The sequence below is a fragment of the Pulveribacter sp. genome (genome assembly GCF_032079985.1).
GTDB lineage: Bacteria > Pseudomonadota > Gammaproteobacteria > Burkholderiales > Burkholderiaceae_C > Melaminivora.
Genome location: NZ_DAMATK010000001.1, coordinates 1,099,021 through 1,155,673 on the forward strand (window position 1 = coordinate 1,099,021; position 56,653 = coordinate 1,155,673).

A 56,653-nucleotide genomic window follows, 5' to 3' on the forward strand; every position below is an offset into this window, starting at 1 on the left:
AAGTTACTTCAGGTCGTCGGCGATGACGCGCACGATGCGCTCGGCGTTGGCCGAACTCTCGGGCGCGCCGGCGGCGTTGAGCACGGACACCGTGCTCTGGTTGCCCTCGCTGCGCACCACGATGCGGTACTTGAGCGGCGCCGCGGCATCCGCGTTGCGGCTGAACAGCTTGCCGAAGAAGCCTTGCTCCTTCTTGTTGGCGTTGGGCTCCACGTAGCGCACGAAGTACACGCCCTGGCTACGGTCACGGTCCTCGACGGTGAAACCCGTGCGGTCCAGCGACACGCCGATGCGGCGCCAGGCGCGGTCGAAGGGCTCGTCCAGCTGCACCACGGGCACGCCGCCCACGTTGCCGATGCGCGCCGAGGGTGCGGCCGGGATGGGCGCGGCCGCAGCAGCACGCGACTGCTCCTCGCTCACGCCCAGCTTGACCATCATGCGGCGCAGGAATTCGGTTTCCAGTTCGGGATCGGACGCGCGCGGCTGCCAGACGGTCTGGTCCTTCTGCGAGCTGCTGTAGACCTCCATCATGCCGCGGTGGGTCACGTAGATCTCGGTGCTGCCGTCGGCACGGCGCTCCATGCGGGTGCGGAACTTGTCGCGCTCGCCGGTGGAATACAGCGAATCGAACACCTTGCCGATGGTCTGGCGGATGAAGTCCTGCGGCAGCTTGGCGCGGTTCTCGGCCCAGTCGGTTTCCAGCAGGCCCAGGTCGCGCTGCTCCAGGGTGTAGACGAAGCCGTTGTCCAGCCAGAAGTCGCGCACCGGCTCCCACAGCTGGTCCACCGGGCGGTCCACCACCAGCCAGCGCTGGTTGCCGTCACGCTCGATGCGCACGTCGCCGATCTTCACGGGGGCGGTGCTGGCGGCCGCTCCGCGGGGCTGCTGGGCCTGACCGGCCTCGAAGGCCGCGGCCGAGACCACGCCGCCGGGCACGGTGTAGCGGGTGTCGCGCGACAGCTGCGTCAGGTCCGGCGGCACCTCCAGCGTGGCTCCCTTGGTGGCGCTTTTGTAGTCGATCTTGTCGCCCTCCAGGACGGAGCAGGCCGACAGGGACAGGGCGAGGCCGATCAGGCCGATGCGGGTGCCAGGGTTCACGCGTAAATCCTCGTTGGTGCGCGAGCGCAAAGAAAAGGGCAGCAGGGGAAAGGCGGCAGGCGGCGCTCAGGCCACCAGGCCGGCGGCGCGCAGGGCGCCTTCCACCACGGGTTCGTTGGCCTGAGTCAGCGGGGTCATCGGCAGGCGCATGGCCGGGCCGCACAGGCCCATGCGGGCCATGGCCCACTTGACGGGAATGGGGTTGGCCTCGACGAACAGGTGCTTGTGCAGGGGCAGCAGGCGGAACTGGATCTCCATGGCACGGCGGGCGTCGCCGGCGATGGCGGCGGCGCACAACTCGCGCATCAGGCGCGGGGCCACATTGGCCGTCACGCTGATGTTGCCCTGGCCGCCGCACAGCATCAAGGCCACGGCCGTCGGGTCGTCGCCGGAGTACACGGCGAAGCCCTTGGGCACGTCGCGGATCAGCCATTGCGCGCGGGAGATGTCGCCGGTGGCTTCCTTGATGCCGATGATGCCGGGCACCTGGGCCAGACGCAGCACGGTCTCGTGGTGCATGTCCGCTACTGAGCGGCCGGGCACGTTGTACAGCACCATGGGCAGGTCGCCCACGGCTTCGGCGATCGCCTTGAAGTGCTGGTACTGGCCTTCCTGCGTGGGCTTGTTGTAGTAGGGCACAACCTGCAGCTGGCTGCTCGCGCCCACTTCGCTGGCGTAGCGCGCCAGGGCGATGGCCTCATGCGTGGAATTGGCGCCGCAGCCGGCCATCACGGGCACGCGGCCGGCGGCCTGCTCCACGGACACGCGGATGATCTCGCGGTGCTCCTCGACATTGACCGTGGGCGACTCTCCCGTCGTACCCACCACGCCGATGCAGTCCGTGCCTTCCTGGATGTGCCAGTCGATGAGTTTGCGCAGGGTGGGGTAGTCCACGCTGCCGTCATCGTGCATGGGAGTGGCAAGGGCGACGATGCTGCCCGTCAGGGGGGCGCTGGGAAAGGTCATGGCGCGGTCGGAAACTGCAAAAAAAGCATTCTAACTAGGGCTTGCCATCCCTCAAGCCCGAGGCACCAGGGGCAGGCGAACGACCCCGGCGGGCGCGGCGGGCGGGCGCACGGCGGCGATGCGCTGCACGAAGCGCGGCGGCCCGTCCAGGAAGCCGTCCTCGTAGGCCACCACCCGCAGCGGCGCGCAGGCGCGCAGCAGCTCGCCCGGCGCCAGCAGGAAGTCGGCCCGCGCGGGCCGTCCCACGGTCTCGTTGCCCTGAGCGAAGGTCTCGTACAGCAGCACGCCGCCGGGAGCCACGCAGTCCACGATGTGCGGCAGCAGCGGGCGCCACAGGTAGTTGGTGACGACCACGGCAGCGAACTGCCGGCCGACCAGCGGCCAGGGCCCGCCTTCGATGTCGGCCTGGATGGCTTCACCGTAGGGTGCTATTGATTCAATAGCTTCTGGCGCTTGATCCACGCCTGTTACAGGGTGATTTCGCTCATGAAACCAGCGCAGGTGCCGGCCCGGCCCGCAGGCCACGTCCAGCACCGCGCCGCCGGCGGGCACCAGATGCGCCCAGCGCACGATCCACTCCGAGGGCCGGCCGTGCGGGTGCATGGTCAGAAGCAGGCCCAGAGCTGGTCGGCCAGCGTGAGCATGAAGTCCGGCCGCAAATACCAGGTGAAGACCGCCAGCAGCACGGCGGCGCAGGCCACGCCGGCCAGCCAGTTGCGTATGCGCGGTGCCATGGCGGAGCCTCCTCGGTTCTTCAGGCTGCCTGGGCGGCCGGGCGCGCGATGGCGCTTTCGCGCACCGGCAGGTTGACCAGGCCGGCCGCCACGCCCAGGGCGATGGCCAGGTACCACACGACGTCGTAGCTGCCCGTGCGGTCGTACAGGTAGCCGCCCAGCCACACGCCCATGAAGCTGCCGATCTGGTGGCTGAAGAACACGAAGCCGCTGAGCATGGACAAATGCTGCACGCCAAAGATCTGCGCCACCACGGCATTGGTCGGCGGCACGGTGGACAGCCACAGGGCCCCCATCACGGCCGAGAACACATACACCGACAGGGGCGACAGCGGCACCAGCAGGAAGACGGTGATGACCACCGCCCGCGCCAGGTAGATGAACACCAGGATGTTGCGCTTGGGAATGCGCTGGCCCAGGGAGCCGGCCGCGTAGGTGCCAAAGACGTTGAACAGGCCGATCAGCGCCAGGGCGAAGCTGGCCACCTGCGGCGACAGGCCGTGGTCCTTCAGGTAGCTGGGCATGTGCACGCCGATGAACACCACCTGGAAGCCGCAGACAAAGTAGCCCAGCGTCAGCAGCACGAAGCTCTTGTGGCGCAGGGCCTCGACCACCGCGTCGCCCATGCTCTGCGAACGGTGGGCCGGCGCGCCGCCGTGAAAGCCGGGCTCGCGCAGGCCGAAGGCCAGCGGGATGATCAAGAGCGCCATGGCCGCCAGCACCAGCAGGGCCTGCTGCCAGCCAAACGACAGGATCAGCTGCCCCTCCAGCGGCACCATCAGGAACTGCCCGAACGAGCCGGCCGCGGCCGCCACGCCCATGGCCCAGGAGCGCTTGTCCGCCGAGATCTGCCGCCCCAGCACACCATAGATGATGGCGTACGTGGTGCCCGCCTGGGCCGCGCCGATGACGACGCCCGTGGTCAGCGCGAAGAGCCCCGGCGTGGGCGACAGCGCCATGCCCACCAGGCCGGCGGCGTACAGCAGAGAGCCGCCGATCAGCACGCGGAAGGCGCCGAAGCGGTCGGCCACCATGCCTCCGAAGATGCCGAACAGGCCCCAGGCCAGGTTCTGGATGGCCATGGCCAGGGCGAAGGTCTGGCGCGTCCAGCCCATGTCCTGCGTGATGGGCTGCAGCCACAGCCCGAAGCCATGGCGTATGCCCATGGACAGCGTGACCACGGCGGCGCCGCAGAGGAGGACCTGGGCCATGGAAAGCTGGCGTGCGGGGGAGGCGGGAGGGTGCATTGCAGGGAATGTAATCAAAACCCGTGCCGCCTGCCGGGGCGGGTAAAAAGGCGAAAGACTGTTGTTATAACCAGTCCTACAATCCGCCGCCATGGCAGCCAAACCCGCACCCCACACCACCAACGACTACGCAGAAGGCTCGATCCGCGTGCTCAAGGGCCTGGAGCCCGTCAAGCAGCGCCCGGGCATGTACACCCGCACCGACAACCCCCTGCACATCATCCAGGAGGTGCTGGACAACGCCGCCGACGAGGCCCTGGCCGGCTTCGGCAAGAAGATCCGCGTGACGCTGCACCTGGACGGCTCGGTCAGCGTGGAGGACGACGGCCGCGGCATCCCTTTCGGCCTGCACCCCGAGGAAAAGGCCCCCGTGGTGGAGCTGGTCTTCACCCGGCTGCACGCCGGCGGCAAGTTCGACAAGGGCAAGGGCGGGGCCTACAGCTTCTCCGGTGGCCTGCACGGTGTGGGTGTGTCGGTGACCAACGCCCTGTCCACCCGCATGGAGGTGACCACGCACCGCGAGGGCCAGGCCGCCCGCCTGGTGTTCGCCGGCGGCGACGTGACCGAACCGCTGGCGGCCCGCCCCCTGGTGGCCGGCGAGCGCAAGCAGGGCACCACCGTGCGCGCCTGGCCGGACGCCAAGTATTTCGAGTCCAGCCACCTGCCCATGGCCGAGCTGACGCACCTCTTGCGCAGCAAGGCCGTGCTGATGCCCGGCGTGGCCGTCACGCTGTTCAACGAGAAGACCCGCGAGACGCAGACCTGGCAGTACAAGGGCGGCCTGCGCGACTATCTTCAGCAGACTCTGCCGGTCGACCCGGTCATCCCGCTGTTCGAGGGCGCGGGCTTCGCCGACGCCGGCAGCGACAGCTTTGCCGAAGGCGAGGGCGCGGCCTGGGCCGTGGCCTTCACCGAGGAAGGTGCGCCGGTGCGCGAGAGCTACGTCAACCTGATCCCCACCAGCGCCGGCGGCACGCACGACAGCGGCCTGCGCGACGGCCTGTTCCAGGCCGTCAAGGGCTTCATCGAGCTGCACGGGCTGCTGCCCAAGGGCGTCAAGCTGATGCCCGAGGATGTGTTCGCGCGCGCCAGCTACGTGCTCTCGGCCAAGGTGCTGGACCCGCAGTTCCAGGGCCAGATCAAGGAGCGGCTGAACTCGCGCGACGCCGTGCGGCTGGTTTCCAGCTTCGTGCGACCGGCGCTCGAGCTGTGGCTGAACCAGCATGTGGACTACGGCAAGAAACTGGCCGAGCTCGCCATCAAGGCCGCGCAGACGCGTCAGAAGGCCGGCCAGAAAGTGGAAAAGCGCAAGGGCTCCGGCGTGGCCGTGCTGCCGGGCAAGCTCACGGACTGCGAAAGCCGCGATACCGCCTACAACGAGGTCTTCCTGGTCGAGGGCGACTCGGCCGGCGGCAGCGCCAAGATGGGCCGCGACAAGGAGACTCAGGCCATCCTGCCGCTGCGCGGCAAGGTGCTCAACACCTGGGAGGTCGAGCGCGACCGCCTGTTTGCCAACACGGAGGTGCACGACATCGCCGTGGCCATCGGCGTGGACCCGCACGGGCCGAATGACGAGCCCGACCTGTCCGGCCTGCGCTACGGCAAGGTCTGCATCCTGTCGGACGCGGACGTGGACGGCTCGCACATCCAGGTGCTGCTGCTGACGCTGTTCTTCCGCCACTTCCCCCGGCTGATCGAGGCTGGCCACATCTACGTGGCGCGCCCGCCCCTGTACCGCGTGGACATCCCGGCGCGCGGCAAGAAGCCGGCCGCCAAGCTGTATGCGCTGGACGAGGGCGAGCTGGCCGCCATCCTGGACAAGGCCGCCAAGGAAGGCGTGGCGCGCGAGCGCTGCCAGATCAGCCGCTTCAAGGGCCTGGGCGAGATGAACGCCGAGCAGCTGTGGGAAACCACCCTGAACCCCGACACCCGCCGCCTGCTGCCCGTGCAGCTGGGCAGCGCCGGCTACGAGGCCACGACCAGCCTGATGACCCGCCTGATGGGCAAGGGCGAGGCGGGCTCGCGGCGCGAGCTGATGGAGCTGCACGGCGATACGGTGGACGTTGATATCTAAGCTCCCTGACTACAAGTCTTTTTGGCCTCCAGCCCTTGCCAGTCAAGCGCTGGAAGCTCCTGTTTTTGAAGCATGACAGAACAACCCGCTCTCGATCTCTCGCCCGCCCCGCAGGCGGATGATTCGCTGGCCAGCTACGCCCAGCGCGCCTATCTCGAATACGCCCTGTCCGTCGTCAAGGGCCGGGCGCTGCCCGACGTGTGCGACGGCATGAAGCCGGTGCAGCGGCGCATCCTCTACGCCATGGGCGAGATGGGCCTGGGCTACAGCGGCCCGAACCGCAACACCGCCGCCAAGCCGGTGAAGAGCGCCCGCGTGGTGGGCGATGTACTGGGCCGCTTTCACCCGCACGGCGACCAGTCGGCCTACGACGCGCTGGTGCGCCTGGCGCAGGACTTCAACCAGCGCTATCCGCTCATCGACGGGCAGGGCAACTTCGGCAGCCGCGACGGCGACGGCGCCGCGGCCATGCGCTACACCGAGGCCCGCCTGTCGCGCATCACCAGCCTGCTGCTCGACGAGATCGACATGGGCACGGTGGACTTCGTGCCCAACTACGACGGCTCCACGCAGGAGCCGCGCCAGCTGCCCGCGCGCCTGCCGTTCGCGCTGCTCAACGGCGCCAGCGGCATCGCCGTGGGCCTGGCCACCGAGATCCCCAGCCACAACCTGCGCGAGGTGGCCGACGCCTGCGTGGCGCTGGTCAAGAACCCAAAGCTGGCCGACGAGGCGCTGTTCGCGCTGATCCCGGGCCCGGACTATCCCGGCGGCGGGCAGATCATCAGCCCGGCGGCCGACATCCAGGCGGCGTACCGCACGGGTCGCGGCAGCCTGAAGGTACGTGCGCGCTGGAAGATCGAGGAGCTGGCGCGCGGGCAGTGGCAGCTGGTGGTGACCGAGCTGCCGCCGGGCGTGTCGGCGCAGAAGGTGCTTGAGGAGATCGAGGAGCTCACCAACCCCAAGGTCAAGACCGGCAAGAAGGCCCTTAATCCCGAGCAGGTGCAGCTGAAGGCCAGCATGCTGGCGCTGCTGGACGGCGTGCGCGACGAGTCCAGCAAGGACGCGCCGGTGCGCCTGGTCATCGAGCCCAAGACGTCGAAGATCGCCCAGGGCGAGCTGACCACGGCGCTGCTGGCGCACACCAGCCTGGAGACCTCCGCGCCCATCAATCTGACCATGGTGGGCCTGGACGGGCGGCCGGTGCAGAAGTCGCTGCGGCAGATGCTCGATGAGTGGATCGCCTTTCGCCAGCAGACCATCACGCGCCGCAGCCAGCACCGCCTGGCCAAGGTGCAAGACCGCATCCACATCCTCGAAGGGCGGCAGACCGTGCTGCTGCACATCGACGAGGTCATCGCCATCATCCGCGCCAGCGACGAGCCCAAGGCGGCGCTGATCGAGCGCTTCCAGCTATCGGACCGGCAGGCCGAGGACATCCTGGAAATCCGCCTGCGCCAGCTGGCGCGGCTGGAGGCCATCAAGATCGAGCAGGAGCTCAAGGACCTGCGCGAGGAGCAAAGCAAGCTGGAGGACATCCTGGCCAACCCGGCCTCGCTGCGCCGATTGATGGTGCGCGAGATCGAGACGGACGCCAAACAGTTCCAGGATGAGCGCCGCACGCTGATCCAGGAGGAGCGCCGCGCCGTGGCCGAGGTGCGCGTGCCCGACGAGCCGGTCACCGTCATCGTCTCGCACAAGGGCTGGGTGCGCGCGCGCCAGGGTCACGGGCTGGATGCGGCCAGCTTCACGGTCAAGGCCGGAGACAGCCTGTACGGCACCTTCGAGTGCCGCACGGTGGACACGCTCATCGTCTTCGGCAGCAATGGCCGGGTGTACTCGGTGGCCGTGGCGCAGCTGCCCGGCGGGCGCGGCGATGGCCAGCCCATCACCACGCTGATCGAACTGGAGTCGGGCACGCAGCCGCTGCACTACTTCGCCGGTCCGGCCAACGCGGCGCTGGTGCTGGCAGGCTCGGGCGGCTACGGTTTCGTCTCTACGGTTGAGCACATGACCGGGCGCAACCGCGGCGGCAAGGCCTTCGTCAGCCTGGGTGAGGGCGAAACCCTGTGCCGGCCCTCGCACGCGGCCTTCACCAGCGCCAGCCAGCCGCTGGCGCCTGCCACCCACGTGTGCTGCGCCTCCGTGGGCGGGCGCATCCTGACCTTCGAGATCAGCGAGATGAAGTTCATGGAAAAGGGTGGTCGCGGCCTGATGCTCATCGACCTGGAGGACAAGGACCAGCTGGCCGGCGTGGCCGCCTACACGCGCAGCGTGCGCTTCGCAGGCACGGGCCGCGGCGGCAAGGCGCGCGAGGAGCAGCTGGAGATCCGCTCGCTGAACAACGCCCGCGCCGCCCGCGGCCGCAAGGGCAAGGCGGCGGACCTGGGCTTCAAGGTGGCGGACGTGCTGCGCGTGGAATGACGGATGCTGCGAAAACAATAGCTGCCAGCGCTTGCTGGTATTGGCCTGGAGACCAAAAAGGCTATTGTTTGCCGGTAGGTGCGGCCGGGGCGCGAAAGGGCCGCGCCAGGCCGGCGGCGGCCGCTTTTGCTGCAGTGCGGCAAGGACTCGGTTGCGTTTGGTAGCATTCTCGGGCAGGGGCGCATGCCCTGGACCGCCCTTCTTTTGTCATCCACCGCAGGAATTGCCCCATGAAAACGCTGCGTCTGTCCCACAAGCTCTGGCTGGCCGTCGTGGCCATCGTGGTGGCACTGGTCGCCGTGGTCGGCGCTGCCGGCTACCGCTCGGCCACCTCCCAGGCCGAGGCCGATGCCGTCACTCAGGAGACCACGCGCCGTGTGCAGATGGCCACGCAGTGGATGGCGCTAACCGAGCTCAACGCCACGCGCACGCTGGCACTGGTGCTCAGCAGCGAGATGGCGGTGGAGCAGGCCTTCCAGGCCGACCTGGTCGCCACCAGCGAACGCATCACGCAGATGCAAAAGGCGCTGCAGGAGCTGCCCTTGTCGCCCGCCACGCGCCAGCAGATGGAGCGCGTGGCCAGTGCCCGCGTCGCCATGACGCAGCTGCGCGCCGAGGCGCGCAAGCTGCGCGACGAGAGCGACTATGACGCCGCCTCCAAGCTGGCCCTGCAGTCGCTGGTGCCGGCCGTGAAGTCTTACCTGGGCACGCTGCAGCAGCTGGTGCAGCTGTTCGAGCAGGAAGCGCGCGAGCGCCACGCCGAAATGTCCGGCGCGCGCATGGCGACCGTCAAGATGGCCGGCGCCGCCGTGGCGGTGCTGCTGCTGGCGATCATCGTCGGGGCGTATTTCCTGATCCGCAGCATTCAGCAGCCGCTGGCACAGGCCAACCAGGTGGCGGCGCGCATCGCCCAGGGCGACCTGCGTGCGCAGGCGCTGGAGGGGGCCGGTCGCGACGACGAGTTCGGCGAGCTGCTGGCCTCGCTGGCGGCCATGCGCGGCTCGCTGGCCGGCACGGTGCAGCAGGTGCGGCGCAGCACTGACAGCATCGCCACGGCCAGCGCGCAGATCGCCGCCGGCAACCAGGACCTGTCGGCGCGCACCGAAAGCACCTCCAGCAACCTGCAGCAGACGGCCGCGGCCATGGAGGAGTTCACCAGCACCCTGCAGCAAAGCGCCGGCAGCGCCAGCCAGGCCAGCCAGCTGGCCGGCGCTGCCCGTGAGGTGGCGCTGCGCGGTGGCACGGTGGTGACCGAGGTCGTCGCCACCATGGAGGAGATCCAGGGCAGCAGCCGCAAGATCGCCGACATCATCCAGGTCATCGACTCCATCGCCTTCCAGACCAACATCCTGGCGCTGAACGCGGCCGTGGAAGCCGCCCGCGCCGGCGAGCAGGGCCGGGGCTTTGCCGTGGTGGCCGGCGAGGTGCGCAGCTTGGCCGGCCGCAGCGCCGAGGCGGCGCGCGAGATCAAGGCGCTGATCGGCTCGTCCGTGGACCGGGTGGAGGACGGCTCGCGCCTGGTGCAGCAGGCCGGCAGCACCATGGGCGAGATCGTGCAGTCCGTGCAGCGCGTGGCCGACATGATCGGCGAGGTGACCGCCGCCTCGGCCGAGCAAAGCTCCGGCGTGGCGCAGGTCAACCAGGCGGTGGGCCAACTGGACCAGATGACGCAGCAAAACGCCGCCCTGGTCGAGGAAAGCGCCGCCGCCGCGCAGAGCCTGCGCGAGCAGGCCCAGCAGCTGGCGCAGCTGGTGGCCACCTTCCAGGTGGACGACGCCGGCCCGGCGGCCGTGGCGCGGCCCGTGCCCGCTGCGGCGCCCGTGCCGGTACCAGTACCAGCACCCGTGCGCACTGCTTCCAGCGCGCCCGCGGCGGCGGCGGCGCCGCGCAAGCACGCGCCGGCCGCTGCCGCTGCCGCTCCCGCGCTGGCCTCGGGCGCCTCGGACGACTGGGAAAGCTTCTGAGCGCGCCAACACACTCCAGGGGCCACGCGCGCCCATGACAAAGGGACGCCGTGGCGTCCCTTTTTTTCGTGCCGCGCAGCCCGCGCGGGGGCGTGTCAGGCCAGCTCGGCGATGAGCTCGATCTCAACACACGCCCCCATGGGGATCTGCGCCACGCCGAAGGCGCTGCGCGCGTGCTTGCCGGCGTCGCCGAAAACCTGGCCCATCAGCTCGCTGGCGCCGTTGGTCACCAGGTGCTGCTCGGTGAAGTCGCCGGTGGAGTTGACCAGGCTCATCAGCTTGACGATGCGCTTGACGCGGTTCAGGTCGCCCGTGGCTGCGTGCAGCGTGCCCAGCAGGTCGATGGCCACGGCGCGCGCGGCCTGCTTGCCTTCCTCCACACCGATGTCGCGGCCGAACTGCGCCACCCAGGGCTTGCCGTCCTTGCGCGCGATGTGCCCGCTCAGGAACACCAGGTTGCCCGTCTGCACGTAGGGCACGTAGGCCGCTGCCGGCACGGCCACCGGGGGCAGGGTGATGTCCAGTTCTTTCAGCTTGTCGTAAACGCTCATGGCGATCCTCAGGTCAAGGAAGGGGGAGAGGGAGGGAGAAAAAGCGAAGCCCGGCAGAGTAGTGCCGGGCCGGCGAGCAGTGTTGCACAGGCGCGCTCAGAGGCGCTCCTTGATGTAGGAAGGCCGGTCCATGTCCACCACGTCCACGCTCAGCTGCACCAGCAGACCGGCGGGGCGGGGTGTGAGGCGGCGCAGCACGGCGGCCACACGCTCGGCCAGGTCGGCCTTGGCTTCGGGCGTGCGGCCGGACAGCAGGCGCAGCTCGGCGTGCACGAACGCCCGGTTGGCCGGTGCGGTGCCGATCTCGAAGGCGCTGGTGCGCACGAAGCGGGTCTTCAGATCGGCCTCGTCCTTGACCTCGGGGCTGGCACAGACGGCGGCGTTCAGCGCAGTCAGCGTTTCGGCCTCGGGATAGTTGGCGAGGTTAGAGCTGTATTCGACGATCAGATGCGGCATGGCGTGCAGGGTAATGGGGTGAAAAGCCGTAGTTGTATCAGCTCGCCAAGTTTGGTAACACCTGGATGCACTTGTCGCATCTTTACATAGACTAGGAAGCAGGACGACGCCCCGTGCCTGTGGTTGGGGCCACGTCGTGGCTGCACCGTATTTTTGGGGCCCTCGTTGTAGGGATTGGCACCCGCGGCAGGGTGCGAAGAATGGGTTGCACCGTAGTAGCTGGATACGAAATCGCAAGACGTGACACGTCTTGGTCCAAAAACACCGTGGAGCACGCCCTGCCATGACCGACCACCCACCACCCCCTCCGCCGCGCTACTGCGCCGACCCCCGCCGCGGCGGCCGCTTCGAGGACTGCAGCCCGCTGTGCGCCCTGCTGTCGGTGCTGTTCCTGCTCGTGGCCACCGGCTACCTGATCTGGCGCGCCACCACCTTCAACCAGGAGCATCTGGTGTTCTCCTGCCTGGTCTACGCCGCCGAGGTCTACGGCGTGCTGGTGGCGGCGGTGCACATCTTCATCATGTGGCGCCTGACGCAGCGCGAGGCGCCCGAGCCCGAGGCCGGCCGCACGGTGGACGTGTTCGTCACCTGCTTCAACGAGCCGGTCAGCATGTTGCGCCGCACCCTGATGCTGGCGCGCGATATGGACTACCCGCACGAGACCTGGCTGCTGGACGACGGCAACCGCCCCGAGATGCGCGAACTGGCCCGCAGCCTGGGCGTGTGGTACCTCTGCCGCACCAGCAACGAGCACGCCAAGGCCGGCAACCTGAACCACGCCCTCGAGCGCACGGGCGGCGAGCTGATCGCGCTGTTCGATGCCGACCACGCCCCGGGGCGCGACTTCCTGGTGCGCACGCTGGGCTACTTCCGCGACCCGGCCGTGGCCTTCGTGCAGACGCCGCAGGAGTTCTTCAACCTCGACTCTTTCCAGCACCGCCTGCGCCGGCGCACGCGGCGGCTGTGGACGGAGCAGTCGCTGTTCTTCAAGGTCATCCAGCGCGGCAAGGACTACTGGAACTCGGCCTTTTTCTGCGGCACCTGCGCGGTGGTGCGGCGCAGTGCCCTGCAGGAGATCGGCGGCTTTGCCACCGGCACGGTGACCGAGGACCTGCACACCTCGCTGCGCCTGCACAAGGCGGGCTACCGCTCGGTCTATCACGCGCAGGCGCTGGCGTTCGGCATCGCGCCGGCGCAGGTCGCGCCGTTCCTGGCGCAGCGCGTGCGCTGGGGCCAGGGCGCCATGCAGGTGCTGCGCCAGGAGGACGTGCTGTTCACCCCGCGCCTGAGCGCGGCGCAGAAGCTGAACTACCTGGCCTCCATGACCACCTATTTCGATGGCTGGCAAAAGGGCCTGTTCTGGCTGGCCCCGGCCATCGTGCTGCTGACCGGCTGGCTGCCGATCGACGCCAGCGGCTGGGTCTTCCTGTGCTGGTTCGTGCCCTATTTCGTGCTCAGCATCTGCGTGTTCGAGGAATTGAGCCGGGGCTATGGCAGCTGGCTGTACGCCGAGCAGTACAACTTCGCCCGCTTCGCCGCCTTCATCCGCGCCACGCTGGGCCTGGTGCTGGGGCCTGTGCGCTTCAACGTCACCGACAAGTCCTTCTCGCCGCGCCGGCGTGTGCTGCTGCAGGTGCTGCCGCAGACGCTGCTGCTGGCCTTCAATCTGCTGGCCATCGTCTGGGCGCTGTACCGCAGCAGCCAGCAGCCCTACCTCCCGCCCTATGCGCTGTACTTCAACCTGGCCTGGGTGGGCACCAACCTGCTGTGCGGCTGGCAGCTGACGCGCCACTTCCTCACGACCGAGGCGCATCACCACCGTAGCGACTACCGTTTCGACATGCCGCTGCCCCTGGTGCTGCTGCCCGAGGCGGGCGCCGCCCAGGCCCCGCCGCAGGAGACGCTGGTCATCGAGAACGTCTCGCCGGGCGGCTGCCGGGTGGTCGGCCTGCTGCCGCCGGCGTTGGCGCAGGGGCGCAGCGTGCGCGCGGCCGTCATGCTGCCCTCGGGCCTGCAGCCGGTACGGCTGGTGCCGGTGGCCGGGCCGCAGGCCGATGGCGAGGGCGCACAGCAGACCGCCGCCGTGCGCTGCCGCCTCGAGTGGCCCGACACCCGCGCCCGCAACCAGATGGAGCTGATGCTCTACGGCAACGACCTGCAGTGGCAGCTGCAGGAGCTGAACGAGCGCGGCACCACGCCCACCGACTGGCTGGGCGGGCGCTTCCTGGCGCCCGACCACGGTGCGCGTGCGCATTGGGGCGTCTGCGACGTGCAGGTGGGCTCGGCGCAGGGCCCGCACACGCTGCTGGGCCTGCTGCCGCTGCAGGAGCAAGCGCCGCGGCGTTTGATCCTGTTCGAGCCCGTGGCCGAGGGCGCCAGCCTCAAGCTGTCGCTGCGCACACGCGCCGGCTGGCGCCGTGTCACCGCCCGGGCCGGGCGCGTGGCGCCGCTGCGCTCCACGGCCGGCACCTTCTACGCCTGCACGCTGGAGCAGGCGCGCCAGGCCGTGGCGCTGGGCACGGCCGCACCCAGCCAGGAGGAGCCGCCATGCCCGCCCGCCATCCTTACCGCCTGAGCCTGGGGCTGTGCCTGGCGACCGCCGCCGCGCTGCCGTTGCCCGCGCTGGCCGAGGGCCTGTGGCTGTCGGGCGCCGAGGCCTCGCGCGGCGCCAGCTACCTGTACCTGGGGCGCATCGCCTCGCTGGAGCACGATCAGCTGCAGAACGGCTGGGCCACGCGGCTGTGGCTGGACCGGGCCGGCTACACCTACCGGGTGGACGGCCAGCGCTACCGCGGCCGCAGCGTGGGGTTGGAGGCGGGCGTGGGCTACCTGTTCGGGCAGGCGCCGTTCACCGGCTCGGCGTTTGTCAGCCTGATGGCGCGCGACACCCACCTGTCGCCCGCCGATCCGGGCAGCGAGGTCAGCGGCTTTCACCTGCGGCCCAAGGTCAGCAGCGACCTGAACTGGCAGTTCAACCCGCGCTGGGCCGCCAACGCCGGCCTCAGCTACACCCCGCTGGGCCACGCCTGGTGGGCGCGGGCGCGGCTGCTGTGGGGCCGGGCCGACGGCCTGCGCTGGGGGCTGGAGCACGCCCAGCACGGCGACGACTCCTACCGCGCGCGCCAGACCGGCGTGGTGCTGACCGGCGTGCCCGCCGGCGCGGCGCACTGGTCCTTCAAGGCCGGCGTGCGCCAGCTGCGCGGCGAAAGCAGCGCGCCCTACGTGGGCGTGGATCTGAACTGGACCTTCTGAAACAGCCCCTACACGGGGGTGTAGGCCAGCCGCACGTAGATGGGCGCGAAGGCCTCGGCCTGGGTGATCTCCACCAGCGTCTCCTTGGCCAGCTCCAGCAGGGCGATGAAGGTGACGACCAGCACGGTGGCGCCCTTGTCGCGCTGGAACAAGTCCTCCAGCAGCACGAAGCGCCGCCCCTGCAGGGCCTTGAGCACGTGGCTCATGTATTCGCGCACCGACAGCTCCTCGCGTGTGATGCGGTGGTGCTGCACCAGCCTGGCGCGCCGCAGCACGGCCTGCAACGCCTGCTGCAGCTCCTGCACGCTGACGTCGGGAAAGCGCGCCTTGAGCCCCTGCTCGATGTGCACCCGCGCCGGCAGAAAGTCGCGCCCGTACTGGGGCAGGGCGCCCAGCTGCTGCGCGGCCAGCTTGATCTGCTCGTACTCGAGCAGGCGGCGCACCAATTCGGCGCGCGGGTCCTCGGGCTCGTCCTGGCCTTCCTGGCGGCGCGGGGGCAGCAGCATGCGCGACTTGATCTCGATCAGCATGGCCGCCATCAACAGGTATTCGGCGGCCAGTTCCAGGTTGCGGCTGCGGATCTCGTCCACGTAGCCCAGGTACTGGCGCGTGACATCCACCATCGGGATGTCCAGGATGTTGAAGTTCTGCTTGCGGATCAGGTACAGCAGCAGGTCCAGCGGACCCTCGAAGGCCTCCAGGAAGACCTGCAGCGCATCCGGCGGGATGTACAGGTCCTGAGGCAGGGCGAACAGCGGCTCGCCGTACAGGCGCGCCAGCGCCACCGAGTCCACCTCGCCGGGCATCAGGGTGTCGGCGGACTCGGCCATTCGTTTGCTATTGTTTCAGGAGCTGCTCGCGCTTGTCTGGAGGGCGCTGGAGCGTGTTTTGGCTGTTAATTCAACCAGCGCCGGGGCGCGCCGCGGCTCAGCTGCGCGACTGGTACACGTAGGGCTGCTGGGGCACGCGGCCGGCCGTGTATTCCTGCCAGACGTCGCGGTCCACTTCCTTGTCCCACAGCAGCGCGCGGCCGGCCTGCTGCTGCGCATCCAGCTCGGGGCGGCTGGCCTTGAGCTTTTCGATGAACTGCGTGGTGTCGGATTGGTAGTCGGGACGGCGAAAGAAGGACATGGCGGATACGGCAAAGATGCGGGAGCGGGCTACATTTCGTGGCAGCCGGGCATTCTATCCAGCCTGGTCCAAAGGACCGGTACACCCATGACCACACCACATTGGATCAAGTCTCTGGGCGCGGCGGCGCTGGCCCTGCTGGCGCTGGCCGGCTGCGACGAGCAGCGCATTCGCGAGCTGGAGGAGGGCGTCTCCACCGAAAGCCAGGTGCGCGAGCGCTTCGGCGAGCCTGACCGCGTCTGGCCCGAGGAGGGGGGCGCGCGCACGCTGGAGTACAACCGCCAGCCGGCCGGCCGGCGCAACTACATGATCACCATCGGCACCGATGGGCGCATGAGCGCGCTGGTGCAGGTGCTGGCGCCGCACCACTTCGCCAAGGTGGTGCCCGGCATGCACGAGGACCAGGTGCGCCGCCTGCTGGGCCGCCCGGCCAAACGCACCACCTACGAGCTCAAGCAGCAGACCGAGTGGGACTGGTACTGGAGCGACGGGCCGGGGCGCGAGATGATCTTCACCGTGGTCTTCGACGCCGCCGGCCAGGTGCTGCGCAGCGGCTCCAGCGAGCGCCTGCACGACGGGCCTTGAGAGCTCTCAGGGGGCGATGCCGCGTTTGAGCGCCGCCGCCAGCGGCCGCGGCAGGTGGGCCAGCGACTGCAGCAGGTGCGGCAGCACGCGCAGCTTCAGCCCCGTCAGCGTGGGCGGCACCACGGCCTCGATCAGGTGCGGGCCGGGCGTGGTCAGGGCGTGCTGCAGCGCCTGGACGAAGTCCTCGGTGGTGGCGGCGCGGCGCGCGCTCACGCCCATGCCGCCGGCCAGCTGCACGAAGTCCAGCGCCGGCGTGCCGATGTCCAGCTGCGCGCGCGCCTTGTCGCCGGCGCCGGCGGCGCCCACGCGCTGCAGCTCCACGTTCAGGATGGCGTAGGACTGGTTGTTGAAGATGATGCTGACCACGTCCAGCCGCTCGCGCGCCATGGTCCACAGCGCCTGCAGCGTGTACATGGCCGAGCCGTCGCCCGACAGGGCCAGCACCTTGCGCTCGGGGCAGGCGATGGCCGCACCCACGGCGCAGGGCAGGGCCTGGCCGATGGCGCCGCCGGTCAGCGTCAGCACGTCGTGGCGCGGGCTGCCGGCCGTGAACAGCGGCAGCATGATGCCGCTGGTCTGCGCCTCGTCCACGATGATGGCGCGCTCGGGCAGCAGCTGGCCGATGGCCTTGCAGACCTTGTCGGCGGTGAACTTGCCCTGCGGCAGCCCGGGCCGACGCGGCGCCTGCAGCAGCGGCTGAGCGGCCTGCGCGCCGCTGGCCTGCAGCAGGCGCGCCACGCCGGCGGCCACATCCTCGTGCGCAGCGGCCAGGGTGTGCAGCCGGCAGCCGGCGGGCAGCAGGTCGCTTTTCTTGCCCGGGTAGGCAAAGAAGGACACGGGCGACTTGGCGTCCACCAGCACCAGGTGCTCCAGGCTCGACAGCTGCACCGAGGCCAGCTCGGCCAGGTAGGCGATGCGCTCCACCGGCGGCAGCCCGGCGCCGCGCTCGATGCGGGCCGGGAAGACCTCGGCGAACAGCCGCGCGCCGGTGTGCCGGGCGATGCGCGACAGGTCTTGCAGCGTGCTGCCCTGCAGCGCTCGGCTGCCCAGCAAAAAGGCGGTCTTGCGGCCGCTGGCCGCCAGCGCCTGGGCGATAGCTAGCACGCGATCGGCCTCGGGCGCCGGCGCGGGCGGCAGGGGCGGGCAGGCCTGCGGCACGCCGCCCTCGCCCCAGGACACGTCGGCCGGCAGCACCAGCGTGGCCACGCCGCCCGGCGGGCCCATGCAGGCGGCGATGGCGTCCACGGCGTCCTGGCACAGCGCGGCGGTGCTGGCGCTGGTGCGCACGAAGTGCGGCGACACGTTGCGCGCCACGGTCTCGATGTCGGACTGCAGCTGGGCGTCGTAGCGCACGTGGTGCGTGGCGTGGTCGCCCACGATGTTGAGCACCGGCACCTTGCCCTTGCGGGCGTTGTGCAGGTTGGCCAGGCCATTGCCCAAGCCGCACCCCAGGTGCAGGAGCGTGGCGGCCGGCTTGCCGGCCATGCGCGCGTAGCCGTCGGCCGCGCCGGTGGCCACGCCCTCGAACAGGGCCAGCACGGCACGCATGCGCGGCTCGGTGTCGAGCGCGGCGACGAAGTGCATCTCGCTGGTGCCGGGGTTGGTGAAGCAGACCTCGATGCCCGCATTGGCCAAGGTCTTGAGCAATGCCTGTGCGCCATTCATGGTGTCGGTCCTTGCGTTCGAGAACGATTGTTCGCTATGGGTTAAGTAGCTTCCAGCGCTTGCTGCATAAGGGCTAGAGGCCGATTTGGCTTGAAACCCGGTCCAGCTGGTCCGGACCGATGTCGGCCACGCGGGTGACGCCGGTCAGCGTCATGGCCAGCAGCAGCTCGCGCTGCCAGCTGGCCAGCAGCTGGCGCACGCCGGCCTCGCCGCCGCCGGCCAGCGCCCAGATCCACGGCCGCCCGATCAGCACGCCGCGCGCGCCCAGGGCCAGGGCGCGAAACAGGTCGGTGCCGCTGCGCACGCCGCCGTCCACCAGCACCTCGACCTGGCCGCCCACGGCGCGGGCGATGGCTGGCAGCGCCGCCGCCGTGGCGGCCACTCCGTCGAGCTGGCGCCCGCCGTGGTTGGACACGACGATGCCCTCGGCCCCGGCCGCCACGGCGGCGCGCGCGTCCTGCTCGTCCAGAATGCCCTTGAGCAGCAGCCGTCCGCGCCACTGGCCGCGCAGCCAGTCGATGTCGCGCCAGGTCACGCCCGGGTCGAACTGCGCGTCCACCCAGGCCTTGAAGGCGCCCAGGTCGCGCCCGCCGGGCACCTGGCTCGCCAGGCTGCCAAAGGACAGCGGCTTGCCGCGCAGCGCCACGTCCCACACCCAGCCGGGGCGCGCCAGCACCTGCGCGGCGCGCAGCAGCGCCGGGCGCGCGCCCTGGTGGGCCATGCCGTTGCGCACGTCGCGCTGGCGCATGCCGGGCAGGGGCAGATCCACCGTGAAGACCAGGGTGCGGCAGCCGGCCTGCCAGGCCTGCTCCAGCAGCGCGCGCACGGCGCCGCGGTCGCGCAGCATGTACAGCTGGAACCACGGCGGCGGCGCGCCGGCGGGGGCCGCGGCGCGCACTTCAGGCAGCGCGCAGATGCCCACGGTGGACAGGGTGAAGGGCACGCCGGCGTGGCTGGCCGCGCGCATGGCCTGGGCCTCGCCGCGGCGCGCCATCATGCCGGCCAGGCCCACGGGCGCCAGCGCCAGCGGCAGGGCGCAGTCCTGGCCGGCCAGGCGGGTGCGCGTGTCCACTTGGCTCACGTCCACCAGCACGCGCTGGCGCAGCGCGGTCTGGCCCCAGGCCTGCACGTTGGCGGCCAGCGTGCGTTCGTCGCCGGCGCCGCCGTCCAGAAAGTCGAACAGAAAGCGCGGCAGGCGCCGGCGCGCCTGCTCGCGCCAGTCCTGCGCGGTGGCGGGGTAGCGTAGTCGGTTCATGGCGTGGTCCTCCCGGTGATGGATGCGGCGGCGGCGTGCGCCGTCAGGATGCAGCCGGGCAGGAAGGTGCCCTCCAGCGAGCGCCGCCCGCATGCCCCGCCGCCGCCGAAGCCCGCCGCCTCGCCCACGCAGTACAGCCCGGCTATGGGCGTGCCGGCATCGTCCAGCACGCGGCTTTGCAGGTCGGTGGCCAGGCCGCCCAGGCTCTTGCGCGTGATCAGCTGCATGTGGATGGCGATAAAGGGCCCCGCGCCCTTCATCTGCAGCGGTGCCGGCGCGCAGGTGCGCAGCCGGTCCGGGCCCCACTGGCGGGCGTGCAGGATGCGGCGGATCTGGTCGTCGTCGTGCAGCCTGAGCGACGAGCCGCCGGCTGCGAAGTTGGCGTCGAAGGCATCGGCCGTGGCCTGCAGCACCTCGGGCCGCACGTCGGCGGTGCCGGTGAGCTGGTTCATTTTCGCGGCCAGGCCCGCCAGGGTGTCATCCACCAGGAAGTGCGGGCTTTGCTGCTGCATCTGGCGCACCAGACGGTGGTTGCCCAGCAGCGTTTCCTTCAGGAACTGCGGGAACTGTTGATCGCGGATGCGCTGGTTGTGCTCGGCCCCGGAGATGGCGAACTCCTTGGCTGCGATGCGCCAGTTCAGCAGGTGCCAGGTCCAGGGCTGGTCTTGGCTTGCCACGCGCTGGCACAGCCAGTGCGTGTCGAAGCCAGTGACCAGTGGCTCGGGGCCGATGCGCTCGCCCCGGTGGTTTAGCCACAGCGCCGACTTGGCCGGAATGGCCGACAGCCCGTGGCCGTCGAAGTGCGGCTGAGGATGCGGAAAGCCGGCGGCGTAGTTCCACATCTCGCCCACGTTGCGCAGCTGCCCGCCCAACTCGGCGGCCTGCTGGTGCAGGGCGCCGTCGGCAAAGGGGTGGGCTCCGTTGAGCATGGCGGCCGGCAGCGGCCGGCCCGCCGGCCAGTGCGCGCGCGCCTGGGTGTGGCTGCCGTTGAGGCCGCCCATGGCCAGCACCACCACCGGGGCCTGCAGCCGCAGCGCGACGCCGCTGGCCTCGTCGGTGGCCAGCAGGCCGTCCACCCGGCCGCCGCTGCGCTCGATGGCCGTCACGCGGTGGCGGTGCAGCAGGGTCAGGCGGCCGCTGCCGCCGTCGGCCTCGCGCAGCGCGGCGATCATGCGCCGCGTCAGCTCGCGCGAGGTGCCCCAGACGATGTGGTAGCGCGGCAGGCGGTTGCCTTCGCCGAAGCGTCCGCGCTCCACCCAGTTCACCGCCGGCATGAATTTCAGGCCGTGGGCCAGCAGCCAGTCGTAGACGTCGGGGCGCGAGCGCTCCACGTAGCGGCGCGCCCACGGCAGCGCCAGGGTGTCGCCGCTCGCCAGCTCGCCAAAGCGCACCCAGTCCGCCAGGGCCTGCTCGGGCGTGTCGGGGATCTTCATGCGCGCCTGCAGCGGCGTGCCCACGAGCGCCATGCCGCCGAAGGCCCACAGCGCCAGGCCGCCGAAGCGCTCGGGCGTATCCCGGTCCACCAGCGTCACGCGCCTGCCGGCGCGCAGGCAGTGCAGGGCGGTGACGATGCCCGCCAGCCCGCCTCCGGCGACCAGCACGTCGGATTGCAATGGGGTTGCTGCCATGCGGTGTGTCTCCTCTCGCGCGCTCTGTTGTGCGTATGCAGGTGCGGCGCGCTGCACGGCAGGTTAGCCCCCTATCATCCGTGCCAGTTGACTTTGGAGGACAGCTGCCTTGACCCTGCAGGCCACGGTTTCCATGAGCTGGGTGGGTACGGTGCTGGCCGCGGCCGAAGGCGCCGGCGTGCCCCGCGCCGCGCTGCTGGCCCGCGCCGGCATCGGCGCGGGCGAGCTGGCGCTCGAGCGCTGGCCCATCGACCACATCACCCGGCTGTGGCGCGCGGCCGCGCACTGCACGCAGGACGCGGGCTTCGGCCTGAAGGCCGGCTCGCTGGTCGGGCCGGGCAGCTTCAACGTGGTCAGCTACCTGCTGCAGTCCGCGCCCAGCCTGCGCGCGGCCATCGGTGCGGTGCAGCAGTACCAGCGCCTGATCAGCGACGGCGGGCGCTTCCAGATGATTGCCGGCGCCCAGGCCGGCTGGGTGGTCTACCACCCGCGCCAGGGCACGCTGGCCTTCAGCCCGCACCAGATCGAGGCGGTGCTGGCGGCGGTGGTGGCTTTCTCGCGCTGGGTCACGGGCCGGGCCGTGCGGCCGCTGCAGGTGCAGTTCAGCCAGCCGCGCTTGGGGCCGCTGGCCGGCTACCGCGACGTGTTCGGCTGCCCGGTGGCCTTCGAGCAGGCCTTCAGCGGCGTGCTGCTGGACAACGCCCTGCTGGACGCGCCCCTGCCCCAGGCCGACGCGCAGCTGGCGCGGCTGCACCACCAGCACGCGGCCGAGCGCCTGGCCGTGCTCAGCCAGGGCGGGGCGCTGGCCCAGGAGCTGCGCGCCTGGATCGCCGCCGCGCTGCCGGCTCGCGTGCCCACGCGCGCCGAGGCCGCCGCCGCCCTGTCCTTGAGCGAGCGCACGCTGGCGCGGCGCATGCGGGCGCAGCAGCTGAGCTTTTCCGCCCTGCTGGACGCCGTGCGCCGCGAGGCCGCCCTGCAGGCCGTGGCCCAGGCGGACCGGCCCCTGGCCGACATCGGCCAGGCCCTCGGCTTTGCCGAGCCGGCGGTGTTCTGGCGCGCCTTCAGGCGATGGACGGGGTGCACGCCGGCGCAGTGGCGGGCGCGGCAAGGCGAGCAGGGTTGATTGCTACGCTATTGATAGCTGCTAGCGCTTGCTAGATAAGGTCTGGAGGCCGATTTGGCTTGCAATTTGCACCAGGCAGCCAAGGAGGCGACCGGCCTTGCGCCTGAGATTGCGAGGAAAAAGGGCTCCAGCCCTTTGCCATCAAGCGCCAGCAGCTCTCTTTTCGATAGTGCCGGTCAGCGTCCGCCACCCATGGGCGTGAGGCGCCCGAGCTTGTGCGCCAGTTCGATGGCGGACTCCACGCCCATCTTCTCGAAGATGTTGGCGCGGTGGAATTCCACGGTACGCGCGGTGATGCCCAGGTGCTCGGCGATGTTCTTGTTGTAGTGGCCGTGCAGCAGCTCCTTCAGCACCTCGTGCTCGCGCGGGCTCAAGCTGTCCAGGGCCTGGCGCAGGCGCCGTGCTTCGCGCTCGGCGTCGGTCTGGGCCAGGGCGGCCTGCATGGCCTGCTCCACGCGGTCCACCAGCATGTTGTCCTGGAAGGGCTTTTCCAGAAAGTCCCAGGCGCCGTTCTTGACGGCCTCCACGGCCGTGCCCACGTCGCCGTGGCCGGTCAGGAACAGCACCGGCCAGGGACAGCCCAGGGCTTTCAGCCGCTCGAAGGTGACGGGGCCGGACAGCGGCTGCATGCGCACGTCCAGCAGCACCACGGCCAGGCCCCAGTCGCCGCTGGCCTGGCGCTGCTGCGCGTCGGCCAGCAGCTCGGGGCCGCCGGCCCAGGTGCGCGCCTGCCAGCCGCGCGAGTCGAACAGCCAGGCCAGGCCGTCGCGCACGTCGGCGTCGTCGTCAACGATGTGGATGTCCACGGCGGCGTGCGGGGGCTCGGAGGTCATGGGGCGGTGGATGCGGTGGCCGGTGCCAGGGGCAGGTCGGCGGTGAACAGGGCGCCGCCCAGCAGCGCGTCTCGGCCCACCAGGATACGCCCGTGGTGCGCCTCGGCGATGGAGCGGCAGATGGCCAGGCCCATGCCCATGCCGCCTTCCTTGGTGCTGAAGAAGGCGTCGAAGATGCGCGCCTGCGCCTCCTCGGGCACGCCGGGGCCGTTGTCGGCCACGGCCAGGCACATGTGGCCGGGGGCGTCCTCGCAGGGCTGCAGGCGCACCTGCACCTGGGGCGCGTGGCTGCCGCGGCGCGCCCAGTCCAGCGCGTTGCCGCACAGGTTGTGCACCAGGTGTTCCAGCAGCAGCGCATCGCCCTGCACCCAGGCAGCCGTGTGCGGCAACTGCAGCAGCAGGGTGGCGCCGTGGGTCTCCTGCACGGCCGCGGCGGCGCGCCGCACCAGCGGGACCAGGTCCAGGCGCTTGAGGTTGAGTTCGCGCCGGCGCGCGAAGGCGTTCACGCGCTGGGTCACGCCGCCGGCGCGTTCGGCCAGAGCGGCCATGCGCTGCACCACGGTGCGCAGCTCGGCGTCGGTCATGGTGCCGCGCTCCAGCCGGTTGAGCAGGCCGCTGGCAAAGCTGGACAGGGCGCCCAGCGGCTGGTTGAGCTCGTGCGCCAGGGTGGAGGCGACCTCGCCCACGGCCACCAGGCGGGCCGAGGCCTCCAGCTTTTCCTGCTGGGAGGCGGCCAGCTGCTGTGCGCGCTTGCGCTCGCTGATGTCCAGGATGGAGCTCATCCAGCCCAGCTGCGTGCCGTCGGCGCGGGTCAGGGGCGCCTCGTGGATCAGCACGTCCACCAGGTGGCCGTGCTTGTGGCGGAACTGCGCCTCGATGCCCTCGGGCCGCGTGCCCTGGCGGATCACGCTTTCGTGCAGCGCGGCCAGGCGCTCGGCCTGCTCGGGCGGCCAGTAGGGCAGGGGTGCGCGCGTGCCGCGCAGCTCCTCGCTGCTGTAGCCCAGCATGGCGCAGAAGGCGTCGTTCACGTAGAGGATGCGGCCGTCCATGTCCCAGGCGCGCATGCCGATGGTGACCGAGCCCTCCATGGCGGTGCGGAGCGCCACCTCGGCCTGCAGGCGCTGCTGCACCTGCTGGCGCTTGCCAAAGTCGCGCCGCAGTGCCGCCAGGCTGGCCAGCATGCCCAGCAGGAACAACAGCGCCACCAGGAAGAAGATGCGCGGCACAGGCGAGGTGCGCGGACCCTGCGGCACGACCTCCAGCAGCAGGTCGGTGCCGGGCAGGTTCATGACGGTGCGGTTGGGCGGGGCCTGCTCGGTGGCGGCGGGCGCGGGCGCGCCGTCCACCACCAGGCGCACGGTCTGCTTTTGCAAGAACCACGGCGGCAGCAGCGCGTCCACCGCCTGGCGCATGGCCAGCTGCACGGCGTACATGCCCACCAGCCGCGTGCCGTCGAAGTAGGGCACGGCCAGCCAGACGCGGTCGGTGGCCTCACCCTCGGCGGTGCGCATGGGGCCGGCGTAGCTGGCGCGGCGCAGGCCGCGCACGATGTCCTGCAGCGTCTGCAGGGCTTGGCGGTTGTCCTCATGGCGCGCGGCGTCGTCGTACCAGGCGGCCAGGTCGCCGCCGCCCGCGCCCTGCTCGGCCAGCCAGGCCTGGGCCAGCACCACGCCCTCGGCGCGCTGCAGCAGGCCGGCGGGGACGCCGGCGTCGCCGGCCTCGGGCCGGGCATCGGCGTTCCAGGCGCGCGGGCCGTCCAGCGCCGCCTGGCGGGCCTGTTGGGCCACGTCGTCCTCCAGCCGGCGGAAGTGGAACTGCACGCTTTGCTCCAGCCATTGGGCGTCGGCGCCGCGGCGGCGCTCCTCCTCTTCGCTCTCGAAGCGGTTCAGGTACCACACCAGGGCCACCACGGCGGCCACGATGAGGACGGCCAGGCCCATCATCCACAGCACCGTCCAGCGGCTGCGGTCGGGCAGGCTGCGCGTGCTGGCGTGCAGCAGGGCGAAGTCGTCGGCGGGCGGGGGCGTCAGTGGAGGCACGGCGCAGGGCGTGGCGCGGCAGGCAGGGGGATGAAAAAGCGCTGGCGATAATACCGGCCATGTGCGCCGCCCCCCTTCGCCGCCGCCGGCTCGTGCAGGCCCTGGGCCTGGCGGCCCTGCCTGGCGCGGGCATGACGGGCGCGGCGCCGGCGCGGCGCGCGCGCGTGACCATCCGTCTGTCACACGTGGTGGCGCGCCAGACGCCCAAGGGCCTGGCGCTGGAGCACTTCCGCGAGCGCGTGCAGGCGCTCAGCCAGGGCGAGATCGAGGTGCTGATCTACCCCAACTCGCTGCTGTACGGCGACGAGGACGAGATGCAGGCGCTGCAGCTGGGCGCGGTGGACATGCTGGCGCCCTCGCTGTCCAAGTTCGGTCCCATCGGTTTTCCCGAGTTCGAGCTGTTCGACCTGCCCTTCATGTTCGACGCGGCCGAGCAGGTGCACCGCACCATGCAGGGCGCCGTGGGCCAGGAGCTGCTGGGCCTGCTGGCGCGCCAGCGCCTGCTGGGCCTGGGCTACCTGGACAACGGCTTCAAGCACATGAGCGCCAACCGCCCACTGCTCGGGCCCGAGGACTTCGTGGGCCTGCGCGTGCGCATCCAGTCCTCGCGCGTGATCGCGCACCAGATGCGCGCGCTGGGCGCCAAGCCGGTGGTGCTGTCCTTCGGCGAGACGCGCCGCGCGCTGGCGGCGGGCGTGGTGGACGGCACGGAAAACCCGGTCTCCAACTTCTGGACGCAGCGCATGCACGAAGCGCAGACCGACCTGAGCCTGACTTCGCACGGCTACCTGGGCTACGCCATCGTGGTGCACCAGCAGTTCTGGCAGTACCTGGAGCCCGCCGACCGCGCCCTGGTCGAGCAGGCCCTGGCCGAGTCGCTGGCCTGGGGCAACGCCATCGCCCAGCGCGAAAACGACGAGGCGCTGGCCGCGCTGCGCGCCAGCGGCGCCACCCGCATCCACGCGCTGGACGCCGTGCAGCGCCAGCGGCTGCGCCACGCCACGCGCGGCGTGCACGACACGCTGGCGGCGCGCATCGGGGTGGACTGGTTGCGGCGCATGCGCGGCGCAGCGGCCTCCGCGGCCTGACGTTGCGGGTTGTTACTTACGGGTTCTCCCTAGCTGTGGAACGCCACAGTTACCAGGCGTAAGCGCGTTGTCTACAGTCCGCCCCGTTTGAACCCTATCCCATGGAGACTGTCATGCGTTTTCCCGTGAAAAGCATTCTGGCCGGCGCGCTGCTGGCCTTTGGCGCCACCTTTGCCCAGGCGCAAACGGTGATCAAGTTCAGCCACGTCGTGGCCCAGGATACCCCCAAGGGCAAGGCTGCCGAGTTCTTCGCCAAGAAGGCGGAGGAGCTGACCAAGGGCAAGGTCAAGGTCGAGGTATACGCCAACAGCGCCCTGTACAAGGACAAGGAAGAGATGGAGGCGCTGCAGCTGGGTTCGGTGCAGATGCTGGCCCCGTCGCTGGCCAAGTTCGGCCCGCTGGGCGTGAAGGAATTCGAAGTCTTCGACCTGCCCTTCATCTTTGATAACCGCGACGAGCTGCACAAGATCACCACCGGCCCCGTGGGCGAGAAGCTGATGAAGAAGCTGCAGACCCGCGGCATCACCGGCCTGGCGTTCTGGGACAACGGCTTCAAGGACTTCTCGGCCAACAAGCCGCTGCACAGCGTGGCCGACTACAAGGGCCTGAAGTACCGCATCCAGTCGTCCAAGGTGCTGGAAGAGGAAATCCGCGCCCTGGGCGGCATCCCGCAGGTGATCGCCTTCGGCGAGACCTACCAGGCTCTGCAGACCGGGGTGGTGGACGCCACCGAGAACCCGCCGTCCAACTTCTACACCCAGAAGATGCACGAGGTGCAAAAGCACGTCAGCCTGACCAAGCACGGCTATTTGGGCTACGCGGTCATCGTCAACAAGAAGTTCTGGGACGGCCTGCCCGGCGACGTACGCGGCCAGCTGGAAGACGCCATGCGCCAGGCCACGGCCTACGCCAACCAGATCGCGCAGGACGAGAACGACCGTGCCATGGAGGCCGTCAAGGCCAGCGGCAAGACCACCATCTACACGCCCACCGCCGAGGAGCGCGCGGCGCTGAAGAAGGCCCTGGTGCCGGTGCACGAGAAGATGTCCGGCCGCATCGGCAAGGAAATCATCCAGGACGTGTACAAGGCCACCGGCTTCGACCCGAAGAAGCTCTGAGCCTCTTTGTTGAGCTGAGCTGAAGAAAGACCGCCGGGGCGCTAGCGCAGCGCCCCCGGCCCAGGGAGGGCGCCCGCATGGGCGCCCTCGCCGTGCAATCCGCACCGCGCACCGACCTTCTCTGCGGAGAACCATCCCATGATGAAAATCCTCGATCACCTGGAAGAGTGGCTGATCACCTTCCTGATGGGCGCTGCCACGCTCATCGTCTTCATCGCCGTGCTGCACCGCTACACCGCCGGCTACGCCATCCCCGGCCTGCAGGACTGGCTGCTGTCCATCAACATGACCTGGGCGCAGGAGCTGACCATCATCATGTTCGTGTGGATGGCCAAGTTCGGCGCCGCCTACGGCGTGCGCACCGGCATCCACGTGGGCGTGGACGTGTTCATCAACCGCATGGGCAAGGACACGCGCGGCAAGTTCATCATCTTCGGCATGGGCGCGGGCGCGCTGTTCACCGGCATCGTGGCCATCATGGGCGCCACCTTCGTCTGGGACAACGGCGCGCACTACGCCTTCTTCAAGGCGGTCGGCATGAACGTCGAGGAGCTGATCGAGGGGCCTACCACGCCGGACCTGGAATGGCCGACCTGGATCGTCTACAGCGCCATTCCCCTGGGCAGCAGCCTGATGTGCTTCCGTTTCCTGCAGGTGCTGGTCGGCTTCGTCCGCACCGGCGAGCTGCCGCACCACGACCACGGCCACGTTGACGGCCTGGAGGAGACGCCGGCCGAGGAAGCGGCGCAGAACACCGAGTTCTACAACCTGCAGGACAACCTGCACCCCGACGAGGACCGCCCCGGCAACGCCCCCAAGAACGCAGGTGACCGCAAATGAACGCCGCCATCATCTTTTTCATCCTCGCGGCGCTGATGCTCACCGGCATGCCGGTGTCCATCTCGCTGGGCCTGACGGTTCTCACCTTCCTGTTCGGCTTCACCGACGTGCCGTTGGAGTCGGTGGCGCTCAAGCTGTTCACTGGCATCGAGAAGTTCGAGATCATGGCGATCCCGTTCTTCATCCTGGCGGGCAACTTCCTCACGCACGGCGGCGTGGCGCGGCGCATGATCAACTTCGCCACTGCCATGGTCGGCCACTGGTACGGCGGCCTGGGCCTGGGCGGCGTGCTGGCCTGCGCGCTGTTCGCGGCGGTGTCGGGCTCCAGCCCGGCGACCGTGGTGGCGATTGGCTCCATCCTGCTGCCGGCCATGGTCAAGGCGGGCTTTCCCAACCGCTTCGGCGCGGGCGTGATCACCACCTCGGGGGCGCTGGGCATCCTGATCCCGCCGTCCATCGTGATGGTGATGTATGCCGTGGCCACCAACACCTCCGTGGGCGCGCTGTTCATGGCCGGCGTGGTGCCGGGCCTGGTGCTGGCCCTGGTGCTGGGCGGCGTGACCTACTGGCGCGCGCGCAAGTACAACTACCCGCGTCTGCCCAAGGCCACCTGGGGCGAGCGCTGGACGGCTTTTCGCAAGTCGGCCTGGGGCCTGTTCCTGATCATCGTGGTGATGGGTGGCATCTACGCCGGCATCTTCACGCCCACCGAGGCCGCGGCCATGAGCGCCGTCTACGCCTTCATCGTCGCCGTTTTCATCTACAAGGACATGACGCTCAAGGACGTGCCGCGCGTGCTGCTGTCCTCGGCCAACATGAGCGCGATGCTGCTGTATATCATCACCAACGCGGTGCTGTTCAGCTTCATCATGACCAACGAGAACATCCCGCAGGCGCTGGCCGACTGGATGCTGGGCAACGGCCTGGGTGTGGTGGCCTTCCTGCTGGCGGTGAACGTGATCCTGCTGCTGGCCGGCAACTTCATGGAGCCGTCGTCGATCATGCTGATCTTCGCGCCCATCCTGTTCCCCGTGGCCATGAAGCTGGGCATCGACCCCATCCACTTCGGCATCATCATGGTGGTGAACATGGAGGTCGGCATGTGCCACCCGCCGGTGGGCCTGAACCTGTACGTGGCCTCGGGCATCACCAAGATGGGTATTACCGAGCTCACCGTGGCCGTCTGGCCGTGGCTGCTGGCCATGCTGGGCTTCCTGGTCGCGGTGACCTACGTGCCCGAGCTGAGCCTGTGGTTCCCCCGCATGCTGGGCATGCTGTAGTAGCCGCGGCGGCGCGCGGCTGCTGGAAGGCCGGCGCGCCCCGCCCGTGCAACCCTGGGGCGGCGGCGCCCGGAGCATCGCGCCATGCGCATCGAAGATTTGCGAATCTCCTCCTGACTGGTGCTGGGTTTTTTCCTGCTGGGGCTGATGGTGCTGGCCATGGTGGCGGCGGTGTGGGTGCAGCTGGCGGCCATGAACGGGCTGTTCGGCGACGTGGCGGGCACGCGCATGCCGCGCATGGTGGCTGCCAACGCCATCAAGGAAGAGGTGCTGGGCATCGGCACCAGCGTGCGCAACATGATCCTGATGAGCGACAGCTCCGCCATCATGGCCGAGGGCGAGCGCATCGTGGCCACACAGCGGCGCATCGACCAGCACTTCGCCGAGCTGGACCGCTTGCTCGCCGGCGACGCCACCGCACAGACGGTGCTGGCCCAGGTGCAGGCCGCGCGCAAGGTGTACGAGCCGCTGCAGGAAGAGGCGCGCGACCTGTCCGCTTCGGGGCAGGTGTTCGACGCCAAGGAGCTGCTGGTCGAGAAGATGCACCCGGCGCAGCAGGCCTACCTGGGTGCCATCGACACGCTGCTGGCGCAGCAGCAGGGCCAGCTGGAGCAGGCCACCGGCGCCACCGAGCGCGCGGCCACCAGCGTGCGCAGCGTGCTGTTGGGCGTGCCGCTGGTGCTGCTGGCGCTGGGCGCCGCGCTGGCGTGGTGGATCACGCGCTCCATCAGCGTGCCGCTGCGCCAGGCGGTGCGCGTGGCGCGCTCCGTGGCGGCCGGACACCTGAGCGAGCCCATCCAGGCCAGCGGCCGCAACGAGGTGGCCCAGCTGCTGCTGGCGCTGAAAGACATGCAGGGCGCGCTGGCCGGCGTGGTCACTCACGTGCCCCAGGGCGCGCACAGCGTGCTGGGCGCCAGCACCGAGATCACGCAGGGCAACATCGACCTGTCCAACCGCACCGAATCGCAGGCCGCGGCGCTGCAGCAGGCCTCCGCTTCCATGCAGGAGCTGCGCCACGCCGTGGACCTCAACGCGGACAGCGCCCAGCAGGCCAACGCCCTGGCGCGCGAGGCCAGCGCGGTGGCCGAGCGTGGCGGCGCCGTGGTGGGCGAGGTGGTGCAGACCATGCGCGGCATCGACACCGCCAGCCGGCGCATCGGCGACATCATCGGCGTCATCGACGGTATTGCCTTCCAGACCAACATCCTGGCGCTCAATGCCGCCGTGGAGGCCGCCCGCGCCGGCGAGCAGGGCAGGGGCTTTGCCGTGGTGGCCGGCGAAGTGCGCCAGCTGGCCCAGCGCAGCGCCGAGGCGGCGCGCGAGATCAAGGCGCTGATCGCCGACAGCGCCGGCCAGGTGCAGCAGGGCACGCAGCTGGTGGACCGCGCCGGCGCCACCATGCACGAGGTGGTGGCGGCGATTGCCCGCGCCACGGCGCTCATGGGGGAGATCAGCCGCGCCAGCGACGAGCAGCGCGCCGGCGTGGCGCAGATCGGCGAGGCCATTGCGCAGATGGACCACGTCACCCAGCAAAACGCCGCGCTGGTGGAGCAGGTGGCGGCGTCGGCCGGCAGCCTGGGCAGCCAGGCGCAGGAGCTGGTGAACGCCGTGGCGGTGTTCCGGGTGGACGAGGCTCAGGCCACACCCGCCGGCTTGCTGAGACTATCGAATTGATAGCTGCCAGCGCTTGGCTGGTAAGCGCTGAGGGCCTTTTTGATGCCTAAAACTTGAGGGCGCCTCAGGCCACCGTAATGGCCTTGGAGGCGCTGGTGCTCTGGCCCGCGTCGTCCTTCCACAGCAGCTTCAGCTCGCCGCTGGCGCGCGCCACGAAGGTGAACTCGATGTAGGGGTTCTGCGCCACGGAGATGCCGGGCTCCCACGCGAACAGCAGGGCAGGCCCCAGGCGCGCCTCGAAGCGCGTGACGATGTTGCGCGGGCGGATCTTGCCTGCGCCGTCGCTGCGCAGGCCGCTTTCCATGACGTGCTCGATCTGGGCGCGCACGCGCAGCACCTCGCCGGCCTTCGGGCTGGCGTTGCTGACCCAGACGCGGGGCGGTTTCTGGTTCATGCGGGGCTCTTTCTGGTCACATGCCGCAGCCGCTGGCGGCCACGGTGACGGCCTGGCTGGCGGCCAGCAGCCTGCCGCTTTTCATGCGGGCCAGGGCGTGGATAGTCTGCGACTGCGACAGGCGCACACGCACGGCGGCCTCGGCCGTGCCGGCCGCCGCCGTGAACTGCAGCCGGCAGGCCTGCGGCGAGGGGTTCATGTCGGCCAGCACGATCACTTCCTCGCACCAGTCCTGCTCGGTGATGGGCAAGGTCACCTTCACTTTCACCGGCACGGCGCCGGGGTTGTCGGCCAGCGTGGGCACGTCCAGCAGCAGGCCCTCGGCCTGCGCCACGCGCCCCTGCGTGAAGTCGGCCATGGCCTTGCGGAAGGCCACAGGGTTGGGCGCCAGGGCATCGGCCAGCGGCGCCTTGCTCTGCGCCTGCGCCAGCGCCGCGCCCGGCAGGGCCAGCGCCGCGCCGGCAGCCATCAGCGCGCGGCGGGAAGGATGTCGTTGCATGTCAGGTGAAGTGAGAAAGCTCGGTTGAAAACAGGCGCCGCCCCGTGCCAGCAGACGCCGCGGATCCGGCTTCGCCGGTCCGCCAGCGTCGTCCCCCTTCCCAGCGCGCGAAGCGCGTAGAGAGAAGGGGGAAGCCGCGCAGCGGCTCAGGGGGTTGTCAGAGGAAGTCTGCGAACTTGGAGCGCGCCCAGGCAAAGTCTTCCTTCACCAGATCGGCGGAGCGCACGTCCATGTCGATCTGGTTCTGGATGACCTGGCCCGTGGCGTCCACCTCGTACTCGAACTTGACCGAGATTTCTTCCTGCGGCTCGGTGTTGACCATCATGTAGCACAGGTTGTCGGGCAAGAGCGGCTTGACTTCCTGGCCCGCCACGCGCTGGGCGATGTACTTGGCGACGATCTGGCCGATGTAGTTGGCCACGTGCGCGCTCTTGGGGTAATGGCCGAACTGCGGCGAGATGGCGCCCATCAGGTCGCCCACGAAGTACACGCTGTCGTCGCCGTTGGCGTGGAACAGGCGCGTGTGCATGTCGGCCCAGCCGGTGGGCTTGCCCGTGGCAGCATCCTTGCCGATCAGGCCGGCGTGCCAAACCATGTCGGCGGCCTGGTGCGGCGGCATCAGGATGGCCTCGTCGAACTTCAGCTCGCCGGCCGTGGTCTTGACGCGCTTGGCGAACGGATCAACCTCCTGCACGCGCGCGTTGGGCACGTGGGTGATGATGTCCGGGTACAGCTCGTCGAAGGCCTGCTTGTAGCCCATGCCGATCGGGGCGATCTTGGGCTTGGGGTCCAGGATCACGATCTTGCCCGGAATCTTGTTCTTCTTGATGTGCGAGGCAATCAGGCAGGCGCGCTCGTAGGGCGAGGGCGGGCAGCGGTGCGGCGGCGGGGGCAGCGTCATGACCAGCGTGCCGCCCTTGAAGTCCTTCACGCGCTGCTTGAGCGCGAACATCTGCTGGTTGGGGATGTAGGCGCTGGCAAAGTGCGCGCGCGTGTGGTCGATGGCGCGCTGGTCGTCGCCGAACCAGGCGTCCCAGGCGTCGCGGATGCCGCCCGAGAGGACAAGATAGTCGTACTCGACCAGGCCGTGGCCGGTGCGCACCAGCTTCTTGTCGCGCTCGAAGCCCGTCACCTCGGTCTGCAGCAGCGTGTAGCCGTACTTGTTGGCCGGGCGCAGCATGTCGTGCTGCACGAAGTCGGTGTTCACGATGTCGATGAGCCACTTGTTGCTCATCGGGCCAGACCAGAAGGTGGCGTTGCGCTCCAGCACCACCACATCGGCATCGGGGATCTGCTCGCGCAGGTGGCGCGCGGCCGTCAGGCCGCCCCAGCCGCCACCGCAAATCACGATGCGCGGGCCCTTGCCGCGGCGCGGCAGGATGCGCGACTGCGCGGAGATGACGGCCGGCGCGGCCAGCACGGGGCCGGCCGCGGCGCCCAGGGCCAGGGCGGGCGGGGTGATCAGGAAATGGCGGCGTTGCATGGCGAGGCTCCCTCCTTGTGGAACGGCGAAAAAAACGATTGCAGGCGCAGCACGCCCAGAGCGCCCGCGGCGATGCCCAGGCACGCGGGCAGACTGGCCAGGGCCAGCGTGGACAGGCCCGACAGGCCCTGGCCGATGGAGCAGCCCACGGCCAGCACGCCGCCAAAGCCCATCAGCAGCCCGCCGCAGGCCGAGGCGGCCAGGCGCCTCGGGCTGTCAAAGCCCTCCCAGCGCGCGCTGCGCGTGATCAGCGCGGCGGCCGCCGCCCCCGCCAGCGTACCGGCCACGATGGCCGGCCCCAGGCTGGGTGCGCGGCCCACGGCCAGCTGCAGGAACAGCAGGCCCTCGGCCACCGGGCCGATGAAGCTCAGCGAAGTGAGGGGCGCGGGCTCGAACGGGTCCACGCCGACCTGGGCGGTGATCCACCAGCCGGCGGCCACCAGCGCGCCGATGGCGGCGGCGCACAGCAGCTGCAGGGGCTGGCGGCGCAGCGCAGGGCGCCACAGCGCAAAGCCCAGCAGCGCCAGCGCCGGCACGGCGGCGGCGCACAGGAGGGCGGCGCCCGCCGGCAGGCCTAGAGCGCTCAGCTGCCCGGGCAGCGTGGCCTGGGCCAGGGCGACCATGCCCCAACCCTGCAGCGCCTGGCGCAGCGGGGCCAGCACACCGGTCAGCGTGGCCTGCGCTGCCAGGCCCAGGCACAGCAGGGTCACCAGCGCACGCAGATTGCCGCCAGCCAGCAGCACCAGGGCGCGCGCGCCGCAGTTGCGCGCCAGCGCCATGCCGGCGCCAAACAGCAGGCCGCCCAGCAGCACGCCGGGCACGGAAAACTTGGCTCGCACGACCTGCGCCGCGCCCAGATCCACCAGGTCGGCCCAGGCCAGCGCCTGCGAGGCCAGCAGCGCCACGGCCAGGGCCAGTGCGAAGGCCTGCAGCGCCGGCGCGCCGTCCACGGGCCGCCCGTGCCACTCGCGCAGGCCGCGCGCCAGGCAAAAACGCCCCAGCCGCGCCGCGACGCCGAAGGCGCAGCCCAGCAGGAATCCGGCCCACAGCAGCATGTCAGTGCTCCACCGTGCCGCCGCGCATTGGGCACAGCCTTTGAAACGGGCGCGCGCCAGGCCAGCGACCGCCGTGCAAGGGCCGCCCCGCAGCACCGGCGGTGTCCCCCTTCCCGCACTGCGCAGCACTGCGAGAGAAGGGGGAAGGCGCGCAGCGCCACAGGGGGATGTTCATCTACCCACCCCAGATGTCGGCGGAGATGGCGGCGTACCAGGCCTCGCCGTAGCGCGCTTCCGCCGCGCGGTAATCGGCATTGCCATCCAGGGGGCTCACGCCGCCCGAGCCCGCGGGCTCGACCAGCTTGCCACCCTCGGCGCGGTACACGCCCGCCACCGAGATGCCGTAGCCCGGCCCGATCAGGCTGTAGCAGGTGTTGGCGTAGCTGGCCGTGGGCGCGGGCAGGCCCAGCAGGTCGGCGGCGATGGCGGCGGCGGCCACCTTGCCCTGGGTGTTGGCCGCAAAGCCGGACTTGGGCATGGGCGCGGCGATGGTCGCATCGCCCAACGCGTAGATGCCGCTCGCCTGGCGCGACTCGAAGCTCTCGGCCTTGACGGGCACCCAGCCGCTGGCGTCCGTCACGCCGGCGCGCTCGGCGATGAAGCCGGCCTTTTGCGGCGGGATGACGTTCAGCACGGCGGCCTTGTGGCGCGTGCCGAAGGCTGTTTCCACCTCCAGCCGGGCGGCGTCCACGCGCATCACCTGGCCGTCGTCCTTCTGGCCTACCCACTCGATCATGTCGCCGTACAGCGCCTTCCAGCCCTGCTGGAACAGCGCCTGCTTGGAGAAGCTGTCCTTGGCGTCCAGCAGCAGCAGCTTGCTGCGCGGCTTGTGCTGCTTGAAGTAGTGCGCCACCATCGCCGCCCGCTCATACGGCCCGGGCGGGCAGCGAAAAGGGTTGTCGGGGATGGCCATCACGAAGGTGCCACCGTCCTCCATGGCCTGCAGCTGGCGGCGCAGCAGCAGCGTCTGCTCGCCGGCCTTCCAGGCGTGCGGGGCCCGCTGCGCGGCGGCTTCGCCATAGTCCTCCAGCGCGTCCCAGCGCATGTCCACGCCGGGCGAGAGCACCAGGCGGTCCCAGCGCAGCACCTGGCCGGTGGACAGGCGCAGCGTGCGCGCGCTGGCGTCCACGTCCTCGGCGCGGGCATGGACCACGTCCACGCCGGCGGCGCGCAGGCCGGCATAGCCGTGGCCGATGCTGTCCCAGCTGCGCAGGCCGGCCAGCACCAGGTTGGAGAACGGGCAGGTGTAGAAGCGCTCCGCCGGCTCGACGAGCGTCACGCGCACGCCCGGGGCGTGGCGGCGCAGGTAGCGCGCCGCCGTGGCGCCGCCGAAGCCTCCGCCCACGACGATCACATGGGCCGATGCGGCACGGGCCTGCACCAGGGCGGGCAGGACCAGGGCGCCGGCCAGCACGGTGCGGCGCGTAGGGTGGTGCGCTGCGGCCATCACTGGCCCTCCTTGCGCGCGAACCACTGGGCCAGTGCCTCGATCTGCGCGTCGTCGTAGCCCTTCATCAGCCGTGTCATCACGGTGGCGTCCGGCGCCTGTCCGCGCTGGAAGGCGTGCAGGCGCTGGCGCAGTTCAGCGGCGCTGCGGTCCTGCAGGCTGGGGATGGCGCCGGCGGAGCGGCCGTCGGGTCCGTGGCAGTTGAAGCAGGTGCCGGCCAGCACCGCGGTGTCCAGCGCGCCCGGCTGCGCGCTGGCAAAAGGCGATGCCAGCAGCAGCGCCAGCCAGAAGGCGCGGTACAAGGACGGCAAGAGAGGGGGCATGCAGACTCCTGGGATGCGAGAGGCCCGGCGCTGGTAGCGCAGGGGCCCTGCACCGGAGCAGTCAACGTGGGCAAGCGAGGTGCTTGGGCGTTGTGTGGAGCCCGAAGGGCTCGCTGCTGCACCGGCTGGTGCATCCCTCTCGACCGGCACGCGGCACAAGCGGAGTTGTTGAGTGAGGGCGATTCTACAAGACGCCGCCGGCGCGGAGACGCCGGGGGATTTATAGGTCAAAAGTGGCTCCAGCCCTTGTGTATCAAGCGCTGGCAGCTCACCTTTTTGATGATCAGTGGATGCGCATGCCCGGCTGCGCGCCGGCAAAGGGCTCCAGCACGTAGATGCCCGGCTGCGCTTTCTCGTCGGCATGGCTGGCGGCCAGCACCATGCCTTCGGACACGCCGAACTTCATCTTGCGCGGCGCCAGGTTGGCCACCAGCACGGTTAGCTTGCCCGTCAGCTGCTCGGGCGCATACATGCTGGCGATGCCGGAGAACACGTTGCGCAGGCGGCCCTCGCCGGCATCCAGCGTCAGCTGCAGCAGCTTGGTCGAGCCTTCCACGGCCTTGCATTCGACTATTTTTGCGATGCGCAAGTCGACCTTGGCGAAGTCGTCGATGGTGATGGTAGGGGCAATTTCCTCTCCGCCTGGCAGCACCTTTTCCACCACCGGCTCGGGCAGCGCGAACAGGGCGTCCAGCTGCTCCACCACAACGCGCTGCATCAGGTGCTGGTACTGGCCGATGGCGTGGCCCGCGCCCAGCAGGCGCTGGGTGTCGGCAAAGGCCAGCGGCGCCACGTTCAGGAAGCCCTCCACCTGCGCGGCGACGGCCGGCAGCATGGGTTTCAGGTAGACGGTCAGCAGGCGGAAGGCCTCGATGCAGGTGGTGCACACGTCGTGCAGCCGCGCGTCCATGCCTTCCTGCTTTGCCAGCTCCCAGGGCTTGTTGGCGTCTACGTAGCTGTTCACGCGGTCGCACAGCAGCATGACCTCGCGCGCCGCGCGGGCGGTGTCGCGCGCTTCGTAGGCCTGGGCGATGGCGTCGGCCTGCGCGCGCAGTGCAGCCAGCAGCTCCTGGCCGTCGCTGCTGACCTCGCCCAGCTGGCCGCCAAAGCGCTTGGCGATGAAACCCGCCGCGCGCGAGGCGATGTTCACGTACTTGCCGATCAGGTCGGCGTTCACCCGGGCCATGAAGTCCTCGGGATTGAAGTCGATGTCTTCGTTCTTGCCGTTGAGCTTGGCGCCCAGGTAGTAGCGCAGCCACTCGGGGTTCATGCCCAGCGACAGGTACTTGAGCGGGTCCAGCCCGGTGCCGCGGCTCTTGCTCATCTTCTCGCCGTTGTTCACGGTCATGAAGCCGTGCACGCAGATCTTGGTGGGCGTCTTGCGGCCGCTGAACTTGAGCATGGCCGGCCAGAACAGCGTGTGGAAGGTGATGATGTCCTTGCCGATGAAGTGGTACTGCTCCAGCAGCGGGTCGGCCATGTAGGCGTCGTAGCTCTCGCCGCGCCGCTCCAGCAGGTTCTTCAGCGAGGCCAGGTAGCCCACGGGCGCGTCCAGCCAGACGTAGAAGTACTTGCCCGGCGCATCGGGGATCTCGATGCCGAAGTAGGGCGCGTCGCGCGAGATGTCCCAGTCGTCCAGCCCTTCGCTGGTGCTGCCGTCGGGGTTGGTGCGGGTGCCGAACCATTCCTTGATCTTGGCGGCCACTTCGGGCTGCACGTGCTGGCCGTTTTGCGTCCACTCCTGCAGAAACTCCACGCAGCGCGGATCGGACAGCTTGAAGAAGAAGTGCTCGGAGGTTTTCAGCTGCGGCTTGGCCCCGGACAGGGCGGAGTAGGGCGCTATCAGCTCGGTGGGCGCGTAGACGGCGCCGCAGACCTCGCAGTTGTCGCCGTACTGGTCCTTGGCGTGGCAGCGCGGGCACTCGCCCTTGATGAAGCGGTCGGGCAGGAACATGTTCTTCTCGGGGTCGAAGAACTGCTCGATGGTGCGCGTTTCGATCAGGCCGGCGGCCTTCAGGTCCAGGTAGATCTGCTGCGCGAGCGCGTGGTTTTCCGGCGCGTCCGTGCTGTGCCAGTTGTCGAAGGCGATGTGAAAGCCGTCCAGGTACTGTGCGCGCCCGGCGGCGATGTTGGCCACGAACTGCTGGGGCGTGAGGCCGGCCTTCTCCGCCGCGATCATGATGGGCGCGCCGTGTGCGTCGTCGGCACCCACGAAGTTCACCTCGGCGCCCTGCATCCTCTGGTACCGCACCCAGGTGTCGGCCTGGATGTATTCCATGATGTGGCCGATGTGGAAGTTGCCGTTGGCGTACGGCAGGGCGGTGGTGACGAAGATCTTGCGGGCAGTCATGGCAAACGAGGTGGGGCTTTCGCTGAACAACCCGCCATTTTAGGAAGAAGGCCGCGGCGGCCTGGTCGGTGCCTCGTCCTGCTGGGGATCGCGCCAGCCAAAGAAGGCGCAGATCTGCGCCCGCTGCGCCAGTGCGTCGGCGCGGCCCAGTGCCATCAGCTCGTGCGTGTAGGGACGCTCGAACAGCAGGTAGCTGGCCAGCGCGGCGTTGCGCGGATCCCGGCTGCTGGCGGACACGCCCAGGGCGCCCAGCAGCGCGCGCACGGGCACCGGCAGGCGTGCCACGTGGCGCACGGCCAACCCGTCCAGGCGCTGCGACGGCGAGATCAGCAGCAACTGCACCGGCCGCAGGCTGCTGGCGCGCCGCGCCTCGGGCGGGATCAGCGACAGCGTGGTGTTGATGCGTTGCAGCCGCTCCAGGTCCACCGGCAGCGCGTCCAGGAAGATGCCCGACAGCGCGTGGCCGGCTATCTGGGCCAGTGGTGGGTAGCCGGCGGTCATGGGGGCCTGCGGGTCGTCCTTCTGCGTCTCCTGCATGTGCCCCGCGCCTATGACCAGGATGCGCTCGGCACCCAGGTGAATGGCCGGGGCGACGGGTGCGGTCTGGCGCATGGAGCCGTCGCCGAAATAGCGCGTATGCCCGCCCATGCGGATGGCCGTGGCCGGAAACACGAAGGGAATGGCCGAGGAGGCGAGCAGGTGCTGGTGCGTGATGCGGCTGTGCACGGCGCGCCGCTGCCAGCGCACCCAGGGCTGCAGCTCCTGGGCCGCATCGAAGAAGGTGATGTGCTCGCCCGAGGTGTAGCTGGAGGCGGTCACCGCCAGCCCCTGCAGGTGGCCCCGCTCCAGCAGCATCGGCAGGCGGGCCAGGGGCACCATGTCGTGCAGCAGGTGGGCCAGCGGCGTGTTGTCCAGCAGCGAGCGCGGCCGTGTGTAGCGCCAGCGCGCCAGCGCCCAGCCCAGCGACAGCAGCGTGAGCCAGTGCGCGCCGCTGCGCAGCATGCTGATGGGGTCGGTGCGGTAGACCTGCTGCGACTCGAAGTGGCCCCACACCCGCGCCATGTTGCGCACCGCGTGGTCGAAGTCGTCGGCGCCGCTGGCCAGGGCGGCGGCGTTGATGGCCCCGGCCGAGGTACCGGCCAGGATGGGAAAGGGGTTGGGGTCGCGATGTGCGTTGCAGGCCCGGCGCAGATCGGCAATGGCCTCCAGCACGCCCACCTGGTAGGCCGCGCGGGCGCCGCCGCCGGTCAGCACCAGGCCGGTGCGGGAGGCGCTGGCGGGCGGTGCGGCGGCGGGCATAAGGGAGCTTTACGAGCCGGGCTGGCCCTTGAGCAGCAGCGCGTCCAGCGCCGCGCCCTCCAGCAGGGCCAGGCCGTGCGTGGCGGCGAACTGGCGCGCCGCGTCGCTCACGCTGCCCTGCAGCACCACGTAGGTGCCGGCCTGGGCGCCCTGGCTTTGCACCAGCGCATGCAGGGCGCGCAGCGGCTCCACGCCGTGGCTGGCGGCCTTGTAGCGGCGCGCCGCCACCAGGATGGACTGGCCGGAGCCGTCGCCACGCACCAAGCGCAGGTCGGCTGCCTGTGCGCCGCCCGGCAGCGGCTGCACGCCATGGCCCTCGGCCGTCCAGGCGCGGGTCAGCAGTGCGCTGAATTCGCGCCAGGGCAGGGCGGCGGCCGCGGCGCGCGCGGCCTCCACCCGGGCCGCGCTGGGCGCGCGCCACTGGCGCCAGGCGGCGATGCAGCCGATGACCGCGATCGGCAGGGCGCCTGCGGCGGCGAAGGGCACCAGGTGCGAGGGCAGCAATGCGGCGCACACCAGCACGATGGCGCCGGCCACGGCGAAGCTCACCCACCAAGGCGAGCGCAGCAGGACGGCGAAGCCCGAATTCGGGGCCATTTTGAATTTCACGGCGAGGCGGTCTTTCTGAAAGGGGAGAGAAGCGGCACAGTTATCTTGCTATTGAAAATATAGCTACTGGCGCTTGACTGGAAAGCGCTGGAGGCATATTTCATTGGAAATCCTCAATCCAGTGCGCGTATGGCCTGCGCCAGCGTGTCGATGCCGGCGGGCGACAGGTCGGGTGCGGCCACGCGCTGGCGCTCGTCCCAGCGGGTGAAGTTGCGCGCCTGCGAGCGGCCGTAGTGCGGGTCGTAGTGCAGGCGCATCAGCTCGTCGAAGAGAGCCGGCAGCTCGCCGGCGTGCGCCCACTGCTGCCAGCGCTGCACGGTCTGGCGGCCGTGCAGCTCCGTCAGCTGGGCCAGGCGGTCGGCCAGGGCCTGGCGGTCGTCGCCCAGGTAGCGGTAGTCGCGCAGCAGGAAGGCCAGGCGTTCCTCGGGGGGTGCTTCGATCTCGATGCAGCGCGCGTTGCGCAGGCCCTGCACCAGCGGCACGGGCACGGAGATGCGGCCGATGCGCGCGCTCTCGCCTTCCACGTACACGGGCTGGTCCAGGTCCAGGCGTTCCAGAACGGCGGCCAGCTGGGTCTCGAAGTGCTTTTGCGAGGGCTGGGCCACGCCGGGCAGCGCGCCCAGCAGCGAGCCCTTGTGCCGGGCCAGGCCTTCCAGGTCGATGGCCTGCGCCCCCTGGGCCTGCAGGGCGTGCAGCACGCGCGTCTTGGCGCTGCCGGTTGCGCCCACCAGCACGCGCAGCTGCAGCCGCGGCACCAGGGCCTGGATCTGCTCCATGACGTGGCGGCGGAAGGACTTGTAGCCGCCGGCCAACTGCTGTGCGTCCCAGCCCACCAGGCGCAGCCACTGCACCATGGAGCCGCTGCGCAGGCCGCCGCGCCAGCAATACACCAACGGGCGCCAGCCGTGCGGCTTGTCGGCCAGCGGCCCGGCCAGGTGGCGCGCCAGGTTGGCCGCGACGAAGCCGCCGCCGACGCGCCGTGCCTCGAAGGCGCTTTGCTGGACGTAGATGGTGCCCACGATGGCGCGCTCCTCGTCGCTCAGCACAGGGCAGTTGATGGCGCCGGGAATGTGGTCCTCGGCGAACTCGGCGGGCGAGCGCGCGTCGATGATGGCGTCGAAGCCGTGGCGGTCTTCGGGGCGGATGGGGCTGCGGTGGGACACGGACGGGCGGGGCGGTGAATCTGGGATGATGGGGCGCCCGGCCGCCATGCGGCGGGCGCTGCTCATCCTTCGGAGAGGGCAGCCGATTGTCCGTCAACGTGTATTTCCGCTTGCCATGAATGCTTCCGAACCCTCCACTCGCGCTCCCCGTCTGACCTCCCTGTCGCACGGCGGCGGCTGCGGCTGCAAGATCGCGCCGGGCGTGCTGTCGCAGATCCTGGCCCAAAGCGGCGCGGCCGGCGTGGTGCCGCCCGAGCTGCTGGTGGGGCTGGAGACGGCCGACGACGCGGCCGTCTACCGTCTGAACGACACGCAGGCGCTGGTGGCGACGACCGACTTCTTCATGCCCATCGTGGACGACCCGTACGAGTTCGGCCGCATCGCCGCGACCAACGCCCTGTCGGACGTGTACGCCATGGGCGGCAAGCCCATCATGGCGCTGGCGCTGGTGGCCATGCCGGTCAACCAGCTACCCCTGGAGACCATAGGAGCCATCCTGCGCGGCGGGCAGGACGTGTGCCGCGCCGCCGGCATCCCGGTGGCGGGAGGGCACACCATCGACTCGGTCGAACCCATCTACGGCCTGGTCGCCATGGGCCTGGTGCATCCCGAGCGGGTGCGCAGGAACGCCGGCGCGCGGCCGGGCGACGTGCTCATCCTGGGCAAGCCGCTGGGCGTGGGCGTGTACTCGGCGGCGCTCAAGAAGGAGCAGCTCTCCGATGCCCACTACCGCCAAATGATCGACAGCACCACACGCCTGAACACCCCCGGCCCGCTGCTGGCAGCGCTGGACGGCGTGCACGCCATCACCGACGTGACGGGCTTCGGCCTGGCCGGCCACGCGCTGGAGATGGCGCGCGGCGCGGGCGTGGCGGTGCAGGTGGACTGGGCGCGCGTGCCGCTGCTGCCCGGCGTGCCCGAGCTGGCCGCGCAGGGCTTCGTGACCGGCGCCAGCGCACGCAACTGGGCCGGCTACGGCAAGGACGTGACGCTGGGCGCCGGACTGCCCAGCACGGCTCAGGCCCTGCTGACCGACCCGCAGACATCGGGCGGCTTGCTGGTGGCCTGCGCGCCGGACAGCGTGGACGAGGTGCTGGCCACCTTCGCGCGCGAAGGCTTCGCGCATGCGGCCGTGGTCGGCGGCGTGCAGGGCGGGGCGGCGGGGCTGCAGGTGCGGGCCTGAGGGTGCTACTGAAACAATAGCTGCTTGCGCTTGACTGGCGGGCGCTGGAGCCACTTTTGGCTTGAATCGCCCTGCCGGCGGCATGACAAGTGCGGCTGGCTAGACTCGGAGCTCTGGGCGGCCTGGCGCCGCCTGCATCGAACCAACGACACAGCGAGGGCATCCCTTTCATGGCAATCACAGAACAGGACCTGCTGGCGGCGCTCGCCAGCGTCAAGGACCCGCAGACCGGCAGCGACTTCGTCAGCACGCGCGCCGTGCGCAACGTGCAGATCAATGGCGGCGACGTATCCTTCGAAGTGGAGCTGGGCTACCCGGCCAAGAGCGTCATCCCCGCGCTGCGTAGCCAGTTCATCGCCGCCGCCCGTACCCTGCCGGGTGTGGACAACGTCTCGGTCAACGTCGCCAGCAAGATCATTGCCCACGCCGTGCAGCGCGGCGTGCAGCTGCTGCCGGGCGTGAAGAACATCATCGCCGTGTCCTCCGGCAAGGGCGGCGTGGGCAAGAGCACCACCGCCGTGAACCTGGCCCTGGCCCTGGCGGCCGAGGGCGCTCAGGTGGGCCTGCTGGACGCCGACGTCTACGGCCCCAGCATGCCCACCATGACCGCCACCAGCGGCAAGCCCGAGAGCCTGGACGGCAAGTTCATGGAGCCCAAGCGCGCCATGGGCCTGCAGATCAACTCCATCGGCTTCCTGGTGGACGAGGCGCAGGCCATGATCTGGCGCGGCCCCATGGCCAGCCAGGCGCTGGAGCAGCTCATCACCCAGACGCGCTGGGACAACCTGGACTACCTGGTCGTGGACATGCCGCCGGGCACGGGCGACATCCAGCTGACCATGGCGCAGAAGGTGCCGCTGACCGGGGCGGTGATCGTCACCACGCCGCAGGACATCGCCCTGATCGACGCCAAAAAGGGCATCACCATGTTCCAGAAGGTGAGCGTGCCCATCCTGGGCCTGGTGGAGAACATGGCCGTGCACGTGTGCAGCAACTGCGGCCATGCCGAGCACATCTTCGGCCACGAGGGCGGCAAGAAGATGGCCGAGGCGCAGGGCCTGGACTACCTGGGCGCGCTGCCCTTGAAGATGTCCATCCGCGAGCAGGCCGACAGCGGCCGGCCCACGGTGGCGGCCGAGCCGGACGGCGAGGTTTCGGGCATGTACAAGGACATTGCCCGGAAGGTAGCGGTGAAGATCGCCCAGCAGTCCAAGGATTTCTCCGCCAAGTTCCCGACCATCACCATCAGCAAGAAAACCTGAGCGGCGCCAGGCGCCAGGCGCCAGGCGACGGGGGACTTGCCCGTCTGCCCAGCTGGCATGTGCTTGCTGCTCATTTGATAGCTGCTGGCGCTTGCTGCACAAGGGATAGAGGGAAAAAAACACCTAAACCCTCCGCCGCCTGCGCTCAGCGTGCCGGCGGCACGGGAATGGCCGGCGCATTCGCCCCGGTGGCGGTACGGCTCTCTGGCAGGTAGGGATCGTCGCTGGATGCGAACAGCCGGCCCAGCCCCGCCACCAGCAGCACCAGCGCCAGCACCACGGCGATGATGCCCACGGCGCGGCGCAGGTCCACGATGGCCAGCACCTTGCGGGGGTGGATGGGCGGGTCGGACGGTTCGATCTTCGAGTCGGGTATGTGGGCCATCGGCGCCTCCGGTGGAAAGTGAATGAACGAAGTGGCAAGCGGGCAACGGCCTTCTTGTAGACACCCGCGCGGCGCCGCGCTGTCAGAAGAAGCCGCAGCGCATCCGGCTCGATTGACACCGCGCGCCAAGGCCGCAAGATGCAGGGCATGACCACCGAACAGAAGATCACCCGCTATGACGGCCCCGCAGGCGGGTGGCGGGCGCTGGCCAGCGTGAAGGACACGCTGCTGGCCCAGGGCATCCCCTTCAAGGGCGCCAAGACCCTGCTGTCTGCCAACCAGCCGGACGGCTTCGACTGCCCCGGCTGCGCCTGGCCCGACCGCAACCACCACTCCACCTTCGAGTTCTGCGAGAACGGCGCCAAGGCCGTGGCGGCCGAAGCCACGGCGCGGCGCGCCACGCCGGAATTCTTCGCCCGCCACACCGTGGCCGAGCTGGAGCGGCAAAGCGACTTCTGGCTGGAGGATCAGGGCCGCCTCACCCACCCCATGCGCTACGACGCCGCCAGCGACCGCTATCTGCCCATCGCCTGGGACGAGGCCTTCATGCTCATCGCGCGGCACCTGAATGCGCTGGCCGACCCCAACGAGGCCATCTTCTACACCTCCGGGCGCACCAGCAACGAGGCGGCCTTCCTGTACCAGCTGTTCGTGCGCCAGTTCGGCACCAACAACTTCCCCGACTGCTCCAACATGTGCCACGAGGCCAGCGGCGCCGCCATGCGCGCCCAGGTGGGCACGGGCAAGGGCACGGTGACCTTGGCGGACTTCGAGCGCGCCGACGCCATCTTCATCTTCGGCCAGAACCCCGGCACCAACCACCCGCGCATGCTGGGCGAGCTGCGCGCGGCGCACAAGCGCGGCGCGCGCATCGTCAGCTTCAACCCGCTGCGCGAGCGCGGACTGGAGCGCTTCGCCGACCCGCAGGACAAGCTGCAGATGGCCACGCTGGGCTCCTCGCCCATCAGCACGCACTACCTGCAGCTGCGCGTGGGCGGCGACCTGGCGGCCGTCACCGGCATCGCCAAGCACGTGCTGGAGATGCACGCGCAGCGCGGCGGCGTGCTCCACGAGGACTTCATCGCCGAGCACACCACGGGCTTTGATGCCCTGGCCGCGCAGATCGCGCAGACGCCCTGGGCGCAGCTGCAGGACGCCTCGGGCCTGAGCGAGGCGCAGCTGCGCGCCGCCGGCGACGTGTACATCGGCGCCGAGCGCGTGATTGCCTGCTGGGGCATGGGCATTACCCAGCACCGGCACGCGGTGGCCACCATTGGCGCCATCGTCAACCTGCTGCTGCTGCGCGGCAACATCGGCCGCGAGGGCGCAGGCCCCTGTCCGGTGCGCGGGCACAGCAACGTGCAGGGCGACCGCACCATGGGCATCTGGGAGGCGCCGCCGCCGGCGCTGCTGGACCGGCTGCAGCAGGTCTATGGTTTTGCGCCGCCGCGCGCGCATGGCGTGGACACGGTGGGCGCCATCCGCCAGATGCGCGAAGGGCGCTGCAAGGTGTTCTTCGCCCTGGGCGGCAACTTTGCTGCCGCCACGCCCGACACCGCCGCCACCTGGGCCGGCCTGCGCCGGTGCGGCCTGACCGTGCACGTGGCCACCAAGCTCAACCGCAGCCACGTGGTGCATGGGCGCGAGGCGCTGATCCTGCCCTGCCTGGGCCGCACCGAAATCGACATGCAGGCCGGCGGCCCGCAGGGCGTGACGGTGGAAGATTCGATGAGCATGGTGCACCTCTCCATGGGCATGAATCCGCCGGCCTCGGCCGAGCTGCTGTCCGAGCCGGCCATCGTCGCCCGCCTGGCCGCCGCCACGCTGGGTGAGCGCTCCAGCGTGCCCTGGGCCTGGCTGGTGCAGGACTACGCCCGCATCCGCGATGAGATCGAAAAGGTCTTTCCCGATTTCGCCGACTTCAACGCCCGCGTGGCCGTGCCCGGCGGCTTTCGGCTGCGCAACGCCGCCAGCCAGCGGCAGGGCGCAGTTCTCCGTGCACGCGGTGCCGGCACCCGGCCCGCAGCGGCACGAGGGGCGGGCGCTGTTCACGCTGCTGTCCACCCGTTCGCACGACCAGTACAACACCACCATCTACGGCCTGAACGACCGCTACCGCGGCGTGCAGGGCCAGCGCCAGGTGGTCTTCATCCACCCCGAGGACATCGCCGCGCTGGGCCTGGCCGGCGGCGACCGGGTCGACATCCACACCGTCTGGGACGACGGCGTGCAGCGCAGCGTGCACGGCTTCGTGCTGGTGCCCTACGACATCCCGCGCGGCAACCTGGCGGCCTACTACCCCGAGACCAACCCGCTGGTGCCGCTGGATTCGGTGGCCGAGGGTGTGGGCACGCCCACCTCCAAGTCCATCCCCGTGGTCCTGACGCCGCACACGCCACGGCCATGAGCCACGAAGAGGCCGCGCTGCCACCCTTGGCACTGGCGATCCTGCGGGAGCTGGCGCAGCCCGGCCTGCAGGACGGGCTGGCGCTGCCGGCCCTGTCCAAGTGGCTGGGCCTGGGCGCCAGCGCCGTGTTGCGCCAGCTCAGCGCCCTGGGCGACGCGCCCCTGGGCGGCGGCCAGCGTGGCCCCGGCTGGGTGCACGTGTGGCAAGACCAGGGTCGCTGGCGGGTGGCGCTGACCGCTGAGGGCCGGGCCTGGTGCGCGCAGGCGCTGCCGCCATGCCCGCCCACCGCGTAGCGCGCACCTTCTGGCTGGGCACGCCGGCGCTGCTGGGCGTGGTGCTGGGCACGGCGCTGCAGCTGCAGCAAAGCGCGCTGCTGCCGACCACCGTTTATGGCGCGGCCCTGACCTTCGGCGCCGCGGCGATTCTTATGGCCTGGCTGCGGGGCGGCCGGCTTGCGGCAGCCCTGGCCGGCCTGGGCGCTGCGGTGCTGGCCTGGGGCCTGTGCGGCCTGCGCGCCGCGGCCTTCCTGGCCGGCGCTCTGGCGCCCCAGCTGCAGGGGCAGGACCTGCGCGTGACCGGCGTCATCGCCGCCATGCCTCAGGTGCGGGCCGACGGCGTGCGCCTGCGCCTGGCGGTGGAGTCGGCGCGGCAGGACGGCCAGGCCGTGCGCCTGCCGGAACTCATCGACCTGACCTGGTACGCCCAGGGCTGGCGCGGCCAGGAGGTGGAGCAGCCGCCACCCGCCCTGCGCGCCGGCGAGCGCTGGCAGCTGACCTTGCGCCTGAAGGCCCCGCACGGCGCACGCAACCCGCACGGTTTCGACTACGAACTGTGGCTGTGGGAGCAGGGCGTGCAGGCCGGCGGCTACGTGCGCACCGGCGCGCCGGGCGAGCCGCCGCGCCTGCTGGCCGCCACCTGGCGCCACCCTGTGGAGCAACTGCGTCAGCGGGTGCGCGACGCCATCCTGCAGCGCCTGGCTCCGGTGGACGGCGACCCGGCGCGCCGGCGCGCGGCCGGCGTGGTGGCGGCGCTGGTCACCGGTGACCAGCGCGCCATCGACCGCGCCGACTGGGACGTGTTCCGCATCACCGGCGTGGCCCACCTCATGAGCATCTCGGGCCTGCACATCACCTTGTTCGCCTGGCTGGCCGCGGCCGTGCTGCGCCGCGCCTGGGCCCGCAGCACCCGCCTATGCCTGGCGGTGCCTGCGCCCAGCGCGGCGCTGGTGGGCGGTGTGCTGCTGGCCGGGGCCTATGCGCTGTTCAGCGGCTGGGGCGTGCCGGCGCAGCGCACCGTGCTGATGCTGGCCACCGTGGGCCTGCTGCGCCTGTCCGGCCGCGCCTGGCCCTGGCCCCAGGTCTGGCTGCTGGCCTGTGCCGCCGTGCTGCTGGCCGACCCCTGGGCGCTGCTGCAGGCGGGCTTCTGGCTGAGCTTCGTCGCCGTGGGCATGCTGTTCGCTACAGATATGAGAGCTGCCAGCGCCGATGGGACGGGCGCTGGAGGCCGATTTGGCTTGAAATTCGTAGCGCTGCTGCGCGAGCAGTGGGCGGTCACCGTGGCGCTGGCGCCGCTGACGCTGCTGCTGTTTGGCCAGGTCTCCCTCGTCGGCCTGGTGGCCAACCTGGTGGCCATCCCCTGGACCACGCTGGTGCTCACCCCGCTGGCCCTGGCCGGCGTGCTGTGGCCGCCCCTGTGGCAGGCGGCGGCGTGGAGCGCCGAGCTGCTGGGCGCCTGGCTGCAGTGGCTGGCCGGCTGGCCCTGGGCGCAGCTGAGCCTGGCCCTGGCGCCGCTGCCGCTGGGCATGGCGGCCGTGGCCGGCGGCCTGCTGCTGGTGCTGCGCCTGCCCTGGCGCCTGCGGGTGCTGGGCTTGCCGCTGCTGCTGCCGGCGCTGGCCTGGCAGGTGGCGCGGCCGGCCGCCGGGCAGTTCGATCTGCTGGCGGCCGACGTGGGCCAGGGCCAGGCCGTGCTGGTACGCACCGCGCACCACAGCCTGCTGTACGACGCGGGCCCGCGCCTGTCGGCCACGGCCGATGCGGGCGAGCGCGTGCTGGCGCCACTGCTGCGCGCTTTGGGCGAGCGCATCGACCTGCTGGTGCTCAGCCACGGCGACAGCGACCACACCGGCGGCGCCGCCGCCGTGCTGGCGCAGCAGCCCCAGGCGCGCGTGCTGGGCTCCATCGACGGTGGCCTGGCGCCCGGCACCCAGGTGCCGGTGCAGCCCTGCGCGGCCGGCATGCGCTGGCAGTGGGACGGGGTGGAGTTCGCCGTGCTGCACCCGCCGCCCGGCCCGGCGCCGGAAGGCCGCGCCGCGCGGCCCAACGCCCGCAGCTGCGTGCTGCGGGTGGCGGCCGCTGTGGGGCAGGGCGCCCGCGCGGCGCTGCTGGCGGGAGACATCGAGCGGGCGCAGGAGCAGGCCCTGGTGGAGGCCGGCGCCGAGCTGTCCGCCGACGTACTGCTGGTGCCGCACCATGGCAGCAAGACCTCGTCCAGCGAGGTCTTCCTCGATGCCGTGGCCCCCAAGCTGGCGCTGGTGCAGGCGGGCTGGCGCAACTCGTTTGGCCACCCTGCGCCCGAGGTGGTGCAGCGCTACCGCGCACGCGGCATCGCCCTGGCTGCCACGCCCGGCTGCGGCGCGGCAGCGTGGCAGTCGGCCGACGGGCGGCTGCGCTGCGAGCGCGCCGCCACGCAGCGCTACTGGCAGCGCCCGCCCCAGGAGGTGGACGCGCCGCCCTGACCGGCGGCAGGTCCGGTCTGGGTATTTTTACAAAGCAATCGCTTGCTAAAAATAAATGGCTTTGCTAAGGTCTGACCATGCCACCAGCAAAGCCTTCCAGCAGCGCCGCGCCACTGGCCGGCGCCAATCCGCAGCCTGCTGCCGATCCGCCGCAGCGCCGGCCGCGCGGCCGCCCGCGCAAGACGGCCGAGGAGCAGGACGACGGCAACCGCCGCCGCAAGCTCATGGACAAGGCGGCGCGGCTGTTCTTGTCCAAGGGCTACGCGGCCACCAGCACGCGCGACATCGCCGCCGCCGTGGGCATGCACAGCGGCTCGCCCTACTACCACTTCAAGAGCAAGAGCGCGCTGCTGCACGCCGTGATGGCCGAGGGCATGGCCGAGGCCTTGCACAGCCAGCAGCGCACCCTGCAGGCCCTGGGCGACGCCGCCAGCCCGCACGAGCAGCTGCGCGTGCTGGTGCGCCACCACTTCGAGATCCTGCTGGGCCCGCGCAGCGGCTTCATCCCGGTGATGCTGTACGAGTGGCGCTCGCTCACCGCCGCCCAGCGCAAGGACGTGGCCCGCATCAAGGACGCCTATGAGGCCGCCTGGATGCCCGCACTGCAGGGCCTGGCCCGCCAGGGCCTGCTGCAGGCCGAGCCGGCCGTGGCGCGCCTGTTCATCTTCGGCGCGCTGAACTGGTCGGTGAGCTGGTATTCGCCCAAGAAGGGCCTGAGCCTGGACGCGCTGGCCGAGCAGGCCATGGCGCTGTTCACCAGGGCGCCGGCAGAAGGAGCCCATCCATGACTGCCGCACTTCCCCAAGCACCGGCCGCTTACGGCTCGGTTTTCGCGCCCGGTCTGTTTGCCGGGCAGGTCGTCGTCGTTACCGGCGGCGGCTCGGGCATCGGCCGCTGCACGGCGCACGAGCTGGCCCACCTGGGTGCCAAAGTGGTGCTGGTCGGGCGCAAGGCGGACAAGCTGGCCGCCGTGCAGCAGGAGATCGCCGCCGACGGCGGCTTGGCCACCTGGCAGGCCTGCGACATCCGCAGCGAAGACGGCGTGGCCGCCCTGGTGCGCGAGGTGCTGGCCACGCATGGGCGCATCGACGGCCTCGTCAACAACGCCGGCGGGCAGTTCATGTCGCCGCTCGAGGCCATCTCCGCCAAGGGATGGGAGGCAGTGGTCAGCACCAACCTGACGGGTGGCTTTTTGCTGGCGCGCGAGTGCTTCACGCAGTGGATGGGCGCGCACGGCGGCGCGATCGTCAACGTGGTGGCGGACATGTGGGGCTCCATGCCAGGCATGGGCCACAGCGGCGCGGCGCGCGCCGGCATGGTCAGCTTCACCGAGACGGCGGCCGTGGAGTGGGCGCGTGCCGGCGTGCGCGTGAACGCCGTGGCGCCGGGCTACATCGCCTCCAGCGGCATGGACAACTACCCGCCGCAGGCGGCCGAGCTGCTGCGCGCCATGCCGCGCACCGTGCCGCTGGGCCGCATGGGGACCGAGGCCGAGATCTCCGCGGCCATCGCCTTCCTGCTCAGTCCGGCGGCTGCCTTTATCAGCGGCACCACGCTGCGCGTGGACGGCGCCCGCCCGCAGGCGCGCATGGGCTGGCCCATGGAGCAGCCCGATGAAGCGGTGCGCCAGCGCGTGGCGGTGCGGCCGTTCCAGGGCTTTCACCGCGCGCAGACGCCGCGGGTGTTCGCCAGCGCCCCGGCGCCGCGGGAGGACGCATGAGCAGTCCCACCGCCTTCACCTCGCGCCACAACGCCGGCGCCCCCGATGCGCTGCGCCGCCGCGAGGCGCTGCTGGCGCGCCTGCAAGGCCTGCGCGCTTTGCAGGAGCGCGCGGCCGCCGCGTCGGCGCGCTCGCTGCCACAGTTTGAAAAACGCGGCCAGCTGCTGCCGCGCCAGCGCGTGGCACTGCTGCTGGACGCGGGCGCACCCTGGCTGCCGCTGATGGACCTGGCCGGCTACCTGCATGACACCCAGGACGCGGCCAAGTCCGTGCCCGGCGGCGGCGTGATCGCCGGCATCGGCTTCGTGTCAGGCGTGCGCTGCATGGTGGTGGCCAGCGATTCGGGCATCGAGGCCGGTGCCATCCAGCCGATGGGCCTGGAGAAAATCCTGCGTCTGCAAGACATCGCCCTGGAAAACCGCCTGCCCTTCGTGCACCTGGTGGAGAGCGCCGGCGCCAACCTGATGCGCTACCGCGTGGAGGGCTTCGTGCACGGCGGCGCGCTGTTTCGCAACCTGGCGCGGCTGTCCGCCGCCGGCATCCCGGTGGTCACCGTGCAGCACGGCTCGGGCACGGCCGGCGGGGCCTACATGCCGGGGCTGTCGGACGTGGTGGTCATGGTGCAGGGCCGCTCGCGCGCCTTTTTGGCCGGCCCGCCCCTGCTCAAGGCCGCCACCGGCGAGATCGCCACCGAGGAGGAGCTGGGCGGCGCCGAGATGCACACGGCCGTCTCCGGCCTCGGTGAATACCTGGCCGGCGACGACCGTGAGGCCATCGGCATGGCGCGCGCCGTTCTGGCGCAGCTGGACTGGGCGCGGCCGGCGCCGCCGCGCGCGGCCTTTGAACCGCTGCTGCCCCAGGATGACCTGCTGGGCCTGATGCCCGACGACCTGCGCCAGCCGGTGGACATGCGCGAGGTCATCGCGCGCCTGACGGACCGCTCCGAGCTGCTGGAGTTCAAGGCCCGCTACGGCGCCGCCACCGTCTGCGCGCAAGGGCGCATCGCGGGCCACGCCGTGGGCTTCATCAGCAACAACGGCCCCATCGACGTGGCCGGGGCCAGCAAGGCCACGCACTTCATCCAGTGGATGTGCCAGCTGGGCCAGCCCATCGTCTATCTGCAAAACACCACCGGGTTCATGGTGGGCAAGGACAGCGAGCAGGGCGGAATGATCAAGCACGGCAGCAAGATGATCCAGGCCGTGACCTGCGCCGCCGTGCCGCAGCTGACCATCCAGTGCGGCGCCAGCTTTGGCGCCGGCAACTATGGCATGTGCGGGCGCGGCTATGCGCCGCGTTTTCTGTTCAGCTGGCCGGGTGCGAAGACGGCGGTCATGGGCGGCGAGCAGGCCGCGCGCACCATGCAGATCGTTACCGAAGGCGCCCTGGCGCGCAAAGGCATCACGCCCGACCCGGCCGAGATGCAGGCCCAGTACGAGCGCATCGTCGCCATGTTCGAGCAGCAGGCCGACGTGGCCTACACCAGCGGCCTGCTGCTGGACGACGGCGTGATCGACCCGCGCGACACGCGCGCCGTGCTGGCTTTCTGCCTGGACACCATCGCCGAAGGCGCCGCCCGCGCCGTGCGCCCCATGCAGTTCGGCGTGGGGCGCATGTAGCGCCCGCGCCCCACACACAGGACAAGAACGGAGACAACACCATGCAACTCACGCACGAGCACCGCGAGATCCAGAAGACCCTCAAGCGCTTCATCGATGAGGAGATCAACCCCCACGTGGACGAGTGGGAGGCGGCTGAGATCTTCCCCGCCCACGAGGTCTTCAAGAAGCTGGGCGACCTGGGCCTGCTGGGCCTGACCAAGCCCGAGGCCTACGGCGGCGCCGGGCTGGACTACTCCTACGGCATGGCCATGGCCGAGACGCTAGGCCACATCCACTGCGGCGGCGTGCCCATGGCTATCGGCGTGCAGACGGACATGTGCACGCCGGCGCTGGCGCGCTACGGCAGCGATGAGTTGAAGCGCCAGTTCCTGGCGCCGGCGATTGCGGGCGACATGGTGGGCTGCATCGGCGTGTCCGAGCCCGGCGCGGGCAGCGATGTGTCCGCCATCAAGAGCCATGCGCGCAAGGACGGCGGCGACTACATCATCACCGGCCAGAAGATGTGGATCACCAACAGCCTGCAGGCCGACTGGATGTGCATGCTGGTCAACACCAGCGACGGCCCGCCGCACAAGAACAAGAGCCTGGTCATGGTGCCGCTGCGCGAGGCGGGCCGCCTGCTGCCGGGCATCGAGGTGGCCAGCAAGATCCGCAAGATCGGCATGGACAGCAGCGACACGGGCCTCCTGTACTTCGACGAGGTGCGCGTGCCCCAGCGCTACCTGATCGGCCAGGAAGGGCAAGGCTTCATCTACCAGATGCAGCAGTTCCAGGAAGAGCGCCTGTGGTGCGCGGTCAGCTGCCTGGTGTCGCTGGCCAACTGCATTGACTGGACGGTGGAGTGGGCGCAGGAGCGCAAGATGTTCGGCGCCACGCTGGCCGACCAGCAGTGGGTGCAGTTCAAGCTGGCCGAGGTCAAGACCGAGGTGGAATGCCTGCGAGCCCTGACCTGGCGCGCCGGCGAGCTGTACGTGAGCGGCCAGGATGTGCTGGAGCTGGCCAGCATGGCCAAGCTGAAGGCAGGCCGCCTGAACCGCCTGGTGACCGACACCTGCCTGCAGTTCTGGGGCGGCATGGGCTTCACGCTGGAGAACAAGGTGGCGCGCATGTACCGCGACGGCCGGCTGGGGTCCATAGGCGGCGGTGCCGACGAGGTCATGCTGGGCATCATTGCCCGGGCCATGGGCATCGCCAAGCGCCCGCCGCGCTGAGGAGCCGCACGCCATGGCCGACGAACTGCTGATCGACCGCCAGCCCCTGGCCGGCGGCTGGCTGGAGACCTGGACGCTGAACGCTCCGGCCAGCCGCAACGCCCTGAGCGACGCCATGGTTGACGCCCTGCTGGCCGCCTGCGAGCGCGCTGGCCAGGATGCCGCCCTGCGCGGCGTGGTGCTGCGCGGCGCCGGCGGGCACTTTTGCGCCGGCGGCAGCCTGGGCGGCTTTGCCCGAGCCGTCGGCCAGCCGCTGGCTGCCGGGCAGGACGACCCGCTGGTGCCCGTGAACCGGCGCTTTGGCGTGCTGCTGCAGGCGCTGTGCGCCCTGCCGCAGTGGCTGATTGCCGTGGTGGAGGGCGCGGCCATGGGCGGCGGCATCGGCCTGCTGTGCTGCGCCGACCACGTGCTGGCGGCCGAGGGCGCGCAGTTCGCCACGCCCGAGGTGACGCTGGGCATCGTGCCGGCGCAGATCGCGCCCTTCGTGGTGCGGCGCCTGGGGCCCGCCGCCGCCCGCCGCTGGCTGCTAACCGGCCAGCGCCACGGCGCCACAGCGGCCTTGCGCGACGGCATGGCCGACGAGATCGCCGGCGCCGACGGCCTGCAGGCCGCCCTGAACGCCGCCGTGGCCCGCCATGCCCAGGGCGCCCCGCAGGCCGTGGCTGCCACCAAGCGGCTGCTGCTGGCCGAGCGCGAACAGCCTTTATTCGACTTGCTGGACGCAGCCGCACAGGCCTTCGCCCAGTCGCTGCGCGGCATCGAAGCCGCGCAGGGCCTAGCCGCCTTTGGCGCTCGCCAGCCGGCACCTTGGAGCCACGCATGAAAAAAATCCTCATCGCCAACCGCTGCGGTCATGCCGCAGGCATGGCGAAGCACATCGCTCGGGCCCGCGTAGCGGGCAGGCGGGCGATCTTGCCGCAGGGGAGCGACGCATGAAAAAAGTCCTCATCGCCAATCGCGGCGAGATCGCCCGCCGCGTCATCCACACCGCACGTCGCTTGGGGCTGGACACCGTCGCCGTCTACTCCGAGCCCGACGCCCGCGCCCTGCACGTGCGCGAGGCCACGCAGGCCGTGGCGCTGGGCGGCGCGGCCAGCGCCGACAGCTACCTGCGCATCGACAGGCTGCTGGACGCGGCGCGCGCCAGCGGTGCCGATGCGGTGCACCCGGGCTACGGTTTTTTGAGCGAGAACGCCGACTTCGCCCAGGCCGTGCAGGACGCCGGCCTGGCGTGGATCGGCCCGCCGCCCGCCGCCATTCGCGCCGTGGGCAGCAAGTCCGGCGCCAAGCAGCTGGCGCAGCAGTACGGCGTGCCCTGCCTGCCGGGCTATGCGGGCGACGACCAGAGCGACGAACGCTTCGCGGCGGAGGCCGCGCGCATCGGCTTTCCTCTCATGGTCAAGGCCGTGGCTGGTGGCGGCGGGCGCGGCATGCGGCTGGTGGCCGACGCAGCGCAACTGCCGGCGGCCCTGGCCAGCGCGCGCTCCGAGGCGCTGGCCGGCTTTGGCTGCGGCGACCTGCTGATCGAGCGCGCCCTGCTGGCCCCGCGGCACGTCGAGGTGCAGGTCTTCGCCGACGCCCACGGCCATTGCATCCACCTGGGCGAGCGCGACTGCTCGGTGCAGCGCCGCCACCAAAAGCTCATCGAGGAGTCGCCCAGCCCGGCGATGCATGAAGCCCTGCGCGCGCGCATGGGCGCCGCCGCCGTGGCCCTGGCGCAGGCCGCGGGCTACGTGGGCGCGGGCACGGTGGAGTTTCTGCTGGACGGCGAACAGTTCTATCTGATGGAGATGAACACCCGACTGCAGGTCGAGCACCCGGTGACCGAGGCGCTCACCGGCCTGGACCTGGTGGAGTGGCAGATCCGCGTGGCACGGGGCGAGCCGCTGCCGCTGGCGCAGCAGGACGTACGCCTGCAGGGCCACGCCATCGAGGTGCGCCTGTGCGCCGAGGACGCGCAGTTCCATCCTCACACCGGGCGCGTGCTGCACCTCGCCGCGCCGCCCGCCACGGCCTTCGGGCGTGCCGCGCCGGGCGCTCTGCGCTTCGACCACGCGCTGGAGCAGGGCACCGAGGTATCGCCGTACTACGACGCCCTGCTGGGCAAGCTGATCGTGCACGCCGCCACGCGGGACGAGGCCATCGCCGCCCTGGTGCGCGCGCTGCAGGCCACCAGCGTGCTGGGCCTGCCGACCAACCGGGCCTTTTTGGCCGAATGCCTGGCGCACCCGCAGTTTGGCGCCGGGCAGGCGCTGGTGCCCTTCCTGGCGCAGCAGGCCGATGCGATCCGCGAAACGCTATTGAAAAAGGAGCTGTCAGCGCTTGCCCCATCTGCGCTGACGGCCATTTTTACTATGAATCCGGCAGGCGCCCCTGCGCTGCCCTGCAGCCTGCAGCGCCCGCTGCGCCTGCGCCACCAGGGCCGGGTGCACGCCCTGGCGGTGCGCGAGCTGGGCGGCGGCCGCTTGCACGTCCAGGGCGCCGA

General features: G+C 70.6%; 48 protein-coding genes and 1 pseudogene (2 of these 49 running past the window's edge). 23 read left to right on the top strand and 26 right to left on the bottom strand.

Going from position 1 to position 56,653, the window contains the following annotated elements; all coding sequences use genetic code 11:
* The 6 genes from RT282_RS05185 to RT282_RS05210 all read right to left on the bottom strand — a co-directional run.
* A protein-coding gene (locus RT282_RS05185) for an MBL fold metallo-hydrolase (RefSeq protein WP_313312223.1) crosses the window boundary here: on the bottom strand, nt 1-2 show a 2-nt sliver of it. 781 nt of this gene lie to the left of the window's left edge; a 2-nt sliver of its 783-nt coding sequence is all that appears in the window; its start codon straddles the left edge of the window (only 2 of its three bases are visible, at nt 1-2); the stop codon falls past the left edge of the window.
* 1 nt (nt 3) lies between these two features.
* Nucleotides 4-1,098 carry an outer membrane protein assembly factor BamC gene (gene bamC / locus RT282_RS05190; RefSeq protein ID WP_312307235.1) on the bottom strand — a complete coding sequence of 365 codons (1,095 nt, stop codon included), beginning with the start codon at nt 1,096-1,098 and terminating at the stop codon, nt 4-6.
* A gap of 66 nt (nt 1,099-1,164) precedes the next feature.
* The gene (gene dapA, locus RT282_RS05195; RefSeq protein ID WP_312307236.1) at nt 1,165-2,064 is read right to left on the bottom strand and encodes a 4-hydroxy-tetrahydrodipicolinate synthase; all 900 of its coding nucleotides are present in this window, start codon (nt 2,062-2,064) and stop codon (nt 1,165-1,167) included.
* Nucleotides 2,065-2,115: 51 nt separating this feature from the next.
* Nucleotides 2,116-2,667 carry a class I SAM-dependent methyltransferase gene (locus tag RT282_RS05200; RefSeq protein ID WP_313312226.1) on the bottom strand — a complete coding sequence of 184 codons (552 nt, stop codon included), beginning with the start codon at nt 2,665-2,667 and terminating at the stop codon, nt 2,116-2,118.
* A 2-nt stretch (nt 2,668-2,669) separates the two neighbouring features.
* Entirely contained in the window at nt 2,670-2,798 is a 129-nt protein-coding gene (locus RT282_RS05205; protein WP_312307238.1) for a hypothetical protein, read from the bottom strand.
* A 20-nt stretch (nt 2,799-2,818) separates the two neighbouring features.
* Complete coding sequence (locus RT282_RS05210; protein ID WP_409519453.1) at nt 2,819-4,009, bottom strand: MFS transporter; 1,191 nt, start codon at nt 4,007-4,009, stop codon at nt 2,819-2,821.
* A gap of 127 nt (nt 4,010-4,136) precedes the next feature.
* Between RT282_RS05210 and RT282_RS05215 the strand changes: the two genes are divergently transcribed.
* The 3 genes from RT282_RS05215 to RT282_RS05225 all read left to right on the top strand — a co-directional run bounded on the left by RT282_RS05215 (nt 4,137) and on the right by RT282_RS05225 (nt 10,504).
* Nucleotides 4,137-6,119, top strand: a complete 1,983-nt coding sequence (locus tag RT282_RS05215; protein WP_313312227.1) for a DNA topoisomerase IV subunit B — start codon at nt 4,137-4,139, stop codon at nt 6,117-6,119.
* A gap of 72 nt (nt 6,120-6,191) precedes the next feature.
* Complete coding sequence (gene parC, locus RT282_RS05220; RefSeq protein WP_313312230.1) at nt 6,192-8,540, top strand: DNA topoisomerase IV subunit A; 2,349 nt, start codon at nt 6,192-6,194, stop codon at nt 8,538-8,540.
* Nucleotides 8,541-8,770: 230 nt separating this feature from the next.
* Nucleotides 8,771-10,504 (top strand): methyl-accepting chemotaxis protein, encoded by a 1,734-nt coding sequence (locus tag RT282_RS05225; RefSeq protein WP_313312231.1) that lies wholly within the window; start codon nt 8,771-8,773, stop codon nt 10,502-10,504.
* Nucleotides 10,505-10,599: 95 nt separating this feature from the next.
* Here the strand turns inward: RT282_RS05225 and RT282_RS05230 are convergent, their stop codons facing one another.
* Both RT282_RS05230 and RT282_RS05235 read right to left on the bottom strand, forming a co-directional pair.
* Complete coding sequence (locus RT282_RS05230) at nt 10,600-11,055, bottom strand: RidA family protein (RefSeq protein WP_313312233.1); 456 nt, start codon at nt 11,053-11,055, stop codon at nt 10,600-10,602.
* Between the two features lie 96 nt (nt 11,056-11,151).
* The gene (locus RT282_RS05235) at nt 11,152-11,511 is read right to left on the bottom strand and encodes a 5-carboxymethyl-2-hydroxymuconate Delta-isomerase (RefSeq protein ID WP_312307091.1); all 360 of its coding nucleotides are present in this window, start codon (nt 11,509-11,511) and stop codon (nt 11,152-11,154) included.
* A 283-nt stretch (nt 11,512-11,794) separates the two neighbouring features.
* On the opposite strand from RT282_RS05235, the gene RT282_RS05240 reads away from it, so the two are divergent.
* A complete protein-coding gene (locus RT282_RS05240) occupies nt 11,795-14,086 on the top strand; it encodes a glycosyltransferase (RefSeq protein ID WP_313312235.1) in 2,292 nt (763 codons plus the stop codon).
* Nucleotides 14,059-14,763, top strand: coding sequence for a cellulose biosynthesis protein BcsS (gene bcsS, locus RT282_RS05245; RefSeq protein WP_313312237.1), 705 nt, complete (start codon nt 14,059-14,061; stop codon nt 14,761-14,763). Before RT282_RS05240 ends, bcsS begins: the two co-directional genes overlap by 28 nt.
* Before the next feature lie 8 nt (nt 14,764-14,771).
* On the opposite strand, the gene RT282_RS05250 is transcribed toward bcsS, so the two are convergent.
* Together RT282_RS05250 and RT282_RS05255 are read right to left on the bottom strand one after the other, a co-directional pair.
* Nucleotides 14,772-15,593 carry a ScpA family protein gene (locus tag RT282_RS05250; protein WP_313312240.1) on the bottom strand — a complete coding sequence of 274 codons (822 nt, stop codon included), beginning with the start codon at nt 15,591-15,593 and terminating at the stop codon, nt 14,772-14,774.
* Nucleotides 15,594-15,690: 97 nt separating this feature from the next.
* On the bottom strand, nt 15,691-15,894 hold the full coding sequence (locus tag RT282_RS05255; protein ID WP_312307095.1) for a DUF3460 family protein: 204 nt from the start codon (nt 15,892-15,894) through the stop codon (nt 15,691-15,693).
* Nucleotides 15,895-15,981: 87 nt separating this feature from the next.
* Between RT282_RS05255 and RT282_RS05260 the strand changes: the two genes are divergently transcribed.
* Nucleotides 15,982-16,479: an outer membrane protein assembly factor BamE gene (locus tag RT282_RS05260; RefSeq protein WP_312307096.1), complete on the top strand. Its 498-nt coding sequence runs from the start codon at nt 15,982-15,984 to the stop codon at nt 16,477-16,479.
* Nucleotides 16,480-16,485: 6 nt separating this feature from the next.
* Here the strand turns inward: RT282_RS05260 and RT282_RS05265 are convergent, their stop codons facing one another.
* The 3 genes from RT282_RS05265 to RT282_RS05275 all read right to left on the bottom strand — a co-directional run bounded on the left by RT282_RS05265 (nt 16,486) and on the right by RT282_RS05275 (nt 21,027).
* Nucleotides 16,486-18,144 (bottom strand): acetolactate synthase large subunit, encoded by a 1,659-nt coding sequence (locus RT282_RS05265; RefSeq protein WP_313312243.1) that lies wholly within the window; start codon nt 18,142-18,144, stop codon nt 16,486-16,488.
* 73 nt (nt 18,145-18,217) lie between these two features.
* Complete coding sequence (locus RT282_RS05270; RefSeq protein ID WP_313312245.1) at nt 18,218-19,399, bottom strand: L-lactate dehydrogenase; 1,182 nt, start codon at nt 19,397-19,399, stop codon at nt 18,218-18,220.
* Nucleotides 19,396-21,027: an FAD-dependent oxidoreductase gene (locus RT282_RS05275; protein WP_313312247.1), complete on the bottom strand. Its 1,632-nt coding sequence runs from the start codon at nt 21,025-21,027 to the stop codon at nt 19,396-19,398. Before RT282_RS05275 ends, RT282_RS05270 begins: the two co-directional genes overlap by 4 nt.
* A gap of 109 nt (nt 21,028-21,136) precedes the next feature.
* Between RT282_RS05275 and RT282_RS05280 the strand changes: the two genes are divergently transcribed.
* Entirely contained in the window at nt 21,137-22,150 is a 1,014-nt protein-coding gene (locus tag RT282_RS05280; RefSeq protein WP_313312249.1) for an AraC family transcriptional regulator, read from the top strand.
* Between the two features lie 176 nt (nt 22,151-22,326).
* Here the strand turns inward: RT282_RS05280 and RT282_RS17260 are convergent, their stop codons facing one another.
* Both RT282_RS17260 and RT282_RS05295 read right to left on the bottom strand, forming a co-directional pair.
* Nucleotides 22,327-22,983 carry a response regulator transcription factor gene (locus tag RT282_RS17260; protein ID WP_409519454.1) on the bottom strand — a complete coding sequence of 219 codons (657 nt, stop codon included), beginning with the start codon at nt 22,981-22,983 and terminating at the stop codon, nt 22,327-22,329.
* Nucleotides 22,980-25,022, bottom strand: coding sequence for a PAS domain S-box protein (locus RT282_RS05295; protein WP_313312252.1), 2,043 nt, complete (start codon nt 25,020-25,022; stop codon nt 22,980-22,982). Before RT282_RS05295 ends, RT282_RS17260 begins: the two co-directional genes overlap by 4 nt.
* A gap of 59 nt (nt 25,023-25,081) precedes the next feature.
* Between RT282_RS05295 and RT282_RS05300 the strand changes: the two genes are divergently transcribed.
* From RT282_RS05300 to RT282_RS05320, 5 genes are all read left to right on the top strand, one after another.
* Nucleotides 25,082-26,110, top strand: a complete 1,029-nt coding sequence (locus RT282_RS05300; protein ID WP_313312255.1) for a DctP family TRAP transporter solute-binding subunit — start codon at nt 25,082-25,084, stop codon at nt 26,108-26,110.
* 113 nt (nt 26,111-26,223) lie between these two features.
* A complete protein-coding gene (locus RT282_RS05305; RefSeq protein WP_313312257.1) occupies nt 26,224-27,228 on the top strand; it encodes a TRAP transporter substrate-binding protein in 1,005 nt (334 codons plus the stop codon).
* A 141-nt stretch (nt 27,229-27,369) separates the two neighbouring features.
* A complete protein-coding gene (locus RT282_RS05310) occupies nt 27,370-28,068 on the top strand; it encodes a TRAP transporter small permease (protein ID WP_313312636.1) in 699 nt (232 codons plus the stop codon).
* Nucleotides 28,065-29,348 (top strand): TRAP transporter large permease subunit, encoded by a 1,284-nt coding sequence (locus tag RT282_RS05315; protein ID WP_312758370.1) that lies wholly within the window; start codon nt 28,065-28,067, stop codon nt 29,346-29,348. The genes RT282_RS05310 and RT282_RS05315 overlap by 4 nt, the downstream gene beginning before the upstream one ends.
* A 120-nt stretch (nt 29,349-29,468) precedes the next feature.
* Nucleotides 29,469-31,022 (top strand): methyl-accepting chemotaxis protein, encoded by a 1,554-nt coding sequence (locus RT282_RS05320; RefSeq protein ID WP_313312258.1) that lies wholly within the window; start codon nt 29,469-29,471, stop codon nt 31,020-31,022.
* Between the two features lie 64 nt (nt 31,023-31,086).
* Here the strand turns inward: RT282_RS05320 and RT282_RS05325 are convergent, their stop codons facing one another.
* From RT282_RS05325 to mnmH, 10 genes are all read right to left on the bottom strand, one after another.
* Complete coding sequence (locus RT282_RS05325) at nt 31,087-31,416, bottom strand: thiosulfate oxidation carrier complex protein SoxZ (RefSeq protein WP_313077829.1); 330 nt, start codon at nt 31,414-31,416, stop codon at nt 31,087-31,089.
* A gap of 16 nt (nt 31,417-31,432) precedes the next feature.
* Nucleotides 31,433-31,915 carry a thiosulfate oxidation carrier protein SoxY gene (locus tag RT282_RS05330; RefSeq protein WP_313312260.1) on the bottom strand — a complete coding sequence of 161 codons (483 nt, stop codon included), beginning with the start codon at nt 31,913-31,915 and terminating at the stop codon, nt 31,433-31,435.
* 157 nt (nt 31,916-32,072) lie between these two features.
* Nucleotides 32,073-33,398, bottom strand: coding sequence for an FAD-dependent oxidoreductase (locus RT282_RS05335; protein ID WP_313312261.1), 1,326 nt, complete (start codon nt 33,396-33,398; stop codon nt 32,073-32,075).
* The gene (locus RT282_RS05340) at nt 33,377-34,453 is read right to left on the bottom strand and encodes a YeeE/YedE thiosulfate transporter family protein (RefSeq protein WP_313312262.1); all 1,077 of its coding nucleotides are present in this window, start codon (nt 34,451-34,453) and stop codon (nt 33,377-33,379) included. Before RT282_RS05340 ends, RT282_RS05335 begins: the two co-directional genes overlap by 22 nt.
* A gap of 175 nt (nt 34,454-34,628) precedes the next feature.
* Entirely contained in the window at nt 34,629-35,900 is a 1,272-nt protein-coding gene (locus RT282_RS05345) for an FCSD flavin-binding domain-containing protein (protein ID WP_312306995.1), read from the bottom strand.
* Complete coding sequence (locus RT282_RS05350) at nt 35,900-36,223, bottom strand: c-type cytochrome (RefSeq protein ID WP_313312264.1); 324 nt, start codon at nt 36,221-36,223, stop codon at nt 35,900-35,902. Before RT282_RS05350 ends, RT282_RS05345 begins: the two co-directional genes overlap by 1 nt.
* 283 nt (nt 36,224-36,506) lie before the next feature.
* Nucleotides 36,507-38,573: a methionine--tRNA ligase gene (gene metG, locus RT282_RS05355; protein WP_313312266.1), complete on the bottom strand. Its 2,067-nt coding sequence runs from the start codon at nt 38,571-38,573 to the stop codon at nt 36,507-36,509.
* Nucleotides 38,574-38,612: 39 nt separating this feature from the next.
* On the bottom strand, nt 38,613-39,872 hold the full coding sequence (locus RT282_RS05360) for a patatin-like phospholipase family protein (RefSeq protein WP_313312269.1): 1,260 nt from the start codon (nt 39,870-39,872) through the stop codon (nt 38,613-38,615).
* A gap of 9 nt (nt 39,873-39,881) precedes the next feature.
* Nucleotides 39,882-40,469 (bottom strand): restriction endonuclease, encoded by a 588-nt coding sequence (locus RT282_RS05365; protein ID WP_313312638.1) that lies wholly within the window; start codon nt 40,467-40,469, stop codon nt 39,882-39,884.
* Between the two features lie 125 nt (nt 40,470-40,594).
* A complete protein-coding gene (gene mnmH, locus RT282_RS05370) occupies nt 40,595-41,644 on the bottom strand; it encodes a tRNA 2-selenouridine(34) synthase MnmH (protein ID WP_313312271.1) in 1,050 nt (349 codons plus the stop codon).
* A 115-nt stretch (nt 41,645-41,759) separates the two neighbouring features.
* Between mnmH and selD the strand changes: the two genes are divergently transcribed.
* Both selD and apbC read left to right on the top strand, forming a co-directional pair.
* Entirely contained in the window at nt 41,760-42,827 is a 1,068-nt protein-coding gene (gene selD / locus RT282_RS05375) for a selenide, water dikinase SelD (RefSeq protein WP_313312273.1), read from the top strand.
* A 170-nt stretch (nt 42,828-42,997) separates the two neighbouring features.
* Nucleotides 42,998-44,089, top strand: coding sequence for an iron-sulfur cluster carrier protein ApbC (gene apbC, locus RT282_RS05380; RefSeq protein WP_313312275.1), 1,092 nt, complete (start codon nt 42,998-43,000; stop codon nt 44,087-44,089).
* A 145-nt stretch (nt 44,090-44,234) separates the two neighbouring features.
* Here the strand turns inward: apbC and RT282_RS05385 are convergent, their stop codons facing one another.
* Nucleotides 44,235-44,474, bottom strand: a complete 240-nt coding sequence (locus RT282_RS05385; protein ID WP_313312277.1) for a hypothetical protein — start codon at nt 44,472-44,474, stop codon at nt 44,235-44,237.
* Between the two features lie 138 nt (nt 44,475-44,612).
* On the opposite strand from RT282_RS05385, the pseudogene RT282_RS05390 reads away from it, so the two are divergent.
* From RT282_RS05390 to RT282_RS05430, 9 genes and pseudogenes are all read left to right on the top strand, one after another.
* Nucleotides 44,613-46,881, top strand: a pseudogene (locus RT282_RS05390) (FdhF/YdeP family oxidoreductase).
* Nucleotides 46,878-47,174 (top strand): hypothetical protein, encoded by a 297-nt coding sequence (locus RT282_RS05395; protein WP_313312279.1) that lies wholly within the window; start codon nt 46,878-46,880, stop codon nt 47,172-47,174. Before RT282_RS05390 ends, RT282_RS05395 begins: the two are co-directional and overlap by 4 nt.
* The gene (locus tag RT282_RS05400) at nt 47,156-49,615 is read left to right on the top strand and encodes a DNA internalization-related competence protein ComEC/Rec2 (protein WP_313312281.1); all 2,460 of its coding nucleotides are present in this window, start codon (nt 47,156-47,158) and stop codon (nt 49,613-49,615) included. Before RT282_RS05395 ends, RT282_RS05400 begins: the two co-directional genes overlap by 19 nt.
* Before the next feature lie 77 nt (nt 49,616-49,692).
* On the top strand, nt 49,693-50,403 hold the full coding sequence (locus tag RT282_RS05405) for a TetR/AcrR family transcriptional regulator (protein WP_313312283.1): 711 nt from the start codon (nt 49,693-49,695) through the stop codon (nt 50,401-50,403).
* Entirely contained in the window at nt 50,400-51,335 is a 936-nt protein-coding gene (locus tag RT282_RS05410) for an SDR family oxidoreductase (protein WP_313312285.1), read from the top strand. Before RT282_RS05405 ends, RT282_RS05410 begins: the two co-directional genes overlap by 4 nt.
* Nucleotides 51,332-52,954: a carboxyl transferase domain-containing protein gene (locus RT282_RS05415; RefSeq protein ID WP_313312287.1), complete on the top strand. Its 1,623-nt coding sequence runs from the start codon at nt 51,332-51,334 to the stop codon at nt 52,952-52,954. Before RT282_RS05410 ends, RT282_RS05415 begins: the two co-directional genes overlap by 4 nt.
* Before the next feature lie 41 nt (nt 52,955-52,995).
* Nucleotides 52,996-54,168 (top strand): acyl-CoA dehydrogenase family protein, encoded by a 1,173-nt coding sequence (locus tag RT282_RS05420; protein ID WP_313312288.1) that lies wholly within the window; start codon nt 52,996-52,998, stop codon nt 54,166-54,168.
* Between the two features lie 13 nt (nt 54,169-54,181).
* Complete coding sequence (locus tag RT282_RS05425; protein ID WP_313312289.1) at nt 54,182-54,991, top strand: enoyl-CoA hydratase-related protein; 810 nt, start codon at nt 54,182-54,184, stop codon at nt 54,989-54,991.
* A gap of 109 nt (nt 54,992-55,100) precedes the next feature.
* Nucleotides 55,101-56,653, top strand: the 5' portion of a protein-coding gene (locus RT282_RS05430) for a biotin carboxylase N-terminal domain-containing protein (protein WP_313312291.1). Its footprint extends 460 nt past the window's final position; only the first 1,553 of its 2,013 coding nucleotides appear in the window; it begins with the start codon at nt 55,101-55,103; its stop codon lies beyond the right edge, outside the window.

Bases quoted from the DNA above. Each gene is read 5' to 3' on its own strand.
- dapA (WP_312307236.1), bottom strand. From the start codon at position 2,064: ATGACCTTTCCCAGCGCCCCCCTGACGGGCAGCATCGTCGCCCTTGCC.
- RT282_RS05200 (WP_313312226.1), bottom strand. From the start codon at position 2,667: ATGCACCCGCACGGCCGGCCCTCGGAGTGGATCGTGCGCTGGGCGCAT.
- RT282_RS05205 (WP_312307238.1), bottom strand. From the start codon at position 2,798: ATGGCACCGCGCATACGCAACTGGCTGGCCGGCGTGGCCTGCGCCGCC.
- RT282_RS05210 (WP_409519453.1), bottom strand. From the start codon at position 4,009: ATGGCCCAGGTCCTCCTCTGCGGCGCCGCCGTGGTCACGCTGTCCATG.
- RT282_RS05215 (WP_313312227.1), top strand. From the start codon at position 4,137: ATGGCAGCCAAACCCGCACCCCACACCACCAACGACTACGCAGAAGGC.
- parC (WP_313312230.1), top strand. From the start codon at position 6,192: ATGACAGAACAACCCGCTCTCGATCTCTCGCCCGCCCCGCAGGCGGAT.
- RT282_RS05225 (WP_313312231.1), top strand. From the start codon at position 8,771: ATGAAAACGCTGCGTCTGTCCCACAAGCTCTGGCTGGCCGTCGTGGCC.
- RT282_RS05230 (WP_313312233.1), bottom strand. From the start codon at position 11,055: ATGAGCGTTTACGACAAGCTGAAAGAACTGGACATCACCCTGCCCCCG.
- RT282_RS05235 (WP_312307091.1), bottom strand. From the start codon at position 11,511: ATGCCGCATCTGATCGTCGAATACAGCTCTAACCTCGCCAACTATCCC.
- RT282_RS05240 (WP_313312235.1), top strand. From the start codon at position 11,795: ATGACCGACCACCCACCACCCCCTCCGCCGCGCTACTGCGCCGACCCC.
- bcsS (WP_313312237.1), top strand. From the start codon at position 14,059: ATGCCCGCCCGCCATCCTTACCGCCTGAGCCTGGGGCTGTGCCTGGCG.
- RT282_RS05250 (WP_313312240.1), bottom strand. From the start codon at position 15,593: ATGGCCGAGTCCGCCGACACCCTGATGCCCGGCGAGGTGGACTCGGTG.
- RT282_RS05255 (WP_312307095.1), bottom strand. From the start codon at position 15,894: ATGTCCTTCTTTCGCCGTCCCGACTACCAATCCGACACCACGCAGTTC.
- RT282_RS05260 (WP_312307096.1), top strand. From the start codon at position 15,982: ATGACCACACCACATTGGATCAAGTCTCTGGGCGCGGCGGCGCTGGCC.
- RT282_RS05265 (WP_313312243.1), bottom strand. From the start codon at position 18,144: ATGAATGGCGCACAGGCATTGCTCAAGACCTTGGCCAATGCGGGCATC.
- RT282_RS05270 (WP_313312245.1), bottom strand. From the start codon at position 19,399: ATGAACCGACTACGCTACCCCGCCACCGCGCAGGACTGGCGCGAGCAG.
- RT282_RS05275 (WP_313312247.1), bottom strand. From the start codon at position 21,027: ATGGCAGCAACCCCATTGCAATCCGACGTGCTGGTCGCCGGAGGCGGG.
- RT282_RS17260 (WP_409519454.1), bottom strand. From the start codon at position 22,983: ATGACCTCCGAGCCCCCGCACGCCGCCGTGGACATCCACATCGTTGAC.
- RT282_RS05300 (WP_313312255.1), top strand. From the start codon at position 25,082: ATGTGCGCCGCCCCCCTTCGCCGCCGCCGGCTCGTGCAGGCCCTGGGC.
- RT282_RS05305 (WP_313312257.1), top strand. From the start codon at position 26,224: ATGCGTTTTCCCGTGAAAAGCATTCTGGCCGGCGCGCTGCTGGCCTTT.
- RT282_RS05310 (WP_313312636.1), top strand. From the start codon at position 27,370: ATGAAAATCCTCGATCACCTGGAAGAGTGGCTGATCACCTTCCTGATG.
- RT282_RS05315 (WP_312758370.1), top strand. From the start codon at position 28,065: ATGAACGCCGCCATCATCTTTTTCATCCTCGCGGCGCTGATGCTCACC.
- RT282_RS05325 (WP_313077829.1), bottom strand. From the start codon at position 31,416: ATGAACCAGAAACCGCCCCGCGTCTGGGTCAGCAACGCCAGCCCGAAG.
- RT282_RS05330 (WP_313312260.1), bottom strand. From the start codon at position 31,915: ATGCAACGACATCCTTCCCGCCGCGCGCTGATGGCTGCCGGCGCGGCG.
- RT282_RS05335 (WP_313312261.1), bottom strand. From the start codon at position 33,398: ATGCAACGCCGCCATTTCCTGATCACCCCGCCCGCCCTGGCCCTGGGC.
- RT282_RS05340 (WP_313312262.1), bottom strand. From the start codon at position 34,453: ATGCTGCTGTGGGCCGGATTCCTGCTGGGCTGCGCCTTCGGCGTCGCG.
- RT282_RS05345 (WP_312306995.1), bottom strand. From the start codon at position 35,900: ATGGCCGCAGCGCACCACCCTACGCGCCGCACCGTGCTGGCCGGCGCC.
- RT282_RS05350 (WP_313312264.1), bottom strand. From the start codon at position 36,223: ATGCCCCCTCTCTTGCCGTCCTTGTACCGCGCCTTCTGGCTGGCGCTG.
- metG (WP_313312266.1), bottom strand. From the start codon at position 38,573: ATGACTGCCCGCAAGATCTTCGTCACCACCGCCCTGCCGTACGCCAAC.
- RT282_RS05360 (WP_313312269.1), bottom strand. From the start codon at position 39,872: ATGCCCGCCGCCGCACCGCCCGCCAGCGCCTCCCGCACCGGCCTGGTG.
- RT282_RS05365 (WP_313312638.1), bottom strand. From the start codon at position 40,469: ATGGCCCCGAATTCGGGCTTCGCCGTCCTGCTGCGCTCGCCTTGGTGG.
- selD (WP_313312273.1), top strand. From the start codon at position 41,760: ATGAATGCTTCCGAACCCTCCACTCGCGCTCCCCGTCTGACCTCCCTG.
- apbC (WP_313312275.1), top strand. From the start codon at position 42,998: ATGGCAATCACAGAACAGGACCTGCTGGCGGCGCTCGCCAGCGTCAAG.
- RT282_RS05385 (WP_313312277.1), bottom strand. From the start codon at position 44,474: ATGGCCCACATACCCGACTCGAAGATCGAACCGTCCGACCCGCCCATC.
- RT282_RS05395 (WP_313312279.1), top strand. From the start codon at position 46,878: ATGAGCCACGAAGAGGCCGCGCTGCCACCCTTGGCACTGGCGATCCTG.
- RT282_RS05400 (WP_313312281.1), top strand. From the start codon at position 47,156: ATGCCCGCCCACCGCGTAGCGCGCACCTTCTGGCTGGGCACGCCGGCG.
- RT282_RS05405 (WP_313312283.1), top strand. From the start codon at position 49,693: ATGCCACCAGCAAAGCCTTCCAGCAGCGCCGCGCCACTGGCCGGCGCC.
- RT282_RS05410 (WP_313312285.1), top strand. From the start codon at position 50,400: ATGACTGCCGCACTTCCCCAAGCACCGGCCGCTTACGGCTCGGTTTTC.
- RT282_RS05415 (WP_313312287.1), top strand. From the start codon at position 51,332: ATGAGCAGTCCCACCGCCTTCACCTCGCGCCACAACGCCGGCGCCCCC.
- RT282_RS05420 (WP_313312288.1), top strand. From the start codon at position 52,996: ATGCAACTCACGCACGAGCACCGCGAGATCCAGAAGACCCTCAAGCGC.
- RT282_RS05425 (WP_313312289.1), top strand. From the start codon at position 54,182: ATGGCCGACGAACTGCTGATCGACCGCCAGCCCCTGGCCGGCGGCTGG.